Origin of the sequence: Zestosphaera sp. (assembly GCA_038727705.1) — an archaeon.
Lineage (GTDB): Archaea > Thermoproteota > Thermoprotei_A > Sulfolobales > NBVN01 > Zestomicrobium.
The window spans coordinates 94,179-151,849 of the sequence record JAVYVJ010000002.1; the positions used below are offsets into that span (position 1 = coordinate 94,179).

Genomic DNA, 57,671 nt, shown 5'->3' on the forward strand with positions numbered 1-57,671 from the left:
TAACCTCATCACAGACTCCACCCACCCTTCCCAACCCACACGTAGGGAGTCACCCCCACCAACTGCTTCAGAGAGCGCTATGGCGGCCCATAACCCCGTAGCGCCAAGCCTCCAAGATCGCCGGCGGCCGCCCAATACCATTCCTAAAATTACCTGATTATCTGGAGTTCCATTGCGTGTTGAGGATCACGCCCCCCAGTCATTAGAACCATCTTCAATGAAATATCAGCACTACATCTTCACTTATTCTCGGGAATAACGATTTATTAGTTCTGGTGCGGAACTTAGTTCTGGTGCGGAACCTTGGGCCTCTTCGACCTGAGACCGAAGTCCTTAAGGAGTGAGCTCTTCGACAGGGAAGAAGAGCTCGACGTGCTCCATAGAGCTCTAGAGCGTGGCTATCCCTTAACAGTCCTCATGGGGATAAGACGTGTTGGGAAGACGAGCTTATTAAAGACGTTTCTCAATGAAGTAAGTGGAGTGTATATCGATGTACGTGGGGTATATAGGAGAAGTGACCTTGAGTTCAGGGTATCGGACGCCCTTAACGAGTCCTCACGCAGAATAAAGAAATTCTTAGAGGGGATCCGTGGCATAAGCGTCTCTGGGTTCTCGGTTGAGATAAAATGGAGGGGGAGGGACTCGATTAGCTTTATTGGGCTACTCGAAGAGCTTAATAAGAAAAAAGAGAAGTTCGTCGTGGCTCTGGACGAGGTCCAGACGGCTAGGCCACCGCTCTCGGCAGAGATCAGAGGTGCTCTAGCGTACGCATACGATAACCTAGAGAACATAGTTTTCATCGTAGCTGGCTCTGAGATGGGGATGCTCAGAGACTTCCTTAAGGCGGGGGATCCCTCATCCCCGCTGTACGGCAGGCACTTGCATGAGGTCGTGGTGAGGAGGTTCACGCGGGAGGAGTCCGTGGAGTTCCTCGTGAGGGGTTTTAGGGAGGAAGGGGTGGAGCCCCCTGAGGAAGTAGTCGAGGAGTCCGTGGAGTTCTTCGATGGGGTTGTCGGATGGCTTGTATTGTTCGGTAGGAGGTACGTTGATGGTTTCCGAGACCTCAGAAGTTTAAAGGAGATGGCGATTCAGCTTTCACGTGAGGAACTCGAGAAGCTGGGCCCGCGTGAAAAAATGGCATTGAAGGCCATAGCCTCCGGTTGCAAGAGCTGGAGTGCTGTGAGGGACTACGTTTTAGAACACAGCGGCGTCGCGATGCCGAAGTCCACCCTCTCAAGGATCATCGACAAGCTGGAAAAGCTCAGCATAATAGGCAGCTATGAGTTCCTCGACCCGGTGTATAAAGAGGCGGCCACACGGCTTAAGTAAGTAGGGCATGAATGGATTTAAAAGTCGGTTTATTGGGAAAGAGAATTTGCCGCAGTGTTTTTAGATCCGCTGAGACACGCTATATTGCCTTCCCACCTGACTCATGGGGCCCCACTTGCTGAGAGGACTCCCTGGCTGTGGGCGCTCGCCACGGCGTTCGGTGATGCCGGATTAAGCACGTGCCTGTCAGCGACGTGCGTAATTCTTTATTAAGGTATATTACAGTAGTGATATGGTCAGGATTATGTTGAGGGGATTAACTTTATGCTTGCTCCTCCTAATCCTCACATTCCTTAGCTTGACTTCATCCATCATCGTAGCATTCTGCAGGACCTCGGCCTACGGTCGTGCTGGCGGGTCCTCCGCGTGGGAGACTTCCTTCGAGGGTGTTAGCAGCTCTAGGTACAGCTTCCATGTGGGGGACGTGGCCAATGCTGTGAAGCTCGTTCTATACATGGATTCCTCAGGCGATGTTAACAGCGACTGGGTTAAGGTCATTGTCTACGGTGATGTTGCAGCGGTCCCCGATCCGTCGGCTGGGTTCAGGAGATACCTCGTCGGGTACAGTAGAATAGGCTACGAGAATGACGGGAAGGGCACGGCGAGGGGCCTGCATGTGGTGTACTACATACTCCCGGAGACCACGTACCTGGACTCCGTTGAGTTGGAGCTTCACTCGGAGCGCGGGTTCCCCAAGCTAGACACCGCGAGGTCGTGGGTGGAACCTTTGAACATGACGACGCTCTACTGGGCTCAGAGGGATGAGGGCGGTACCTACGGCACCACCTACATGACCACCGCAGGCGCTGTAGGCAATGAGTTGAGGGTTGCGGCGCTGTCTTGTGGAACTAGGGGTTGTCCGGCGTCTCACACGAGCAGCATTTCAGCGTATCACATCATGTCCTTCGTGCCGGACATGGGGGGTGTGGCTGACATATACTTCGATGTTGGCTATATGGGAGGCTTCAACATAGCTCCTGTGAGCTTCGCAGGCGGGGGGAAGTACAGGATTAAGCTGGACGTCGGCGTCGAGCAGGCTAGTAGCTTAGACAAGATCGTGTCAGACCAAGACTTCGTGACGCTCTTCTACTTAAGCGGCGGTGAGGGCTTGCCCGAGCTGGCCACCCGCTTCGTGGAGGGGCGTGTTGAGGACGTGTTACTCGACCTGATCACCGACTACGGGGCTGAGTTCGTAACGTCCGCCGCGGGGAAGGCCGTGCTGAAGTCCATACCGTTCATCGCTCAGATAGTGGAGTGGGCGGAGATATTCTGGAGTCTAGGGTATGACGAGATAGTGAACGGGAGCAGGAGGGTCGTGCTCAACAACACCTACATAGACTACAAGTCCGGTGAGAGGGTTAACCTATGGACGCATTTCGTGGGGATCGCTGAGTCCACCCTGCTGTCATCCAACATCATAAACTTCTGCGGAGAGCCCCCATGGCAGAACTTCCTTGACACGTACTTCGGGACCAGGGTCTGGAGGCTAGATCACGGCGGCGTGCACTTAGGCGGCGTTGTCCTCGACTACTTCAACGTGCCTGAAGTGATCTCGGAGCTGCCTCAAGGCGGGGTGTATAGGGCTACGGACAGTATATCGGTGGTCTTCGATAAGTCCATATCTGAGGCGTCCCTACCACCTCACGATGACTCCATAGCTGTCCGCCTGAACGGTGTTGGAAGGCCTTTCCTGGAGTACTTCAGGTACAGGCTGAGCCGAAACAACACCGTGCTGCTCATCTATCCAAACTACCACCTTGAGTACGGTAGCACGTACGTCATCGAGCTAACGCAGAGGATTAGAGGCAGTGACGGTACAAACATAGTTAAACCGTACGTCATGTGGTTCTCCACTGAGGAAAGGGCTCAGACCGTGCCCCCGTTCTACTACGTAATGCCTACAGCTACTGCGGCAACCCTGCCCGACCACCTCACATATCAGGGGAAGGTGTTCAGCGCCTACCTCTACGGCAATGCCTCGATTGATTGGAGTGGGGCGGGGTTGAGTGAGGTCCCGCTCTACGTGGACGGTCGGAGGGTCAGTGCTAAGTACGTGGGTGAGGCAGTGCTCTACACGAACGACATAAACGTGGATTACTATGACGGCGGTTCGGGGAGACTCTACCTGGCGAACGGCACTCTCTTGTTCACTCCGTTAAGCGGGTGGGACGGAGGCTACCCACCTAAAAGGGGATTGCTGGTCTTCAGGCTTGGAGGGTTAGTGAACGTGGTGAAGGACCAGCCCGCAAGGCTGGCGGTTTCCTGGGTGCGCGTGGGCAACCCGAACGTGGAGAGGTCCTTGAGGAACGCAGGGATTGTTGAGGGAGCCCTCCTGGATCTGGAGCCCGTTCCATTCGCCAACTACGCACTCATATCATCGGTTGGTAAGGTGGGTGAGGGGGTGGTTCTGTCGGGGCGTGACCACCGCGTCAACGGCTCCAGGCTAGCGCTCTACCTCGTCACAGTAGACGATAGGGGGGTGCACGGGTTGGCGGAACTGTTGGGGAATTACACTCCGATGTATAAGGTTGGTTTAGGCGGTTCAGTGTTTATGGATGCGGACGTCTTCGTGTTCGTGGCGGTGAACTCGTCGATCATGGCGGCGTGGAGGTTAGCTCCCTACGGCTACGTCTCCCAGATTGAACAGTCGAAGGTGTACACCTACACCATCAAGTTATTAAGCCCTGAGCCCGTGGAGATCATAATAACGACGAACACGAGCGTTAAGGAATTAGATAAATCCAAGCTACCGAGCGAGCTAAGGCTCGTGGTGGAGGGAGAGGTGGGGGGTGCAGGGTACGCGATCCTCGCGATTCCTAAGCAACTCAACATGGTGGTCAGCTTGGCCACCGTTGACGGGAGGCCCGCAACAATTGAAAGGATTGACCAAACAACGGCTGACGTGGTTTTGGCGAGGATCGCTTACAAGCTAACGCAGGAAAGCTCAACACTGAGTATATACCTCTCCAAAGAAGTGGAGCCTGGAACACGGACGCCTGCAGAGACGAGCACGGCAGGACCGCAATCCCTCCCAGGCGAAGCGATGCTCGCAATAGCGTCTATTGCGTTAGCAGTCGCGGCCTTAGTCATCCTCAAAAGCAGGAAGTAGTCCTGACTCCCCTCCCCCTTCTTAACGGTGTTTACGACCCGATGCCGAGTCTTCAGCTGAAATTTTCTGCTGTTTACGTAGAGTCTCGATTACGTTAAGAGAGACGACTCACTCAAACAGGCACGTAACAGGACTCCCTGTTCACGCGTGATCACCTCCCCAGTTCACCCGTAAGTAAGCCAGACTCTACCTGAGTAGTGGAGGGGGAGACCCCCCTCATCTCCCCCGTGACCTGATTAGCGAGTGACAGGAGGGTACAGGCGCCTGACACCCAAACAGGGAGGAACTGGAAGGCGCCCGCAACACCCTAACCCACAAAAGAAAAAAGAACAGGGGCGAGTCCCTCCTACGGGCGGGCCAGGTGGCTGGCTAGGGGGAGTCAGGGAGGGGTCAGGCAGCGTATATCCTGCCCGTGTACTCGGCAACGAACCCAGGAAGCTTAGAAATCTCAGCAACCTGGAGTAGCTCTTATCTACGGCGTAATCCCCGAAAACCCTCCTAATCTTCGCGAACAAGTCACTCATAAGGCTACCCGAGCTTCAGTGTGCTGGGCCTCTTGGGACCCGTTGGTAGAGACTTAGGGGACGTAATCTTGAATGAGTCCTCGCAACTGCACTCTCCGCAGATGAAGGTGTATTTAACCTCGTAGGCACCCTCTGGAAGAACAACCTCTGTACTAGGTTATAAGGTACTCTGCTCCTCATCCTCATAAGCACGATAACTCGCTGGGTAATCGCAGGAGTAATCTACTGATTTGAAGGAAGGAGGATAGTCGAGCCTGATGAAAAATAAACTACCCTCTCCTAGCTTTTCTTTTTTCTTTCTAGTTATACTGGTTGACTACACCATTCACAGTTATTGATGCTCAAGTGTTAAGAGATAAGAGATGAGAGCGTATATCACGAACTACCACTGAGAAGTTTAGCTCTTACGTAAGTGAAACACGCATAGCTTAATCAAGGCTCTACTCGAGCACGGGGCTGACATCTGCTAGATTTACTCTTAAGAAGCAAAACGAAAGCTAAAGCAATATGTAACCATTTTCCAATTTCCCGAGTCTACTTCTTCGTGAACTTATCCAGCGTTACGTGTTTTCCCCCAGGTGCTTTTTCCTTCTTTTTCGCCGTCTTCTTGGGTAACCCGATTTCCGATGCCTCCTCTCCTTTGAGAGCTCCTGGTCTGGCTTCCTCGGCTCTCTGTAACCTCCTCTCCATCATGGTTTTAGAGAGGGTCTTCGCGGCTTCAGCTACCTCCTGTGGCAACTCGAGTATCCCCGCAACCACTTCATCTATTTCCTTGATTACGGTGTCCCAGAGCTTCTCAACGTTCTCACGCTTATCGGCACCACCGAGTCTACGAGCCTCAGCCTCTAGCTTATCGAAGAGAGAAGACAGAAGCTCCAGGTCATCCTCACTAAGCCTCCTAACATCTAAAGTCGGCATCTCCTCGGCTTGACTAACCTCAAGAGCTATCGGTCCAACAGCACCAGGTGTTCTCCCCATAGATTCTATGTAGAGTTTAACGAAGCTCGAGTTTAAGTAAACTAGGAGAGCTTTCAACCTATCCACCGATATGTTCTCCTTTGGTATAAACGCTATAAAGTCCGCATCTAGCATCACTTGAAACTCCATTAACGTGAACCTATGATAGTATCGCGCATAATACGGCGTGAATATCGGCGATTCCTTAACGCCTCCGAGGTCGTACCACCCGTAGAAGAGGTCTTTCCTCTTCTCCCTTTCCTGGCAAGCCTGGGCCTGACTACATATTTTTCCACCACCTCTAGTTCCCCTAATTGTCGTGGTGCACCAGGTCTCCCCCCACTCAATATACCTCTTAACGTTCTCCGAGAGCTTCCTCCTTTGTTCATGGCACATGAACACGTAGCACTTAGAACCACTCTGCTTTAACTGTTCCCAATCATCCTTGGTGAAGGTAAACCACCTGGTGAATCTTGCACTCACCAGGGCTGGATAAGCGTATTCCCATAAGCCATACTGCTTAACCCGACCCTCGTCCATGTAGAAGAACTCATTAGCACCTAAATCGGGTCTTTTACCGTGCTTAATAGCCCATATCGACCAGATCGTGTTACCTCGGCCAGCCTCAAACAGCTCTCCCATTTTAATGGTTCTTTTCCTCAGCTCGTCTAGTATGGTGCTTGCATCGAAAAGGAGGTTTATCCACTTCTTGTCTCTCGTTATATTCCCCTGTCTTAAGACCCTGATGTAGTACTTGTTCTTGTACTTCTCGGGGTTCTCGATGGCGTCTAAGACTTCGTTGACTGCAAGCTCCCTGCTCTCGCCCAGATCTAGGTACATGAAGACGACTTTGTTATCCTCGCGCTCCTTCTGGTTAGTGGACTTCTCGAGTAGCAGTATGCAGGTGCCGATCAATGGTACAGGGAATACTCTGGATGAGATATCGATTAAGGCTTTGATCTTGAAGTGGTCCAGCAGGAAGTTACCGAAGTTCACACCGTAGTCTGTTTGAAGCCAGCTGTCCGAGATAATCATGCCTAGTCTTCCACCATCCTTCAGGAAGCCCGCGCTGTGCATGATCCAGTAGACGTAGATTCCGGGCTCAACTCCTCGAGAAACCTGGGGGCTTAGTTCGTACTCAGATATGGTGTTTCTGTGGCATCGGCATTTCAGTCTCAGTATCAGATTCTGAGTTTTACCTGGAATCTCAGTCCACCTGGTGTAGGGAGGATTGCCCACGACAGCGTCGAAGTCTTCGAAGGCTATCTCGACTGGTTTCTCCCCCTCTGCTGTTTTCACCTTGTATGGTGTAAGCCTCTTTTGCCCTGGAGCTATGGCGAAGTAGTCCTCCACGACAATGTTGGTTATGTTGCTGGGCTCCTTTGGATTTCTCATAGCTAAGTTCATCGCCGTGACGTGTGCTGGGAACTCGTTTATGTCGACCCCGTACAGCTGGTCTAGTATCTGCTTGTGCACATCGCCAGATACAAACCTCATTTCTTCATATTTTTTCTTAAGCTTGAGCTCTGCCAACTTCTTGTAAGCTTCAACTAGGAATGTTCCGGAACCACAGCCTGGGTCCAGCACCTTGTTGTCAGGACTTCTGATACACCACTTCACTATTAGCTCTGCTATTGGCTTAGGCGTGTAGAACTGACCGAGCTGATGTCTCTCTTCAGGCGGTATCAGCTCCTCGTATATGTAGCCAACGACGTCTCCAAGCTTCTCTATCCTGTACTGCTCAATTAGCGTAATCAGCCAGTCCAGGAGGCTAAGGACCTCATTACTCTCAACGCACTCGATTTCATCGTATATACCCGTCTTGAATACTGGTTCGAAGTCATTCGTTATCTCGATAGCCTTTTTGAATAAGTCTCTCAGTCTATTGAGGTATTCGTTAACACTCCTCACGTAGCCCTTCGAGTAAAGAGACTCTAGCTTCGGCAAACCCTTGTAGTGCCTCTCCAGCACCTTATAGAAGACTATTTTGTTCAGGAGAACATACACCATCTCGCGGGCTAACTGCTCTGGAGCTGGTCTATAGCCCTTCGCCTGAGCGTAAGACTCAACTCTCTGCTCCCATCGACTACTGTACCTACCGCCAGGAGCTATGGCGTCCAGGACAAACGGAGATAACGTGTCTACGAAGCCTCTCAGGTCTTCTATAAGAATCCACGAGAGCTCTTGCTTGACCTCCTCTAGCCTGTACTTCTCGACATAAAGACCTGCGAGCTTATCCAGCAACTCTGCGAAGAACTCATTGCTGAACCTTATGGGCTTATGCATCAGCATGTAGTTCGGTCTTAGAGTGCCGTAGATGTAGCCTACCCCGAGAACTCTACCGTAGTCGCGCTCGCGTATAGCTTCCCAATTGACGTGCTTGTCTATGTCTTCAGGCACCTGGAAGACAGCTATTTGCCTATCGTTGGCGGTAGCGACGAACGGCACATAAATGTTCTTAGACTTCAGTATAGCGGCATAGCTGAAGACCTGCCCTAGCACCTCCTCGGAGGTTACGTGAAACTTACGCTCGGCTCTGTAGGTACTCCCTTTCTCATACTTCTTCTTGGTCTCGATTAGCAGTAGCGGTTTCTCACCCTCTACAAACACCGCTATGTCTGGGTAGCGCTTGTGTCCATAGTACTCAACCTCGTAGTTCAACACTACACGCGCAATTGAGACTCCACTGAACTTCAGGCTCCTCTTAGCGAAGTCCTCCAGTATGGTGAGGATCCTCTGCTGAACATCGTACTCTGTTCTCGCGTACGCTACCTCGCTTCACCTCCTAGACAACCGCCTTACAACCTCGTCTAGTCCCTCCTCGCTTAGGCACTCATGTATTCTAGCCAGGGTGGTGGGGCTTAGTATTGTGAGCTTGTTCTTGATCTTCGTGAAAGCACCACTCAGTCTCGGCTCGACCAGCTTTCTCGCTCTCTTGAGGTCTTTCTCGTCAGCTACTATTAAGTAGAGTTCTGAGTGCCACAAGTCGTACGCGTGCGCGAGTCTTGCCAGCGCCCTCCTAAGGAGACCACCCAAAGATAACCACCATAGAGTCTCTACTAGAAATACTCATGAAGAAACTAATATGTTTTAATGAACACGTTATAACCTCACCTGACATCAACACATAAAAATCTGAGTAGGTAATAATTAGTAGGTGATAAAAAAGTATTCTACACCGTGATGAAGGTTAAGGGGAAATACTACCTCTACAAAGTCGTGTACCTAAACGGCAAGAAGAAATTCATCTACATAGGCCCTTGCAAGAAGCTTGAGGAGTGGGCCCGCGGGGACTCGAACCCCGGACCTCCGCCGTGTCAGGGCGGCGTCCTAACCAGGCTAGACGACGGGCCCCCTCAATAGATTCGTCGCTGACTTTTAAAGCTTTCACCACGTCCAGCAGATCCTTAGCCGTCAGCCTAGCTAGCAGCCTCTCCAGCACCTCATCACTCACCCTACGCCTCCCGTTCTTAATCATGTTGCCCATAGCGGGAGTTATGCCTAGCTCACCGTACCTCACACCCTTAACCTTAGTAGCGTACACGAAGAGCAACCACCTAACACCATCAGACACCTCCAAACCCAAACCCTACAACCCCCACGTGATATGAGCTATAGACATTGTAAAACGTTGTGGAGTTATAATGTAATTAACGCAGCTAAATTTAGTAGGAAAACGTGTGGTATATATGCCATTTACGCTGTATCATTTAGGACCTGCACTCGCTTTAGGCCGTATCCTTTGGCGGAGGGTTCACTGGCCAACGCTCGTAGTCGCAAGCATAGTTGTTGATTTGGAACCCTTACTAGTGTTAACTGGAGTCTTACCGCGTTACCCTCTTCACGGCTACCTTCACACAGTCCTTGCATCCATTCCTGGCGGATTACTTGTGGGCGTTATTATGTACTTTATTGACAGACGGCTTAAGTCCATCTACGAGAGCCTAGCGCTTGTAGTCAAGTCCTTCGGTGTGAAGGGCTACGTCGTGGCGGGGGTTGTTGGATGGCTTCTTCACACTTTTTACGATGCACCGCTCTACAGTGAAATGATGCCACTATATCCAGCGCAAGTCAACATTCTTTACGACGCCATACCTTAACCACATTCTACACGGTATTTACGCAACGTTACTATATGCTGGTGCACTCACGTATTTAGCGCACTTGCTCAAAACAAACTCAAACAAGTACGGAGTAGACGTAGCGTTAATGCAGACCGGCCTCCTACTCGTCCTGCTTGGCTTATGGCTTATGATCGTGCCTGGACTGACCGCGTTCCTTCTCTCTGTAGCTATGACGGCAGTCGGCCTCTTAGCATTCTACATGCAGTTCATGAAAATCGCCCTGCCGTGGAGAAGTCGAGTAACCTTATCCATGTTAAGTACGCTAATAGCCTTGCTCACGTTCTCAGCGGGATTCGCCCTACACCTGCCGGACTGGAACGCCAACATTAAGGTCTTGATGTCGATAATCAGCCGATCCTACTTAACACTGCTGATCATACCGTGGATCAGCACCCTCATAGGACTGCTGTTGCTCATCCACCCATTAAGGGAGCTTGCCAGGAGAACAAGCGACAGTACGCTGAGGCGTTTAGCAATAATGCTCCCTGTCAGTTGGCTTTTAACAATACTGTTAGTGGGCGTGTTAATGCTGTCGCTCGCGGTAATTCTGTTGACCGCTAACATCATCAAGGTAAGACATTGTCGTGTTGGAAACTGGCCTTAACTCGCGGCGGCTTTCGCTCGTGATTGCTTTGGTAGAGCAGGGCGCGTGAACATCCGCAGGACCTAATTAATTCTGTGTCTAGGGTTTCCTGCTGGCCGTATGGCTAGACTGATGGGGGGATTAGGGAGCTGCTGAAGCGCTGGGAACCCATCTTTAGGTTGGGGATCCAGACATCCCTACACGTCGTCAGGGTGGGGGCGACTGGAAAATAAAAAGTTGTGTGAGGTTGGTTTTAACGCCTTACGGACTGCACACACTTGCATGGAGTTCTTTCATTCAGCGGTGTTGCAGTGTTGCTGGATATATCTACTAGGAACGTTCGCACTGCGTCGTCCTTTCTGAGGATGACTATAGACTGCAATGCATTGAAGACCACTGACCCGTCCCCGCTTACGTATGCCTTTATAATCGGTTTAATCGCCACCACGCGATAGCCTTCCCTCAACAGCTCTGAGGCCTCTTCACTAGACTCTAGGACTTTAATTACGGTTGAGTTGTACTCCGGACTTACCTCCACAAATCCTTTACCATGCCAGAAGAGCCCTTGTTTGACGTTGCTTTGGTTCTTCAGAGGAGGTGGTGGATAGCCTGCAGTGATGGTCGTGGACTCAGCGCCGTTGCTACGGAACGTTCTCGCACTAACCATGTAGATGCCGGTCGAAACGACTGCGACTACAGCTATCACCAGCACCGCAACCGCCAACTTCTTCCCACTCACCTGCATCACCTCATCTCAGGCTTAGAGATAGTGTTTAAAAGAATGACTCACAGAAAGAGAGTTTAATTGCTAACGCCTCCGGCACAGCGGACCTCATGGAGCCGCGCAGTCCAACCCCCTGGGGGAAGCGTCACCACACCCTCTTCACGGCGACAATGAATTATATTATGGACGGGAGCATTGATTCCGTGTGGGTGTGGGTTGTTTGCATGAGTTGCGGTGGAATCCCTTGATTAAGCAGTGGGTTGTCGTGTCACCACACAGAGCTACCAGACCGTGGAGGCCGGACAAGGGGGTGGAGGGTGGTGTTGCATGTCCGTTCTGCCCGGGTGCCCCGGAGCTGGGACACCTTGATCGATGGAAGGTCACTGTTCTGTCCAATAAGTACCCAGCCCTCGTGCCTGAGCCTCCCCACCCCTTGAAGCCCGTGTTTAGGGCGTATGAAGCCAGAGAGGCACAGGGCGCCTCATTAGTGGTTGTCGAGACGCCTGAGCATGAAGGGGATTTTCACACGCTGAGTCTCGAACACGTTGCTGAGGTGGTTGAGACCTACAGGAGTGAGAGCGCTAGATTGTCCAGACTGGAGTACGTTGAGTATGTAGCGGTATTCAAGAATAAGGGTAGGGAGGTAGGTGTCTCACTTACTCACCCCCACTCTCAGATCTACGCCCTTCCCTTCACGCCGCCCAGGATTCAGGCGGAGCTAAACGCCTTCGAGGAGTACCGCAGGATTGGTGGTGGTTGTCTTCTGTGCGATATCCTTGATTATGAGAGGCGGGCTGGAGCCAGGGTCGTGTACGAGAACGAGCAATTCACGGCGCTACTACCGTACTACGCTATGTGGCCTTACGAAATCCACGTCTGCCCGAGGGGTCACGTGAGGAGTCTGAGAGACCTTGACGCCTCCAGCGTGAGGTTCCTCGCAGACGTCCTGCGGGCAGTGACGGCAACCTACACTGAGTTGCTTGGCAGGGATGCGCCATATATTATGGTTTTCCACGACCATCCGTCTAAGGGCAGCCACGCCTATCACTTCCACGTGGAATTCTACCAACCCTATAGGGATAGAGGGAGGTTGAAGTACGCAGCCGGGATAGAGCAGGGGTTCTGGGTCTTCACATATGACGGAGCTCCGGAGGAGAGAGCGGAGGAGTTGAGGGATGCCTGTAGGGAGGGTGTTGGAATGGTAGGTGGTATTATTGGCAAGTGCTTCTAAAGTGTCGCTCGTGAAGAGGAGGTTCAGGGAGTTATTTAACCTGGAGCCGGAGGTGATCGCCTCAGCCCCCGGACGGTTGGACTTCCTGAACACGCATCAAGACTACAAAGGCCTCCCGGTCGTGTCGGTAGCCATAGATAGAAGGGCTTATGTGGCTGTAGCCAGGAGTGGTGGGAGTTCAAGGGTTGTGTCGCTTAATATCTGCGTTGAGTCGGGTGATTGCATTGACTCCTTCAACTTTGAGGAGGTTAGGTTGAGGGGGAGGGGGTTCTTCGGTGATTACATCAGATCTGTCGTGATGTCCTTGAGGGAGACGGGGGTAAGGATGAGCAACTTCCACATGCTTATCGACAGCGACGTGCCGATGGCTTCGGGCCTCGCCAGCAGTGCAGCGCTGCAGGTGGCGGCCATTGCCTCATTGACCAGGCTGTTCAATCATTCACTGAGCCTTCACGAAATAGCTGAGCTGGCGTACCGTAGCGAGCACGACGTGGTGGGAATTCCCTGCGGTAGGCTGGATCAGTACGGCTCCACCATGGGTGGCGTGACCTTGGTAGAGACGAAGCCCTCGTTCAACACGAGGACCTTCAGAGGTCTGGGGCTCTCATTCGTTGTTCTAGACTCGGGAATCAGACACTCTACTAGGGAAGTCCATCCAGTGAGGATAAGTGAACTCAGTAAAGGAATCAGGGAAATCCTCTCCAGACCAGACCTCCCGCAAGAATTGAGGAGACGGCTGAGTGAAGACGTCTATGAGACAGACTGGCAGAGACTCACCCTAGAAGAGCTCAGACCGCATGTCGAGAGGGTGAGCAGCGTGTCAAGGAGGAGGATCCTCTTCACCCTGAAGATGAACACCTCAACAAACCTCGCCTTAAAACTTCTGGAGAACGCTTCCGAATCCGTTATGAGCGAGGTAGGGGACTTCCTCGTTAGGGAGTGCCGTGAGTGTCTGGAAGTGGCTTCCAAGACCAGCAACAACATGCTGAAGCTCCTAGGGGGAGTAATAAACTACCAGCACGCCCTACTGAGAGACCTATACGACGTCAGCCTCCCTCAGTTGGAGTTAATAAGGGAGAAAGCCCTAGAGGGTGGAGCTCTGGGAGTTAAGATCTCGGGGGCAGGGCTGGGAGGCTCTATGTTCGCGTTAATCGACACACCGCAGGTAGGTCACGAGGTAGTCAGCAGGGTTAGAGACTTAGTGAGAGGGGCCTGGATCGTCAGGGAGGGCGAGGGGGTTAAGGTGGAGTATGAAAGCAGGTTTGAAGCGTAAAACCATCGAGACGAAAGCATGGTGGTCCGTGCCGGGTTATTAGGCGCCGATAAAGATATAAGCATGAACACATCCTCATTATTTTAGGTGCTCGTGATGGCTAAGTGCCCTAGGTGTGGGGCTGAGGTGCAGCCGGAGAAGACCTGGCAGGTCGTGAGTCCGTTGCCGGATGCGTACGGCAGGATAACGATAACGGTCTTAGGGACCTTTAAGTGCTCCTCCTGCGGCTACGGATGGAAGGGCAGGGTGTCGAGTATTAAGGTAGGTCCTGAGGGTGAGGTGTCCTTCAAGGAGGGCGGGAGGAAGGGCGGGAAGGGTGAAGGCAGACCTCCTGAGCGGAGAGAGGGTAAGGTCATCGAGGTTGATATCTCGGACATATTGGAGGAGTAGTGATGAAGTTAAGGTTAAGCCGCATTTTAGACCTAGTCCTGGCTTCCCTGCTTTTGACCCTTCTTCTACTCTCGTTATCAGGGATGTTCACCTTCGCGGTTGTCGAGGGAAGGTCGATGGAGCCCCTACTCTGGACCGGTGACGTGGTCGTCGTTTATAAGGACAGTGATATTGGAGTGGGCGACGTGGTCATTTACGCGGGACGCGGGGGATACGTGATACACAGGGTCATCGAAGTCCACCCTGATTGCCTCCTCATTAAGGGCGATAATAACCCAATTCCAGACGGTTGCATACCTAAGGAGCGGATTGTAGGCAAGGTCTTAAGCATAGGTTCATCGGTCGTCAAGGTGCCTGGCATAGGGTACTTAACCCTCATCGTGAGAGGGAGGACGAGGCCGCTCTAGGGATTCCAGAGATCCGCTGGACTCCCTGAGCAGTAGCTGAGCTACCTCCCTAGCGTACTTGCCGCTAGATTTAAGCATCACCACCCTCTCCAGGAATTCAGTGAATCCGACGCCGCTCTTCCGTCTCCAGTCTTTAAAACACTCTATTAGGTTTAGGTATGCCTGGCTGTGGAATCTACATAACCTCAGGCCTTCATGCGTGGACTCGCCAAGTCGTTTGCAGAGCATACAGGAATCGCTTTCGGCAGTGTTCAGACCTGCTAACCTTCTTAACTCACCTGCCGGTAGCCCGTCCTCCAGCAATTGCTTGACGTTGAGCAGCCTGGGCCTCAGCATCGACACTACCTCGCCTATCACGCCTGACCTGCTGAACCTACCCTCTATTATCTTGCCAAGCTTCTCCTCAACTTTCCGGGTTAGCTGTACGCTCGAGAGTTCTGAGAATAGGTTGCCCGACGCGAGCGAGACCATGATACCTAAGTCCGTGATGTCCACCCCTGACGCAACCTGCTTCAAATACCCCCTCCTGAACAGGGTCTCTATAATCTCGGCCCTCGTGGCTTCCGTACCTATGCCGGACTTCTCCATCCACTCAAGCAGTGAGGACTTAGTGTATCTAGGCGGTGGCCTGCTGTACGTCTTAAGGACCTTGACCTCCAGCACCGGCACTTCGTCCCCGATCTTCAGGTTCAGAGCTCCTGAGGAATTGACCTTCCTATAGTCGTATATCCTCAACCATCCACTCCTCACCAGCTCCTGCACGCTCAGGGTGAACTCGTAGCTCAGGACCTTCAGAGTGTAGGTGGACCCCCTCAACACAGCATCATCGCTCAGTGTGGCCAGGTAACGCTTGACTATCATGTCGTAGACGATCCTGGTCCAGCCTTTAAGGGGATCTTTAGGGGTGTAGCCCGTCGGATGTATCGCCGGGTGTGCCGGATCCTCCTTGAAGCCCTCAACAGGTGTTAAGCGTGTCCTCCCTAGTAGCTCTAGAGCGTAATCTCTGTAGGGTGGCATTGAGGCAAGACCCCTCAACACCTGTCTGTGATTGAGAGTCTTAGGCAACTTCTGCGAGTTGGTGCGTGGGTAGCTAATGAGCTGATCTAGATACAACGCCTCAGCAATCCTCAACACCTCGGCCGGCGAGATCTTCGCGACCCTGTAGGCCTCGTACTGAAGGTCCGGCAGGTTGAACGGGGGGAGCGGTCTCAAACGCTCGACCTCAGACCTCACGTCAACCACACGTAACTTGCCGGCCTTCCTAATGGATGTGGCTACCCCCCTCGCCTCACCCTCGCTCAAGTCCATGCCGAAATCGCTTGACAGCGTGACCTTACTCCCCTTCGCATCGATGGTTACTGAGACGGAGAACTTGAGGGTAGGCACGAACGTCTCCCTCTCAACATGTCTCCGCAGGACCTCCATGAGCGTTGGTGTTTGAACTCTCCCAGCACTTAAGACTCTGAACCCGCCGAACACCTTCTTGTAGAAGGTCATCAGCGCCCTGCTTACGTTAATGCCCCATATCCAGTCCAGCTCATGCCTACATAAGCCGGCCTCAACCATCTCGGTGTCAAGGGGCTGCAGGTTCCTGAACGCGTTGCTTAACTCCTCAACAGTCAGTGAGGAGAACTTAGCCCTCTTGGTCCTGCTTAAATCACCGAAGTTCCTGATTATCAGGTACCCTATCACGGAACCCTCTATATCGTAGTCGCAGGCGTTAACGTACTCGCAAGCCCCCCGCGCCAGGGACTTCAGGACCTCATAATACCTACGGGAGTACCTACTCCCCCTTTCGACAGCCCACCTAGGAACCCACTGATAGTTGAAGACGGGGAAGCCGCCCTCCTCAGTGTCTAGGGAGAACATGTGCCCCACTGCCGGGGCCACTAGAACCCTGCGTCCGTTGAAGAAACCCTCCCACACTCTAACACCCTTAAACACTCTCCTACCCGACAGCTTCAGCGCCGTAGCTATCTTGTCAGCTGCCTTAGGCTTCTCCGCTACAATCAGGACGTAATCCCTGCTCTCCAACCTCATCCTTGAGATATCTTTCATAGCCACTTAATTTATAACGCGTAAGGCGTTAGAATGGCGTCACCTAGTTCATCCCTCAAGTATTGAGGGTCGAGCACAGGTTCTTGCAGCCATAACTTATTTGTCTTAATAACAGAATAACATGTGCTGAACAAGACCGTTTATGGAGAGAGGTCGTCCGGTGGTCCCCAGGTACCGGGATTGGTTGAGGCAGTCTGAGAGGAACATGGCTTCGGCCTTAGCTAATTATAGGGAGGGCCTGCATGAGGAGGTCTGTTATGAATCGCATCAGGCGGCTGAAAAGGCTTTGAGAGGGCTGCTTAATTATCTCCAAAAGAAAGGAGAGGACATTTCCTCCTGTTTCTAGCTCTCGAGACGGGACTTGAGATCCCAGAGGGGGTTAGGCAGTGTTTGCTGAACCTTGATAAACACTACATACCGTCAAGGTATCCGGACGTATATGATGAAGGTGCACCTCAAGACTACACTACACGAGGGAGGATTGTGGAGTGGGTGCTGAAGCATGCTGAGCGACCTAATTGATAAGTATAGACGCTACACCCTGAAACTCGTGGCCCTCTTCGGGTCAAGGACGCGTGGCGACTACACGGACGACAGCGACATCGATCTCCTAGTCGTCGCTGACGACCTCCCGAAGAACCCGAGGGAGGGGAGTACGTTCATCCTGGAGGTGCTTGAGGATGGGAAGATACTATACGCTGAAGAAGAATTCCTGAATGAAGTTATGGACTCCTATAGGGATGTCAGGAAGAGGTACATAAGAAGGGGGAGGACATGGGTAAGACTTATTACCTCGTAGCTGGGACAGCCGTTCAATCGGCTGAGTCCCCAGTCTTTAAGGCATTATTTAAGGCTTCCTAACCTAAGGTATATTTTGGTGAAGTGATGAGGATTCTAATCATAGGCGGTGGAGCTGTGACCCAGGAATTGCTTAAGGCGTTCGACGTCGAGAGGGAGTTGAAGAAGAATGAGGTAATGGTTGTTGAGCAGGATCCTGAGACTGCTGAGGAGTTGAGTAAGTCGTTCGACGTCGTGGTGATTAGGGGTGATGCCAGAGACATATCGCTCTACGAGACTCAGATATCATCTCTAGTCCCTCTCAACGAGTTCGACGCCGTCTTGGCGTTGACGGATCGTGAGGAGGTTAACGTGTTCGTGCTGACTCTAGCAAGGCATTATGGCTCCGCCATAAGGCTGGCTAGGGTTAGGGACGTGAGGGTTGGCGAGGTTATCTCGAGGCTGGATTTAGGGATTCCCTTTATAGTCCCAGCTATAGTGGGCAACTTCATCAAGACGTACCTGCAGACGCTCCTGCAACCCAAGCTTCTCGGCGAAGTCGACGATTACAAGGTTTACTGCCTTACGGTCTCAGGCACCGATAAGGTTGTTAACAAGAGGATTGAGGAGCTTCAGCTACCTGAGGACGTCAAGGTGCTCTTCATGTTCGACGGCATGAAACTCCGCATACCCGGCAAGGATGAGGTGGTTAGGGAGGGTCAGCTCCTCTACGTATTAGCTAAGACCTCTGACATCAACGTGATAACAGAGACCTTCAAAGGGTGAGTTAAGGGCATGGCCAATGGCCCCCAGGCAGACTTCTTGATCCCCATACCGTTCTCAATCCAGGAGATGCTGAGCATAATCATCCTAGTAGGGGTCGCCCTAGCGATTAGGTTCGTGTTCTCATGGGTGATTTCAGGCATTTCTAGGAGGGGCGTCATATCCGCGGGCACGAAGGCATTGGTCACGAGGATAGTGGACATAGCGATAGTCGTGATGATCCTCATAGGGGTTGTAGGCATTCTGACGGCCTCGCTAGTCCCGTACGTCGTGGTGTTCGTCATAGCGGTACTGTCGCTGCTGCTCTTCTATAATGAAGTTAGGGAGTTTTCAGCGTACATAAACATCCAGCTCATGAAGTTGAGGAGGAATCCGTGGGTAGAGATCTTCCTCCCAGGCATTGATAAACCCATAACCTGCAGGATCGTTGAGATCTCGCCCTTCAACACAACCCTTGAGGACGTCTTCGGGAACAAGATATACGTTCCGAACACCGTGCTATCAAACTCCGTCTACAGAGCCAGGCAACCGCACATAGTCCTCAGGATTGGACTCAGCGTGATCCACGGGCTGGCGAGCACCGGTAACTTCGACTGCAGTAGGCTCACGTCCACGATAAGTGAAATAGTTGGTGATATGCTCTTCAGGGTTGAGGCGGAGGGTACCATCCTGAGGGTGATAGATCCTCAGAGGGCTGAAGTCATAGTGAGTCTAGTGCCGGCTAAGCTGCCAATAAGGGCCGTGGACGTAACCAGGCTGGTCTCTAAACTCTCAGGGGAGCTGAAAGACTATAAGCCGGAGATTGAGGTGGTCCGGATCGCGTGAGCCCGTCAGAGGGTCTCAGCCAGCCGCACAAAAGCCAGTGAGGAAAGCCGTTAGGGCGGAAGTCGTAGCTCCCCACCTACATTAGGAACTCTCCTCCTTAACTCGGTGTAGTGAAGCCCGCACATCCTGTAGTCCTTCCTATCGACCTCGGCTAGGCTGTTACTGAAGCTCATCACACACCTCCTTTCCCTGCAGTGCTCCAGCCCGAACACGTGGCCTAACTCGTGAACGACCTCCTTCCTAACCCTGGCTAAGAACAGGTCCCTGGAAGCCCAGGACCTTAGCCTGGTCACGTACACTGTAGCGGTGTTGAGGGCCGGCAACGCTAGACCAAAGATGAAGTTCAACGGCTCCACGTAAGCGTCGACGTTCAGGACTCCTACCACTATTGAACCGCTTACCAGCCTTAAAGTAGCTAGCCACTTCGCCACTAGGAACCCATCATACTGGCTCCTTAGCCGGTTGAGGTAATCCCTAGGTATTTCATCAACGCTTCTTGTCTTGACCTCCTCAGGGCTGAAGAGTCGTAGCACGTTCTTCGCTTCCCTTACAGCATCTGGATCCAGTCCGTGTGTGAACAGCTCGAAGACTAGGCCCCCGCTCAGGGTCGAACACACCATCCATTCCAAACCTAGCAACACAAGTTTTATATTGTACTTGGCATGACCGCTGACCGTTAATTAACGGCCGGCGTCACATTAATCGGTCGGTGGTTGAAGGTGGGGAGGCTAGGAGGACTCTACGTTGCGGCGGCCGCGGCTTTATGGGGAACTACCGGGGTTGCCATCGCTTTCTCTAAAGCTTCCGGTTTGACGTACCTGCAGGTCTCACACCTGATGATCTTAGTTAGCTCTTGCTTCCTGACCCTGACACTTAGGAGAGGCATCAGAAGGTTCAAGCCGTTGCTCGTTGCCTACGGGGCGCTGGTAGTGACTTCATTCAGACTTCTGTACGCAGCATCCATCTCGCTGAACGGTGTCGGCCTGACCTCCTCGCTGATATATATGGCCCCACTCATAGTCACCTTCATCAACTCGGCCCGGTACCGGGCGCTGCCTGACGTGTGGGACGTCGTAGCGTCTTCTCTCGTGTTCTTAGGGGCGTTCGTAGCCACGAACCCCGCCCTCAGCCTGACATCGGCCGCCGGGTTTGTGGTCGGGTTCTTGCTGGCGCTAACCTACTCCGTAATGTTGCTAATTCCTGGGGCTCTGTATGCGAGGGGCTACAGCAGGGATGAGGTGGTTATTCAGCCCACCATCTCGGCGGCCGTCGTGCTTACCGTGATTGTGATGTTGTTGGACGGCTTCGCAGTCAGCACTGACTCAATGCCGTACGTCCTGTATGGTGGGGTGGCCTGTATGAGCGTGGCGGTCATACTGTTCTACGAGGGACTCAAGCACGTGAGCCCGGTTCACGCCGGCCTCATAACCACGCTTGAACCCGTTGTCTCGCTGATCCTCTCGCGGATTTTACTCAATGAGGTTCTGCATCCGATCCAGTATCTGGGGGCTGGGGTTATAGTTGCTGTGGCAACCATGACCGCTGTGAAAGGTTCGTCGTAGGTTCTTCGAGCACGATGAACACGAAGAAACTCGGGTTGGGGGTTAAGCCCTACCTCCTCTCCTCACCAGCTGAGTACACGATCCTGCCGTTCACTATGGTGTGCAGTACTCGAGCCTCCATGGCGAAGGGATGGCTACTGAGTATGACTAAGTCGCCGTCCTTACCCTCCTCTATGCTCCCTATCCTGTCCGACACACCAAGTATTTCCGCTGCGTTGATTGTCACGGTTCTCAAAGCCTCTTCGAGGGTGAGTCCCTCCCGCATGGCCAGAGCCACCTGAACCGGTAGTAGCTTTATCGGGACTACAGGGTGGTCTGTAGTTATGGCGGTCTTGACCCCGTGCCTGATCAGCACGGCCGGGGTCTCCATGGTCCTGTTCCTAAGCTCCACCTTCCTCTTAGCAGTCGCTAAGGGCCCCACCACCGCTGGTAACCCCTCCCTGAACAGGACTTCGGGTATTCTGTGCCCCTCCGTGGCGTGGTCCATGACTATCTTCAGGCCGAACTCCTTAGCTATGGATATGGCTGTAAGCATGTCGTCAGCTATGTGGGCGTGGGCTCTGACGGGTATTAACCCTCTGAGGGCCAGCTCCAGCGCCTCAAGTCTTAGGTCGACGTCGGGCATTTTCTCCGGTTGATCCTTGAAGAGCTCCTTCTTCCTGGAGTAGTTCCTAGCCTTAACCAGCCACTCCCTAATCACCCCTGCTATGGCCATCCTGGTGGCGGGGGACCTCTTATTCTCGACGCCGTGAACCCTCTTCGGGTTCTCCCCGAAAGCCATCTTAAGACCTATTGGCTCCTTAATCACCATCTCCAGCCTATTCCTCCCATAGCACTTCAGGGCGACCCCCAAACCCCCAATGGGGTTAGCGCTGCCGGGGAGCACGCCGACCGCGGTTATGCCGGCCTCCAGGGCCTCCTGGAAAGCCACGTCATCGTACTTGACAGCGTCTAAAGCCCTCAGATGGGGGGTCGCGGGCTCCGCAGTCTCGTTGGTGTCGTTGCCCTCCCAGCCTACGGCCTCCTCATCAACCCCCATGTGGGTGTGGGCGTCCACAATCCCTGGAATAACGTGCTTCCCTGCGGCATCGATAACGTCCGAGCCAGGCGGGATCAGGACCTCTCCAACCCTTCCCACAGCGCTGATCTTCCCGTCATCGCTGACGACGATAATACCCTCCTCGATAATGCCTTTAGTTACGGTGTACACACGACCTCCTCTAATAACGAGAGGCATGCGCCAACACCAGGATTAATTCAAACGTGACAATATAAACCACAAGGCTCAGACCAACACAGTTATGTGTCACCAGCCGCAACACGCATCATTATGAATAAAACTCATAACCTCCACCCCAGAACTCTGTGGATGCTTCCTATGAACTATGGAGGTTGTTGAACGAACCCACGCATTGCTGAGTCCAGTATAAGCTAGGGCTGAAACTCTAGTCCTTTAGGATGGGGAGTGTAGCTTGAGTAGTTCGAGGCCGTAGAGGAAGATGAATAATCCAGTAACTATAAAGCCCAACCCTATGAAGACGGTTGCGTACTGCTCCAGTAACTTCGGGGCTATTATTGAGAGAAGCCCTCCAGCTATGAACACCAGTCCTATCAACATAGATGCTATTCCGCCCATCCTCACCGGAAACTCTGCCCTGATTCTCTTCTCCTCAACGACGATGATCTCGCTGAGTAGGAACCCAAGTCCCATACCTACAAACAATGAGGCGATGAACGCGAACGGGCTTATAGGTATTAACATGAACCCGATCCCCATCCCTATGAACAGGAACATTGGAAAGGGCAGCTTCTTCTTACCTTTCTCTTCATTCAAAACACGACACCACATCCACAATAGTTAGGGAGTTAATAAGGGCTTGCGAGGCTAACGCCTTCGAAGGAATGAATCATATTTTAGGTTTCCCGAACATATTGTCATGGTGGTGTCCGCTCTGAGGGTGCTTGTTTTACTCTCAGTCCTTGTCCCTCTGTTGTTAATCGGCCTAGCCATCTCGCTCTCCCCTTGGTTCAGTCTGTTCAACAACGCGTTGAGTGATTTAGGCCATGCCGTCAGGAGTGGTGTGGCTCCCCTCTTCAACCTCGGCCTAGTTGCTGGGGGCCTACTCGCCTTCACAGTCGCCTTAAGGAGTCCTCGCGTCGGCAGAGCTTATAACGCAACGTTGATGTACTCTGGGTTCTCCCTGATCTTGGTGGGGGTCTTCGATGAGGTCTACGGGTTCCTGCACTTCGTTGTCTCGGTCATGTTCTTTGTCGGCCTTGCCGCCTTCCTCGTAATCGCCGTCGTCCGCGAAAGATCTCCAATCAAGATCGCCTCACTGACGCTCCTAGTCATAACGATCGTATCCTGGTACGTCCACTACACCTACAGAATCCCTAAGGGGGTTGCGATACCGGAACTAGTATCGATAACATCGTTCGCCCCGATATACGTCTGGAAGTACTGTCGGGCTGCGTAGTGACTGAATCGCCAGGAGGCGACAATTTGTGAGGGTGACGGATCTCCTCAGTGAGGGGGCTCCAACCCTACGTAAGGCATACATCGGACCCTTAACCCGCCCATCGAGGGGTCTTTAATGAAGCTCTGGTCTCTCCACCCGAAGCACCTTGATAGGGTTGGATTACTCGCCTTATGGAGGGAGGGACTGCTTGCTCAGAAGGTGCTACAAGGCCTCACTAAGGGGTACAGACATCGCCCACAGCTTGAGAGATTCAAAAGGACTGAGAACCCCTTACTGTACATAGGGATTGACAGCTGTTTTGATGTGTTAAGTTTTTGTAGGGTTTTGTGTTGGTGTAGGAGTGCCTGAGAAGTGATGAGGGCGGTGTCTCAAGCTTCCCAGAGAGATGAGACTAGATGTGAGTCTCGTGCTGTCGGGCTCGAAGGGTGCCCATGACCCCCACGTAGAGTGGCTAGTGGCCACGGTGAAACGTGGAGCAAGAGGCACAACCCACCCTAGGAAAACCTACAAAGACCTAGGACGGGAAACGGACCTACCTGCTCCACGTCCGCAACGAAGCGTCGAGCAGAGGGTATAATTTCTCATTAAGTAAGATAGTGACGTATGATCCATTGCCACAAGCGAAGATACCGATCACCAAAGCCCAGTTGAATTATGAGTTCCAACACCTGTTAAGTAAGCTGGCCGTGCGCAACAAGAAGTGGATGAGCAGCATTAAGGGGGTTGAGGAGGTGGAGCCTCATCCGCTATTCTACGTGGTGAGTGGGACGGTTTAACTCGACCGCCCAACGAAATTTATAAGCTACGTTACCGGTAACTACTTGAGGTAATTTAATTATGCCTCCACCATGTTCTCCTGGTAGGATACTGCACGTTGATCTATCAACTGAAAGGACCTGGGAGGAGCCTGTCCCTGAGGATTGGTACAAACTCTACGTCGGTGGCGAGGGCTTCGGAGCGAAGTATCTCTACGACAATCTGAGACCCCGCGTTGATCCGATGTCCGGTGAGAACAAGCTTCTGTTCATAACGGGTCCCCTAACCGATACTGGCGCCCCAACATGCGGCAGGACCGTGGTCATGTTTAAGTCCCCCCTAACCGGCACCATATTTGCATCAAACGTCGGCGGTTACTTAGCACCGCAGATCAAGAGGAGCGGCTACGACATGGTCGTGGTCCACGGCATGGCTGGGAGGCCCACGTACATATACATACACGACGACAGGGTCGAGTTCCTCGACGCCAGGGACTTCATGGGACGCTCGCCCAGGGAGGTCCAGAAGGAGATAAGGAAGCGTCACAACAACAGAGACATTCAGGTGGCGGCTATAGGAGTTGCTGGGGAGAAGCTGGTCAAGTTCGCGGCGATTATGGTGGACGGTCATAGGGCTGCGGGTCGAGGCGGCGGTGGGGCTGTGATGGGCTCCAAAAACTTGAAGGCGCTTGCGGTGTACGGAACACGCTTCAAAACCGGGCTGGCTGACCAACCTAGCTTCAGGGAGGCCGTCAGGAAGGCGTTGAGTGAGTTGCTTGAGGAACCCTTCGTCAGGGACGAGCTGAGGAAGTACGGGACACCTTCATTCTTCGACGCCATGAACGCCACAGCACTGGTGCCGTTCTACAACTGGAGGAGGAGTAAGATGCCTGAATTCAACGACCATCTAGGTTACAAACCTTATCACGAGAGGCTCTCAGTGAGGCCCTATGCATGCTTCAACTGCCCTATAGCGTGCGGAAGGCACACAGTAATCCCTGAGGGGGTGTTCAAGGGTGTTGAGAGCGGCGGCCCCGAATACGAGTCGCTCGCGGCGTTCGGAGCTAAGACGGGAGTTAAGGACCTCTACTACGTTACAGCCGCAAACCACCTCGCCAACGAGCTCGGCCTAGATGTAATATCCACCGGCCAGGTGATAGCCACAGCGATGGAGTGGTATGAGGCGGGGGTAATAGACAAGGCTAAGGCTGACGGGCTTGAGCTCACTTTCGGCAACGGCGAGGCCGTGGTGGAGCTAGTCAGAAGGATTGGAACGAGGAAGGGGGATTTCGCAACCCTGCTCGGCGAGGGCTCCCTTAAAGCCGCCCAGATCCTAGGTAAGGACGCGATGTACTACGTCATGCACGTGAAGGGTCTCGAGATGGCTGCCGACGAGGTCAGGACGAGTAAGGGTGAGGCCTGGTCCCACATGGTCTCCCCGAGAGGGGCTGACCACCTGAGGCCTTGGGCATCGATAGTGGACGCTTTCGGGTACCTGAGCGAGGAGTTCGGCATCACCGAGAGGCCCGACCCCTTCAAGGAGGAGTTCAAGTCCTGGGTCAAGCCGCTGGAGGAGTACTCGATGACCACCAACCTGCTCGGCGTATGCCTCTTCACAGTCATAACGCTCGCGGTCAGGGCCGAGACGTGGACCAAGCTCCTCAACCACGCCGCAGGCTACGATTTCACGATGAAAGACCTCCTTAAGGCGAGTGAGAGGGTCATAAACCTTGAGAGACTCTTCAACGTTAGGGAGGGCTTCAGCAGGAAGGACGACTACCTGCCTGAGAGGTTCAGCAGGGAGCCAGGCGATGGCGCCGTGGTGGATCAGGACAAACTCCTCGACATAATCTACGAGATAAAGGGATGGGACAGGAACGGGGTGCCGACTAAAGAGAAGCTGAAAGAGTTAGGCCTAGAATGAGGACGGTCGACTGGATCATAGCCCTGAGGGGGGATTCCCACCCTAGAGAGCTGATGATAGAGATCACTACAGCTTGCAACTACATCTGTCCGCACTGTTTCAGGTTTTCCATCAAGGACTTCAGAACCTGTTACATGGACTTGAGGCTATACACCCACGTGCTCGACTCAGCCATCAATGCAGGTATTGGGAGAGTCGTGTTCTCAGGGTGGGGTGAACCCACAGTGCACCCCAACATCCTTGAGATGATAGACGAGGCAAAGGGTAGGGGGTTATCCGTAGCGATTAACACCAACGGCTCCAGGCTTGACGAGCTGTCTGAGGAGTTAGTGAGGCTGGGTGTGGATGAGGTGTTCGTAAGCATCAACCAATCTGAGTTGAATCGAGACGCACTACAGGGCGTTAAGCAACTTAGGATGCAGAGAATCCTCAGGAGGGCTGAGAAGCCTGTGATCAAGGCCATCTACACGGTCACGAAATCCAGCGTCAAGGGAGTGAAGGAGGCGATCAAGCACGCTAGGGAGCTGGGCGTGAGGGAGCTACACTTCAACTACTACATACCGTACCCCGGAGGACCGGGGGAGCTCGACTGCCTCAACGACGGTGAGTGCAGGGAGGAATTCAACAAGATGCTGAGCGACGCCGCTCCAAGGATCTTAGGGGCAGGGGTTCGCTTCACACACGCAGGGACGACCCCGAAGTTCGCTAGGAGCTGCCCTTTCGCAAGCAACAGAGCCCTCTTCGTGAGGTGTGACGGATGGGTAGCACCCTGCCTCTACTACTCGAGGTCATGGAGGACTAGAGTCCTCGGAGTCACCAGAGAATTGAGGGAGGTGTTGCTCGGCAGGCTCGGGGAGGTAAGCCTTCTGAATATCTGGAGGGGTAGGTATTCGGAGATGCTCTTCAGACTTCACTTCAACCACCTCCCCTCATGCTTGGAGTGTCCCTTCATGGAGGGGTGTGGGTTCACGTCAACTAATGAAGCCGACTGCTGGGGGAACACGCCCAGCTGCGCACACTGTCCATACATGCACAAGCTCTCATACTGCCCGCTCTGAGGTATGTGTGAAAAAGTTTTGTTTTTAACTCTTCAAACCTTTCGGAGTGAGCAGGCTTGAACTTCACAGGTATTGAAGCACTGGACTCACTATCTTCTGCTTCAGCACGTCTATGAACCCCTTGTCCGTCACTGCATAAAGGGGGATGGCGGCCAGGGGTATGAAGATGAGGAACATGAACGGGTGGTAAATCGATATGCCGAGGTCCTGTGCGGCTCTCCTAAGCTCCTCAACCTTCTCAGCCACCTTCGTAGGGGGCTCGTCCGACATCAACCCAGCTATGGGCAGCGGTAGCTCAGCAACTACCTCACCACCATCGATCACTACCTGCCCTCCCTGCAGTTCCGCAATCCTGTTTACTGCGAGAGCCATGTCCTCGTGGTTAACCCCCAGAACCACTATGTTGTGGTTATCGTGAGCCATTGACGATGCTATAGCGCCCCTCCTCATGTTGAAGCCCCGTACGAAAGCCGTGCCTATACCTCCTGACCTGCCGTGCCTCTCCACGACGGATATCTGGGCAACGTCCCTTCTGGGATCGGGGTATACCACGCCGTCAACTATCTCCATAACCTCTTCATCGTGTTCGATAATCGGTATGTGCGGCGGCACCCTCATAACTATCATCCGCACTCTCCCCGACGCCCTCTCAACCCTGTACATCAGGTCGTTTACTTCGATCCTTCTGGCTAGCCTGACCGTGTTGTGGAGGGAGGGATCCCGCTCAACTGGAGGCACCTCCTTAACCATCCTCCCGTCACGAGCTACGACCTCCCCACCTGCTATCACGGTCCTCACACGGAATTTCTCCAGATCATCGACTATCAACACGTCACCGTGCCTGCCGGGGGCCAGCAGGCCTACCTCGTGGTCGATCCTGTAACTCTCAGCTGTGTTTATGGTGACCATTTGGAGGGCGGTCAGTGGGTCGACGCCCTCCTCAACAGCCCTCCTGATTAGGTGGTCGAGGTGTCCTTGATTCAACAGATCCGGGGCATCCACGTCGTCGGTAATCATTAGGGCGTACCTCGGGTCGACACGCTTCTCAATCAGGACCCTGACGGTTTCGTGCAGGTTCTTAGCCACTGAGCCCTCCCTCATCATTAGTCTGAGCCCGTTCCTCACTCTCTGCAACGCCTCCTCAGCCGTGAAGGACTCGTGGTCGGACCTCACTCCGAAGGCCGTGTATGCTGATAGTGCTTGATCCTTGAGCATCGGTGCGTGACCCTCCAGAGTCTTCCCATGCCTCCTCCCCACCTCAACCGCTGCCAGGTAGTCTGGATCTCCTAGGAGGAGGTTGGTGGCGACTATCTCGCTCAGACCCACTGCCTCCGGCAGTTTAATGAGCTCCTCCACATCGTCAGGACCTAGCTCACCACCAACAGTCTCAAGTCCTGGATGGAACGGTAGTTTAACAGGGACTAGGAAGTAGAGCCTCAGCGGAGTCTTCCTAGCCTCATCTATCATCGCTTTAATCCCTCTAACACCGGCCACGAGGCCTACTTCATGAAAGTCCGTCACAACCGCCGTAGTCCCACGCGGCATCACTGCCTCGGCGAACCTCCTGTACGTCATGAGGCTCGTCTCCACGTGGACGTGCCCGTCAATTAAACCCGGCGTTAGGTACGCGCCCTCTGCATCAACGACCCTGGTAGTGCTGCCTATAGTGTAGTTGACGTCACCTACGGCCGCCACCCTGCCGTCGGCCACGGCAACCCCGCCGGGGTATACCTCCCTCGTCACCACGTTCACGATGTTCCCGTTAATCACGACCAAGTCCGCGGGTTCCCTGCCTAAAGCGACCAGGACGTGCCTCCCGAAGGACATATACATCCACGTGTCTATGTCGCGGTGAACGTTAATAAATGTTTTTCAAGTATGTTTGAACTTAATTTAATACACTAGGCTAAAGGCGTCTGAGTATTTTTAACATATTTATTGTAAAAAGTGTCTACTGGTTAGCGAGTTAAGCCAGGCACGCTCATCCGGCTCTCGCAGACCTCGACTATTGTGATTGCGTCATATAGTCGATGTCCTCTGTAATCCCCTACCACCACTTCAGTGGTCCGTCCTGGGGTCATGAGCGAGGCTACCTCATCCCGTAACTACTTCCTTAAGGGAGTCCTCCAGGATGTCCAGACCCTTATGCAGTAGCTCCTCCTCAATCGTCAGCGGCGGGTGGAGCCTCACCACGTTGAGGAGTAGGCCAGCCCGTAGGAGCAGTAACCCCTTCTCCCTGGCCTTGCTTATGAGTTTCGAAGTCTCCTCCACGGCCGGCTCCTTAGTCCTGTGATTCCTAACCAGCTCCATGGACAACATGACCCCTAAACCCCTCACATCTCCCACCAGCTCATACCTCTCGTGCATCTCATCCAACCTCCTCCTAATGACCCGGCCTAACCTCTCAGCCCTCTCAACCAGCTTATCCCTAATCATTATCTCTATCACCTTAAGAGCCACCGCACACGATACTGGATTCCCCCCGTAGGTGCCTCCGAAACTCCCCGGATACGTCCTTTCCATGATTTCTTTCCTACCTACCACAGCGGACAGCGGCAGCCCGTTGGCCATCGCCTTAGCCGTTATCATTACGTCAGGCTCGACACCGAAATGTTCTACAGCCCACCACCTGCCCGTCCTCGCCCAGCCTGACTGGACTTCATCGTCTATCAGCAGTATCTCGTGCGCCTCGAGGAATTTCTTCAACTCCCTAACGTAATCTGGGGGCGGCACTATGAAGCCACCCTCCCCCTGAATCATCTCCATGATGAAGGCGGCCACCCTCTCTGGAGGGGTTCTCACGTGGGTGAGCCACTTAACGATGTAGTCTAGGCATGCCAAACCGCACTCAGGGTGTTCGTGTTTTAGAGGACATCTGTAGCAGTATGGGTACGGAACGAACTCGACGCCGGGTATGAGGGGCTCCAACCCTACCTTATAGGGCTTGTGCTTTCCGGTGGTCGCTAACGCGTACCCGTACGTCCCCCTGCCGTGGAAGGAGTTCTCATAGGAGACCACCACAGGCCTGCCGGTGACCTGCCTAGCAATCTTAATAGCGTTCTCAGTCGCTTCGGAGCCGCTGTTCTGGAGGAGGACCTGCTTCTCTGAGGGCCCCGGAGCTATCTTAGCCAGCTTCTCAGCCAGCTCAACGTACGGTCTGTAGTTGGCGACCATGAAGCACACGTGCCACAACTTCCTCAACTGTTCCTCAGCAGCCTTAACTAACTCTGGGTTGGCGTGACCTAGGGAGGTGACCCCTATACCGCTGGTGAAGTCTATGTAAGCCCTGCCATTGACATCGTAGAGTAGTGCGTTCTCCCCCCTCTCAACCGTTATTGGATGGTAGACCGCAACGCCCCTCATGACGTACCTACCACGTAAATCTAGATAAGGATCTGACACGCATCATACCAATTACAGTAACTCCCGAACACCACTTAAATACTGAGCACCTTAAGCTCGAGTTGTTCAAGGCAGTCCTGAAGCCTGTGTTAGGGACGCGTTCAGGCAAGCAATGTTCTGCAGGTCTTGCGAGTTGGGGGACTCAAACACGGTTTGAGGACGCTAAGCCTCGCTCATGCGCTCAACCTCAATCAACATCTTTTCATGGATCCTCTCATCGTTAACTATCTTGTCGAGCAACGCCTCAACTATTCGCGATATTCCGGCCGGCTGTGTTTTGAGGTGTTCCCTGATTAGGGGGAGTGCTAGTTGCTGGTACGTTTCCTCCCCAATCGCTACCTCAACCCATTTCTGACCCTCAATGAACTCCTTTAACGAGGCTGTCTTACCGCCCCTCAAATTGAGGATGGCATTGCTGACCATACGCCATGGCCCCCCCTACCACTTCCTCGCAGCTGTCAACAGGCTCATACGCCTTCGCTGCCTTACCGAGCATCTCAATGACTGACGCGTGCAGGTTGCTCTCCATGGATATGCTCTTCAGAGCCGCGTAGAGAATCCCGGTTGCATCACCCTGCTTTAGCACTTTCTCAGCGAAGAGATCTATCGCCAATGCAGTGATCTTCTCGAGCTCTGAAGTGCAGTACAACACCACGCCCAGAGACGTCATTTCCCTCACCAAGATACTCCCCATTCCAAGGCTTAAATTGCTGTGTTATCGCACCGTGCGACGCCCGTCGAAGTAGGGGTCCTTAACTCATTTGAAGAGGGTCCTCGATCCTTAAGGGCTGGTTTTCCTCAGTAGGTGCTATGCTGGCTACACCGTCGTCGCTGAATACATAGACACCCCTCTCCACGCGGATGAGCCTGCCCGTTGCCGACGAGTGTACTGGAGTTCCGCCGATCCAGGTCAGGATATCGCCCTTCCTTATGTGTGCGCCCGGCTCTACGGCGGGTTTCGGGAACCCCTCCGCTGAAGCCCTCACTTGAACTAGCTTGCCGTAGTAGGTCTTCCCTGTAGGGCGGGCGGCAGGACCGTTACCACTAACCACCCCGAGGCCTGCTAAAGTCCCGAGGGCAACTCTGAAGAGAGTCTCCCCCCACTCCTCACTGTAGTACCCGTCGCCGCCAACGGTCTCTATAATTGCTGCAGGTATGCCGCTGTGCGCGGCCTCGACGAACAGCTGACCGCGCGTGCCGGCGGACTCCACGACAACGTCCCACGGTATTAAGTCGGTGAACTCCCTGACTCTAGGGAATTCCCTGTGGAGGGCAAGCACATACTGATATGAATTCAGGCCAGCGCAGTGGAGATCCAGCACGTAGTCGGACGAGGACGCAAGCTCCCACACGAACTTGACTACCTTCCTAGTGACGGTGGAGCCAGCCCCTTCAGGGAAGACCCTGTTCATGTCTACGTAGTCCACCGGATTGAACCTCGTCCTGGCATTAAATCCCAACACATTAACCACAGGCACTACAGTCACAGCCCCCTCAACACCGTCCCTCAGTCTCAGATATTCAATCAGCTTGTAAGCAACGTAGACCCCCGTAACTTCATCGCCATGTATAGCGGCCGTAATCAAAACTCGCGGGGACCTCCTAGACCCGAAGACGTAGTGCTTAAGCCTAAGTCCAGGCAGATCTAAAGACCGTGAACTCACGAGCACCCCTGGATATTCTAGGGGCTAATCAATAAAATAGCGTGTAGGAACTGAAAGGCGGTGTATGGTAGGGTCTAGGCTTAGATAATGTAATCATCAAAAAGCCAAGATAACATGTTAAAATTATTTAATATTATATTTATTATATTATATATTTAGGGGTGTGACGCATGGATTATTCCCTCACCACCGGCAGTGGCGAGTTAGATGCGTTAATTGGGGGACTACTGCCTCGCAGTATGGTGCTAGTTGTTGGTCATCCCGGTGCCGGTAAGACCACACTCGCTTCTCAGATCTGCTACGCCAATACCTTGAGAGGGAAAAAGTGTCTATACGTGACCTTCTACGAGGATAAAGATAAGCTCTTCAGGAATATGAGTAGATTAGGTATAAACTTGTCTGAAGCCGAGAGTAAGGGACTCCTTAGTTATGTGAAGTTACCGACGATTTCTGTAGATGAGATGTTGAAGGTCATGACGGAGCTCTTAACCAGAGGCTCCTATGATGTGGTAGTCATAGATTCCATAAACCCCACGCTCGAGCTAAGCGAGCCGAAGGAAGCTCAGAGGGCAGTCCTACTGAACTTCTTCTACCAGCTGGTCAACATCATAAACGGACTGTTAATAGTCTCTGCGGAGATACCTCTGGGCAGGGAATCGCTGAACCTTGGTTCAGTAGAGTTCGTTGCTGATGCCATAATCTACTTGAAGCACAGGGTGACGTACGGCTCGCTATCGCGCGTGCTGGAGATCAGGAAGATACGTGGGGCACCGCTCTCAATCGTCGAGTTTCCGTTCTCGATTGTTGAGGGTAAAGGACTTAAGGTGTACATACCTCCGAGGCTTGAGAGGGTTATTGCAGGTAAGGGTGAGACGTTTAAAACGACCTTGAGCGCCATTCCAGAGCTCGTCGGACCCATTAACAGAGGTGACCTCGTGTTCATCAGCAACCCGCCACACGGAAGGACGCCCTTGGTCATCATACCGGTTGTAGACTTAGCCGTTACGAATGATGCGAGGGTTCTCCACATATCTTACAGGTACTCGCCGGACGAGGTGAGGGATACTTACGCCCGGGTGTTTGAAAGCTATTTCGGCGTGGAGAGGGACTATACATTGAAAGCGCTGGACAAGCACTTCTACATTGATTCAGTGAATCCAGCCAGTTACTCACTGTCGCACATGCGGGCCTTAACGAGGGAATTAATAGAGAGGCTTGATCCGGATATAGTCGTGTACCACGGCGTGGACGCCCTTAAGGGGGTTATTCGAGAGCAGGAGGAGTATTGGGCAATGCTCATGAACGAGCTCGTTTGGCTTAAGAACATGGGTAAGCTTGTAATACGATACGCCTCCAGAGTCGATCCGTATTGGACCAGAATGAACGAGGCCCTATCCGACATAGTCGTCCGGGCCTACTATAGGCGTGAGGGCGTTCACTTGAAGCCCGTATTCTATATATGGAGACGTGGGATGAACCCAACTATATTCGATTATACTGAGAGGGATTCCGAGAAAGCGACTTTGGAGCTTAAGGAACTGGCTAAAATGGTTAGGGAGGATGCCAGCGCGGGGGTGAAAGGATGACTAGGCTGAGGGGAAACAAGGTACAGGATAGCATTAGAAGCTACGCCAGGAACGTCGCTCCCGGGCTATTCTACTTACTGGACTTGTACTGCCTTAAACTCACGGGGAGGGACTGCGTGACACTCCTGCTGGACGAGCCCGAGACCCTCAGGGAAATCATTGCGGGGATATACGGTTCATCGCCAGCGGTTAGAGTGATTGCAAGGATGTTGCTCCATCCCTTGAAACTGGAGATAAATGTTGACAAGTCTGTGGATGAGTTGGTTGAGCTGTTCATGAACAACCCCGTGGAACTGCGTAGAGTGCTGTATGAGCATGCATGATCACGTAAGCGGTCCACGCATGCATTCATCCACCAACACCTTCATCACTATTCAAGCATGCTTCATAGTAGGGGGTTGTGCTGCAAGCCACGGCCTGTCAAAAGAGCGGGTCTAGGTTGTGATGAGCGTGTTGACGCTTATCCCTCGAAGACTGCTTTGAGGACTCTTAGTATGTTTTCATGCGCTATCTTCTTAACGTCCCCCTCTGAAAACCCTCTCTCCATGAGTCTAGCGTAGAGTGCCGGCAACTTATCTATGCTTTCAAAGCCTTCAGGTGCTGGCAGTCCGAACAGTCCAAGAAAGTCCGTGCCTACCGCGAGCATGTGGACTCCGTAGGTTTCACGGACGTATGTGAAGTGCTCCACGACATCATCTAGCGTTGCTTTAGGCTTAGCCGATGTGAGGGGTCCTATAGCTGAGATGCCGATCACCCCTCCGTTTCTGTGAAGGGCTTCCAGCACGTCATCACCGACATTCCTCGACTTATCCACGAGCCTCCTGACGTTCGCGTGACTCACGATCACGGGCTTCCTGCTCACTGTGAGAACGTCTAAGGATGTCCTCCCACTGGCGTGGGCTAAGTCCACTACGATCCCGAGCTTATTGGCTGTCCTGACTAACTCCTCGCCCTCGCCCGTCAGCCCTACGTCCTTCCTGACCGCACACCCGCATCCGTACTTGTTCTGATAGTTCCAAGTCAACCCCAAACTCCTGAGTCCAAGCTTCTTAAGGAGGACTAGGTCGTAGGGATCGTCAATCGGCTCCGCCCCCTCTAGATGTAGGAGGAAACACAGGCCCTCACCCCGCAGGCATCCCTCAACGTCAGAGAGCTTCTCCACTATCTTAACGCCGTAGACCTCGGCCATCCTGTGGTAGATTGAGAAGTGCTCTAGGAGGAGAGCTTGAGGTGCCCTGTACTTCATCGCCGGAAGCCACCTACCGTAGAGCTTCTCGAGGGCGCTGGACTCCTCCGGGCTGAAGCTCTCAGTGCAGAGGAACATCGCGGCGAAGACGACGCGGACGTTCGCCCTCCCGTACTTAGGTATGTCCGCTGTACGGCCCGCTACGTCCTCCCCGAAGTCTCCGAGCGGTGAGTCACCGCCGTGGTGGAGGTAGTGAGCCGACACGTCTTCGTGAAGATCCACGGTAGGAGGTAGGGAAGTAAGTGACGTATGCCACATCCCACTCAAACCTCTCAGTGAGATTACGGCCCACCGCCTTTATATTTCACCCAGTCCTCCACCGCTATCCCCTGTTTTAGGTTGGCTCGCTACGCCCCTGCTGGTGTGGTTGGTGGTTTGGGAAATTGAAGCGGCTGAAGACCCTGCAGTTGATGAGGGCCAGTGCAGGGATCTGCTTGGAATGCCTCTGAATGGTGGGCCTTCGGTCGTAGCTGTTAAGCACTACCCCCAGACGGCTTGTGGTCAGGCTGGTTTCCGTGCACGTTGTTCCTCACGATCTCATCCATCTCCTCCCCTATCTCCCTTGACCTCCTGCACGAGGACTCGACGACCTCCATCAGCCCCGCCTTGATCCCCTCGGTCTCAAGTATCTTCAGCCCTCTTATCGTGGCGCCTGCCGGGGTCGTCACCTCGTCCCTGATCTCAGCCGGGTGGGCCTTCAACTCCTTAAGCAGTCTGGCGGTTCCCTCGATCATGTCCAGCACCACCCTGTACGCGAGGTCCCTGGGCATTCCGGAGGCCACGGCACCCAGGACGAGGCCGTCTATCACCTCGGCCATGAACGCGGGGCCGCTGCCTATCAGGCTCGTCCACACATCCATATACTCCTCGGAAACCCAGTAAACGCTGCCCAAGCACTGGAGGACCTTCTCAACTAAGGCCCTGCCTGAGTCGCTGACACCGTCTCCCGCAGTAACGGCCGTAGTGGACCTCCCAACCAAAGCGTTTATGTTAGGCATAGCCCTGAAGACCTCGGCCCCGTTGAGGACCTTACCCAGTGTGCTCAGCTTGACACCGGCCATTATAGATACAACGACCCTGTCAGACCACAGGCCCTCCGGAACCTGGCTGTAGAGCTCCGGGAAGTGATGCGGCTTAACACTTATAACCACTAAGTCGGAGTTACCCACCACACGGGCGTTATCCCTGAAAACCCTAGCACCAAGTCCTGAAACCCTAGCAAGAGTCTCATCACTCCTCCCACTAGCGTAAACAACCACATCAGGCATGCAGGACCTAACAGACCTAATGATCGCAGACCCTATCCTACCAGCACCCAAAACACCAACACTAAACCCACCCACACTCCCACACCCCAACCGTGTTTTGTAATCTATTACAGTTGTTTCCTATAAATTATATCTGGTTCCCTTTAGCTACTTCAAAACTTCGAGACCTGCGTCAAAGCGTATAAGTATATCTCCTTTCTACCCGGTTAGGAGTGGGAAGGCAGAGATCTTATACGCCAGGAGTATCGTAGAGGCTGGGCACGACGGACTACCAAGTAGCATCAAACCCATATAGGATACATTCCAATATTCACCACTACTTCTATGCATGTTTCCCCATGAGTAGATTGTCTGAGTTCACGTTAACGATCTCAAGCCTGAATAGAGTAAAGTTCGGAAACTATATAAAGTCATCACCCATCGCAGTCCGACACGCGCTGAAAGAGTCCTTAACGCCGATTTTGGAAGAATGGTCCCTAGAACAGTTAATCATGAGAATGAGGACTCAGTTTATTTAGGGATTACGCCCCGCAAACGTGCTCGTTATGAGGTGTTGGTTTAACGTGTTAGTTGTAACTACGTCTTACTGTTGGTTGTTCTTATTTAACTTGTTTATGTTAATTCTTGCTATGAACTTGCGGAGATAAAGCTTATAAATTTACATATATATGTTTAAATGAGTGTGTGTTTGGGGGTGTGTTGTGTGGGTTTAACAGGTGTTTCGGGCGTTAAGTTCCTCGCCCTGGGTTTGGTTGTTGGTTTTGGTTTGGGATGGTTCATGAAGCCTGTTGGGACTCAATCTGTTGTTGGGCATGTGAGGTTCACTCTTGACTGGGCTTATCAAGGCCCTCAGGCGCCGTTCCTAGTGGCTCTGTATAAGGGGTTCTTCGCTGAGGAGGGGCTTTCCGTCACGATTGACAGGGGTTACGGCTCGGCTAAGGTGATCAGCGATGTTGCGGCCGGGATGTTCGACGCGGGGTTCGGCGACATCAACTCCCTCATAGAGTTCAAGTCGAAGAACCCTGACGCTAAGGTTAAGCTGGTGGCGGTCATCCACGTCAGGTCACCTCTGAGCGTCGTGACGCTGGCGAGGACTGGGATCCAGACGTTGAAGGACCTTGAGGGGAGGAGACTCGGGGCGCCGGCGGGCGATGCTGCGAGGAGGGTCTTCCCAGCGCTCGCCAACGCCGTCGGCGTGGACCTGAATAAGGTTGAGTGGGTCACGATGGACGTCCCCCTTAGGGAACCCATGCTCGCCAGGGGGGATGTGGACGCCGTGACGGGGTTCTACTATACGGTGGTGCTCAACCTGCTGGGGTTAGAGATCCCTGAAGGCGAGGTAAGGGTCTTCAAGTACGGCGACCACCTGCCGCTGCTGGGGAACGGCATAGTCGTTAACGAGGACTTCCTGAGGAGTAACCCGGAGGCCGTGAGGAGGTTCCTGAAGGCCGTCGTGAGGGGCATTAAGTACGCGATACAGAACCCCGACGACGCGGTGGAGATACTAACGATGAGGGACCCAACCCTCAACAAGACCGTTGAGAAGGCGAGGCTGATTATGGCCCTAGAGATCATCAACGTGAAGGGGGTGACGGACAAGCACGGGCTGGGCTACGTCGACCAAGCAACCATTGAGGGATGCATAGACGTGGTTGTACGCACCTTCGGACTCGGCAGGAAGCCCTCGCTAGGCGAGATCGTCGACCTCAGCTACCTCCCGCCGCTTGAATACGGAACTCCATGACAATGTGATGCTGATGAAGGACGCGCTCCTGAGACTTCATCACGTCACAGTCAAGTACGGCAACAACGGCGGCGAGCTGGTGGCGGTGAGGAACGTCAGTCTAGACGTAACGCCCGGCGAGGTCGTCGCCATCGTGGGGAGGAGTGGATGCGGCAAGACAACCCTACTCAAGACCATGGCCGGACTCGTCAAACCTGTTGAGGGGGAGGTGATCTTCAAGGGACGCAGGGTCGTCAGCCCACCGAAAGGTGTGGGAGTCCTCTTCCAGACCCCCCTACTCCTGCCCTGGAGGAACGTGTTGAGGAACGTCCTACTGCCGATAGAGATAGCCGGCGAGGACATCGGTAAGTACGTCGGCAGGGCGGCCGAACTCCTTGATAGAGTCGGTCTGAAGGGGTTTGAAGGCAGCTACCCGTGGGAGCTCTCAGGGGGGATGCAGCAGAGGGCGGCACTCTGCCGGGCACTCATCCATAAACCCTCCCTACTCCTGCTGGACGAGCCCTTCAGCGCGCTCGACGCGATCACTAGGGAGGAGATGTGGATCCTAACCCAGGAGATCATCTCATACGAGGGGTACACCGCAGTGCTGGTGACGCACGACGTCAGGGAGGCCGTCCTACTGTCCGACAGGGTTGTCGTGGTGGGCGGCAGGCCGGGCACAATCAAGGCCGAGGTCAGCGTGCCCTTTACTAGACCCAGGGGGCTGGAGCTCCAGTACAGCGAAGCCTTCAACGAGCTTGTGGCGAAAGTGAGGAGCCTGCTGGGTGATTGAGTGTGGGCATCAGATACAGGATAAGGGTCCCGGGCTCGCTCCTAGCCATGACGACTGTGTGTGCGGTTTGGGAGCTGAGCGTACGCCTTCTGAGCGTCCCTCAATACGTGTTGCCAGCTCCCTCCGTAATCCTGCTGAGCGCGTCGAAGTACTCTTGGTACCTAACCCACAACCTGCTCGACACCCTCACCCACGCCGTGCTAGGACTCGCGCTCGCTGCCGCCTTCTCACTCGCCCTCAGCCTTCCCCTAGCCTACAGCGGCTCCCTCAGGAATGCTGTGTACCCGCTCATAGCAGGATTCAACGCCATACCCAGGGCGGCGCTAGTGCCCCTCCTAGCACTGTGGTTTGGTCTCGGCTCAGTGCCGAAGGTGCTGACGGCCTTCCTGATAGCGTTCTTCCCAATCCTCGTACCCACCCTCACGGCGATGGTGACGGTGGAGAGGGAGCTCCTGGAGATGCTCCTCTCCTTCGGGGCCACTAAGGGTCAGATACTGACTAAGGTCGCCGTACCGAGGGCGATGCCGTACTTCCTGAGCTCGCTCCACATGGGCCTGACCAGCGCCTTCGTGGGCACAGTGATCGCGGAGATGGTGGCTTCAGATAAGGGCCTCGGATACGTAATACTGTCCTCGACATCAAGGCTTGACACCCCGTTAGCTTTTTCATGTTTGATGCTCCTAGCTCTCGTGACCTTCACCGCCTCAAAGGCGTTGAGCCTGACTGAGAGGAGGGTTGTGGTGTGGGCCTACAGGGCAAGCGCCTGACAGTCAGGCCGGAGCTCTGCACCGGCTGCTCTATATGCGAGCTAATCTGCAGCTTCACGAAGTTCAGGGTATTCAACCCAAGGAAGTCCATGGTGAGAATACATTACAACCATAAGCTCGGCCGCCTCGAGAAAGCCGTCACGTGCAGCCAGTGCGGCGCCTGCATGGCCGCATGTCCATCAGGAGCGATACGCAGAGGGAATGGCGTTGTGATCATAGACCACAGCAGGTGTGGCAGATGCCTGACATGCGTCAACACATGCCCAGAAGGCCTAATCCAGGTGGTCGACGGAACGCCGCACAAGTGTGACCTGTGCGGCGGTATCCCTCAATGCGTGAGGTACTGTGTGAGGGGTGCGCTCAATGTCGTCTCTTAAGGGATATGCTGGCAGGATACTCTACGTAGACTTAACGAGGGGTAAGTACTGGACGGAAGAGTTGCCCGAATCCGTAGTCAAGGCGTACGTAGGGGGGAACGGGCTCGCCGCCCACCTACTCTGGAACCTCATCAGCGAGGAGGTTGACCCTCTGAGCCCTGAGAACCCCTTAATAGTGGCGACAGGTCCCGCCACCGGCGCGCTCTCACCATCGTCCGGGAGATTCGCGGTCGTCACGAAGTCCCCGCTCACCGGGGCTTGGGGGGAGTCACATGCAGGCGGCTTCCTCGGCCCCCAGATCAAGTACGCTGGCTACGACTTCTTAGTGATCACCGGAAGATCGCCTAAACCGGTAACGCTGGTGGTGGATGACGGGAGTGTAGTCCTGCGGGACTCCCACGACCTCTGGGGCTTGAGCACGGCGGACACCACCGACGAGCTCAGGGGGGTGGTCGGTAGCGATTACCACGTCATGTGCATAGGTCCTGCGGGGGAGAAGCTAGTTAAGTTCGCGTCAGTGATGGTCGACTACTACAGGGCATTCGGCAGGACCGGCGTGGGGGCAGTGATGGGCTCCAAGAGGCTGAAGGCGGTGGCGGTCAGGGGAGGCAAGGACGTCGTGGTCCACGACCCGGACAGATATATTGAGGTTCTTGAGGACTTCCTGTGGAGGAACACTGAAGGGCCTTGGGCGTTCCCAGCGCAGGCGAGTCTGGGCCGGTTCGGCACTCCCTGCCTAGTGACGGCCATGAATGCCATCGGCAGATTGCCTACTAAGAATCACTGGACGGGCTACTGGGAGCGTGCTGAGGAGATCAGCGGTGAGGAACTCCTGAAGTACAGGGTCTCCAGAGGTTCATGCTTTTCGTGCATGATAATGTGCAAGCACATAACGAGGGTTGACGATGGGGTCTACGCAGGAGCGATGTCAGGCGGGCCTGAGTACGAGAGCGTTGCCGCGCTGGGTTCGAACCTCCTAATACACGACATCAAGGCGGTAATATACATGAACACTCTCTGCAATCTCTACGGTCTGGACACCATATCAACGGGTAAGGCGATCTCGTTCCTGTTCGAGTGCTACGAGAAGGGATTAGTTGAGAAGAAGAATGTAGACGGCCTGGAGCCCGTGTGGGGGAATGCGGAGACCGCCGTCGAACTCATTAAGGCGATAGCTGAGAGAAGAGGCATCGGCGACTTGCTGGCCGAAGGGGTTAGGAAGGCCTCGGAGGTGCTTGGACATCGCACTCGACACTACGCTCTTCACGTTAAGGGTCTTGAAGTGTCCGCCCAGGATCCGAGGGCCCACAAGTCCGTGGGTTGCACTTGGGCCATATCGGTCAGGGGCGCTGACCACCTGCGCTCGCTGACAACGGTTGACGAGCTAGGCTACAGGGACATAGCTACTGAGAGGTTTGGCCCGGTAATGACTGACGCTATATGCGACAGGCTGACCGAGAAGTATAAAGGGGTCGTTGTCAAGGACCAGGAAGACCTCTTTGCACTCGTGGACTCGATAATAATGTGTAAGTACGGCACTATGTGGCCCCCCATGTACTACTTCGACTTCATAGCTAAGCTACTGCCGCCTCTGACCGGCATCAAGGAATTCAGCGACGTTAAGTACTTGAGGCTGACCGCTGAGAGGATCGCCAACCTTAAGAGGTGCTTCAACCTAAGGGAGGGGGTGGGGAGGGAGTCCGAAACTCTCCCTCAACGCTTCACCGAAGAGCCGATGCCCACAGGACCCTCAAAAGGACACACATGCAATCTAGAACCCATGCTAAGGGAGTACTACAGTCAGAGGGGTTGGGACTACGAGTCAGGGTTGCCGTACGAGGAGACTCTGAAGAGGCTGGAGTTGAATCAAGCGGCCGACGCCTTGAAGAGGAGGTATAGGTTGCCGAGGTGGGAGCGTGGTAGTGGTTAGGCTTCACGGACTGTTGAGGGAGGAGGCAGGGACCACCGTCCTCAATGTGAGGGGATGCAATCTTGAGGAAGTCCTTCAGAACCTACCCCCTGAAGTGGGAGAGGTTTTAAGGATGTACGCGAAGCACCTGATAATCCTAGCTGATGGAAGGAGGATCTACGACATGAAAACGATTTTAGATGAAGATGCCACGGTTGACATAACCTTGCCAGTGGGGGGTGGGTAGGTAAGCACCCGCCCCGGTGTCCGGGAGCTTATACAACCACCGGGAGCGGGAGGGTTAGGAAGAGTAGAATGAGGTATGTCGTGCCGTACAGTACTTTGTCTCTGCCGCTGAGCTTTGAGAGCGTGTTGGCTGCGCCGTAGTGGGGCCCTCTCCCGGAGATCAGGAGCGCTATGACGGCGAAGATCCCCAGCCATATAAGGTTGGGCACGATTATGGACGTTATAATGCTAACAGTTATGACGGTCATCGACAGGATTGAGTGGGCTCTGACGTTGGTTAAGGACCTCATCACGTGACCGCCGTCAAGCTGCCCTATAGGCATTAGGTTGGCGAAGTGGACTAGCAGGAGGAACCAGGCTGCTAGGGCTATGGGGCTCAGGAGTACCACGCCCTCAACCTTAAGTAATTGGTCTATGAGGAGGGTGAGCGACGGCACCACGCCCAACTCCCTGATAAGGTCCGCCTCCAAGGCTGCCTGAGCAACCTCAACCGGTATTGTTGGCGAGCTGATGTATGAGAATATATAGAGAACTATGGAGAGGAGGACGCCTGCAAGAGGTCCTGAGATGCCTACTAGAGCCAGGCTCTTCACGTCCTTAGGGGGGTGGTAGGATCTGATGAAAGCCCCGAAAGTCCCGACGGGAGAGACTATGGGTGCGGGTATGGGGAGTGGGTAGGTGACGGGAACCCCCGCACGCCTGCTGGCTATGTAATGACTCAGCTCATGACCCATCAGCGGGGTCATAACCCCAGCCACGAATGCCGCAGTGCCTAAGATGGGGTCTATGTAGGGCACGCCCGCCCCGAAGCTCCTGTTCAACGCTGAAACAGTTGCGTTGTAGTTGGACAGGGTGAAGTACCCTGTAACAGCTACGGAGGCCACTGTGGCGAAGAGCATTATCATGAAGCGGTTGAACGTCTCCCTAGGTGTTGAGGCCCTCTTTGAGACCCTCAAGAACCTCATGCCCTTACTGCTGAAGAGCACGACCGAATAACCTTTAGGGACTAACGCGTTGTAGACTTCTGAGAAAGCCTCATCGACTGTGAGGCCCGGGAGAGGGTCGACCAAAAACTCAACAAGGTTCTCGTCTTCATACGTTAGTGCATGCGTGAAGTGTCTGGAGACGAGGAACTCAAGCTCCTCTCTACTCATCACACCATCACTTACTTAGATGCTTCCAGGCCGTACACACGGCCGAACAGTTTGTGTTCAACCTCAACAAGCTTGTTGACAGGAACTAGCTCAACCTCACCTGTGGGACGTCTCCTAACAACGGTTATCGGGAGGAGGCCCCTCCTCAACTCCTCCATGGCGATCACCACAGGGTCCTTAGGAAATCCCCTGATGTCGATTAGGGGTACAGCACCCAGACTGAGCTGTAGCGCCCTCGCAGCGACTATACGCGCCTTCTCATACCTGGTCAGCCTGTAGGGCTTGGTCCTCAGCTCTAATGACTTCAGATAATCGACGAAACCCTCACTCATTCACCACACCTACTGAATCAATAATACATTAATAAAGTATTTAAAAACGAACGTTACCCACTTTGAAGAGCCTAGTCGAGACCGCCGAACTTGCCTGCCTCAGGCATTTCAGCTCCTTCCTTACCCTTCTCCTCCTTCTTCATCGGGCTGGCCGCTATGACGTCGTCCGTCTTGAGTATCGCCGTGGCTGCCTCGGTAGCGGCTTTAATGACCTGCTTCTTAACCACCACCGGATCTATTATCTTGGTGGTCATCATGTCCTCCACTATCTTCCCGCCGAGCACCTCTATACCGGCGTTGACCTTACCCTCACTGTGGAGTCTCCTCAACTCCATTATAGTCTGCAGCGGGTCCATGCCAGCCGACTGAGCCAGTATGGAGGCGATCTCCTCAAGCGCGTCGGCGAAGGCCTGGATAGCGAGTTGCTCCTTACCGCTGACCTCCTCGGCCTTCTTCCTCAGCCTCAACGCCAGCTCAAGCTCCACAGCACCGCCGCCGGGCACTATCTTAGGGTCTCTAAGTATGTTGCGCATCGAGTGCAGTGCATCGTTGAAGGACCTCTCAGTATCGTCAAGTATCATGTCGCTCGAGCCTCTGATGAGTATTGTCACGGCCTTCGGGTTCTTGCACCCCTCAACAAACACCATCTTCTCGTTACCGACCCTCCTCTCCTCCACTAGGGCTGCGTAGCCGAGGTCGTTCGGGGTCAGGTCCCTGATGCTCGTCACTATCCTGCCTCCGGTCGCTCTCTCCAGCTTCTCCATGTCTGATCTCTTCACCCTCCTCACTGCTAGTATGCCTTTCTTGGCTAGGAAGTGCTGCGCCACGTCGTCAATGCCCTTCTGACACACCACGACATTAGCGCCGGCGGCAGCGATCTTCTCAACCATGTCCTTAAGGACCTTAGTCTCCTCGTCGAGGAACGTCTTTATCTGGTCCGGCGAGGTAATGTTTATCTTAGCGGTTATGTCCGGCTTCTCGATCTCCAGCGGGGCATCGAGGAGGGCTATCCTAGCGTTCTCAACCCTCTTAGGCATGCCCGGATGAACGACCTCCTTATCCAGGACTATACCGCTGACTAACTTCGTCTCGGCGAGGGAGGCGCCCTTCTTCTTCTCTATCTTGACGTTGTCAAGCCTCACATCGTAGGTCCCATCACCCCTCCTCTCAGCCACCTTCAGAGCCGCCTCGATGCTGAGGTCTATCATGTAGTCGATTATGTCCGGGGTCGCCACATACTTCGAGGCGAGGACCGAGTACACCACATTCCTTAACTCACGTTTAGAGGCCTCCAGACCCTCAGGGGTCTCCAGGTTCTGAATACCCACCCTATACCCCACCTCGTCGAGCAGCTCCAGAGCGGTGCTGGCGGCCTTCTTATAACCCTCAATCACTATCGTCGGATGTATGTTCTGATCCAGCAGGGCCTCAGCCTTGCTCAGCAACTCACCAGCGAGAACCACGGCTGAGGTAGTTCCGTCGCCGACCTCGGCGTCAGTCGCCTTAGCCACCTCAACCAACAGCTTAGCCGCCGGGTGTTGTATCTCCATCTCCTTGACTATGGCGGCACCGTCATTGGTGACGGTGACGTCGCCGAATGAGTCGACCAACATCTTATCCATGCCCCTAGGGCCTAAGCTCGTCTTAAGTATCTCGGCCAGAGCCCTAGCAGCTATTATGTTGTTCCTCAGAGCCTCACGGCCGTAGGTCCTCTGAGTCCCTTCCTTAAGGATTACCACAGGTATACCATAGACCGACATGTTCAACCCCATTAACTCATCATTGAGCAGTTCTATATAAACTTTTCGGTCCCATACTGCACTAAAGCTTATTAACCCATAAACGTAAAGGTCATCAGTTCTATCATCAAGCAATGAAGGAAATCGAACCTCCAAGACTAGTGAACCTCCCGTTCAAGGAATGGCTCCGCCGAAAAGCCGGCAGTACATTCACATTTATTTAGCTCCAGGCTGTTTGAATATTAGACTGAGGTGAAGACAGTGACTCAGGTCGGAGATAAACAGACCATGAATGAGGCAAGGCTGAAGCAGGCGATGCTCATGCTTGAGAAGATAGTGAATGACTCAAGCATACCGAGGAACATAAGGAGGGCCGCCATAAGCTCGCTGAACATGCTGAAGGACGCGTCACTGACGCCCGGCGTCAGAGCGGCTAACGCCATAGGTATTTTAGATGAGGTCACACAGGACCCCAACATGCCGATGCACGCTAGGACGGCGATATGGAATGTCATAGCGGTCCTGTCGACCGTTAAGGACTAACAACGCTACTGCAGGATGAAGTCAGGCAGGTGTGTTGCCCAGTGGGTCTGAGGGCTAGGGTTAGGGGGATTTATTCAACCGCCATATCCAAGATACTGCACGACAACGGCGTGGAGTTAGTGGACGTGACTCCGTCGATAGCGTCGAGGCTTAAAGTGAGTGAGAACAGGGGTCTTCCAGCGGACGTCACCGTCAAGACCGAGAACGACAACCCCTCACAGCTGATAGTTATAGGATTCCCGGACGCTGTGGAGGAGGTCGCCTCCATACTCGAGGTGAGCATCCCCGACATGCTGGTCTTCAAACCCCTGGCGGGGCTCTACGCGACCTTCAAGACACGCATCCTAGGTCATGAGGGGAGAGAGTGCGTGGTGCAGAGCCCGTGGGGCAAGGCAACACTGGTCGACTACAAGGAATGCACGCAGGGTAGGGAAACCCTTGTGACGACGATAAAGCTGATAACTAACAGCTCCGAGAAGATAGTGGTTTCTGAGAACATCAGGGTGGTGGGGAAGTACGCGATAGTTGGGAGGGGGTCCAGCGTCACCTTCAGCCACTTCATAAGGAGTAAGGAGAGGATATCACAGCTCATAGAGATATCGTCTAAGCACGTGCGTGAGGGCTACAGCATCAGGTGGAGGAGTAACTCCGACGAGGCGAGCCTCTCTGAAGTGATGGCTGAGCTGGAGGAGCTGAGGGAGAAGTACAGAGATCTCCTAGAGGAGGTGCGAGGGGCGCCACCACTTAAGGTGGTGTATGAGGGGGAGACCGCAAGATTCTACGAGCTCACATACAGTTCAAAACTATACCTCGACCAGGTCAGGAAGGAGGTCTGCCCAACAATCCACATGCACCACGTCTTCAGAGGTTGTGAGAGGGATGGAAGCTTGGTCGGGCTCCTCGACGCCCTCTCAGCCAAGGTGCCCGGGAGCGAGGAGGTCGAGATAGTTAATGAGTGGCTCCTGAGTGAGTTGAGGGAGGCTGATGAGGTGGTGGTGGAGCACAAGAAGATCTGGGACAAGACGATATTCATGAGGGGCGTCATCGACAAGGTGCTCAACGAGGGCGGGCCCGTCCTACAGCTCAAGCGAGTGTTCAGGACCCATGGAACATATGACGGGCTTGACGTAGGTAAGGAGGTCGGCGACATTGCGTTGACGTTCATGAGGGCAGGCTCCTCACACATAATCCACAAGTACTTCAGCAGGGACGGGAGGCTTAAAGGCGTCTATGTGAACTTCAACACGCCGGTGGAGATCCACCACTCTGGCAGGGTGTACTACGTGGATCTGGACGTAGATCTAGTCAGGTCCGAGAGGAGCGGTTGCAGAATGGTGGACTCAGAGGGCTTTCGCAGACTGATGGCTGAGGGAGTGGTGAGTCAGGGAATTCTGGAAAGCCTAATCAGGGACTTCCAGAAGGTTCTCCAGAACGTCTGCACGTAGCTCAAGCACAGAGGATGCCGAGCCTCGCGCATATGACGTCCCTGCAACTGCTGACGACCTCCTCCAGGCTCCTGGAGGCGTCGACCTCAATCATGAGCCCGTCCGCAACCAACCTCCTGTAGATCTCCCTAACCCTCCTCAGGAATGAGGCGTTCTCCTCAAGATATTTTATCTTGGTGGTGGAGGACTTCTTCCTGGCCAGGCCGAGCTCGGGGTCCACGTCTAGATATATGGTCACGCTTGGCTCAGGTGCGAAGGCGTTAAGGGTTCTAATCCACCCCACACTCACCCCCTTAGCTCCCTGATACGCTATGGAGGAGTAGTAGTACCTGTCGCTGACGACCACTCTGCCCTCCATCAAAGCGGGCTCGATCACAGAGACCACGTGGTTGTAGCGATCGGCCGCCATGAGGAAGGCCTCCATAACACCGCCTAGCCTCCTCCCGTAATCGCTTATGAGTCTTATGAAGTCCTCGCTGTAGGGTTCGTATGTGTAGAGGGTCTTAAACCCTTGCCTTTCCAGAAGTTCGGCAAGCCTCACAGATACTGAGGTCTTGCCAGAGCCGTCCAGACCTTCGAGAACTATGAAGTACCCCACGACACCCACCAGTGGGCGTTGAGAACCCCACCCTCAATACACGCGTTAGCGCCGCTCAATGCCTTCAGGGCGTTGAAGTCCGCTCCCTCGTCGAGGAGCCTGTAGAGGGAGACCCCCGCGAGAACGCACCCGGCCACCAGGGCGGGGTCGACTGATTTGACGGCCAACGCTTTAGGGGCTAGTCCCCTCCTGCTCAGCGCGTAGAGAACGTAAGGACCCACAGTGCTGCCCACGGCCGCCGGCGCTAGGAGGATGGTCCCGGCAATCCTCCCAACGCCCCTGACCTCAGCCAAGTCAACCGTCACATCCCCCAGGAAGGAGAAGGGCTTGGCAGCGACCATCAACACGCCGCACACACTATCAGCGCCGAACACCTTAGCAACACGGAGAGAAACCACGTCAACCACCGTGAAGGAACTCCTTGAGGATCTCGTGACGCTCCTTGAGAACCACCTTAACCCCCGCCAGCTTAGGCATGTAGTGGAGGGCCTTACCGGAGTCCGTCACCACGCACTTAACGCCCATCAAATCGAGTCTGGTGGTGACGGGGCACATCCCCCTGGCGAGTCTGACACCCATGTTGTTCAGCGTATCGACGAGACCCTCGTCGAGTTGCACGCCTTCACCGACACCGAGCCAGAGCTCAGGGACCTCCTCATTCCCTCCGAAAGACTTTCCCTCACGCACGACGTAATCAACTATAGCTGCCAGCTCCTTCTGCGAGAGGTGAGGACAGCCTATAAAGTAGAGGACCCCACCGCCCTCGCAAACTTCCCGCACCTCAGCGTCGGACTCCCTCAGCAACTCTGCATCAACCGTTATCCTCTCCCTCAAGTCGGAGCCCGCTAGAAGCCCCTCGCTATCCGGGGTTAGCTCGTTAAAGATCACCATGGGGGCGTTGGAGGTGGAGCCGAAAGCTGCTAGGAAAGCCTTAGCACCAACCTCCGGAACTCCCTCAAGACCCCTCACAAACGGTATTGAGTCAGGGCACAGCTCACCGACCTTCAGACCCACGAGCGACAGCGTCTTCAAACCCCAGTCAAGCTGAGCCTTCACTGAGACGATGCATGAGGGACGGCGACCCTCCTCCAGGTGAACCCCAGCAGCGTAAGTCCTCCCGACAAGTCCTTCAAGAAGGGCTAGAGGGCCTCCCTCCCTATTGCTCCTAGCCCCTATGAGGGAGTTGACGTAGAGCACGGCATTCGACTCAGCCCAGGCGAGGTGCTCCCCGTATGACGGCTTCCTCACGTAGTAAGGAGCGCACGTGAACGTAGCGCTTCCCATACGTCTCAGAGAGCTCACGATCCTTGATTGCTTGCTAATTGCATCGCCAGGCAACCTGCCGTAGGAGGTGTCCATCAGGGCCGCGTACGGGTTGGCCGTCGTGAAGGCGGTAAATCTAGCGTCGCTTGCAGCCAGCGACTCTATGAACTCCAGGCCCGCATCGCCTATGTTGAAGTACGAGATCCCTGAGACGTGGACGTGAGCGACCGGTATTAGCCTCTCGGCATTCAGGGACTCCCCGACCGCGGTTATTACCCTCATAGCCAGCATGTATGGATAGCCCCGCTCGCCGTTGAGTATAGCCTCCTCATCCTTAGTCAAGTACATGGTGCTAACCCTCAGGAAGTACCGGTCTCATAAACAGCGACCTCTTCGAGAGCGGGTATGTAGCCACTATCGCCACCTTATCCGTCAGGCCGTCGTCCGAGCTCGGGTCCAGCGTGGAGCCTCTTGACTCCCTCACCACCAGAAGGCCTCTGGAGGCCTGGAACCTCGTGGCGATGGCCCACTCAACCTCACTCAGGTTGTCCGGGTCGACGTCGGAGTCCACCACGACCACGTGCTTCAGGCTCGGGTGTCCGGCGAAGGCCGCTAAAGCCGCGTTCTTGCCATCACCGTCGTGATTCCTTTCAATCGATATAACCGCGTTGAGCCACTGACCACCGCCCTCCGTCAGCCTGACCTTAACGACTCTGGGCACAACCCTCCTCACTGAGTCCCATATTAACGCCTCACGCGGAAACCCCATGAGGGTCTTGTGCTCGCTGCCTCCAGGCAGTATCACGTGGAAGTACGGGTTCTCCTTAAGGACGTATATGGAGTCAATGGTTATTAAGGGCTGCTTCCTGACGGCATCATACAGGTTCAGAAGGTCCACGAAAGGTCCTTCATCAACCAGCCTTAAACTTATCCTCCCCTCAATCACCACAGAGGTCCCGGCTACCACCGGCAGGCCGTACTTAGGTGTCCGGACTATAGGCACCCTCGACCCCGCGAGGGTCGATGCGAGGGAGAACTCGAAAACACCGTAGGGCGGTGAGAGCGCCGAAACTAGGAGCGCCAGCGGGTGGGTGCCGACAGCTATCGCTACCGGGGTCTCAGATCCTCTAAGCCTGTTCTGCTCGTAGATCCTGTAGAGATGTCTCGGGACCAGTCTTACTGCAAGCCCCTCCTCCATGACCATGAGTCTATGTATCGAGGCGTTGTATGAGTCGACCTCAGGCGTCTCAGCCACAATTACTGAAGAGTCTATGTAGAGCCCTCCATCCCTCTCGAAGAACTTGATTGCAGGCAACGTGTGGTGGTCGCCCCCGTATGGTCTGTAGAGCTCTGTGAAGGAGTACTCGGTGAACCAGTCACCGACCTCTTTCTCAGCGCTTAAGGCGCCGACCAGTTTCCTGTACGCATCGACGTCGCCGCCGACCCCTAGATACTTGTAGACCCTGCGTCTAGACCCCACCAAGTTGCCGACGCACTTCAGGCGCTTGCCGGCCACGTCGAACAACACAGTTCTATCCCTACTCTCCGCCTCCATGAGGACCCTAGTAGGCTCGTAGAGGTTGCTCAGCGGTCTCCCAACCTCAACCAGGTCACCGCTCGAACGCAACTCGCTGAGGACGTCCTCTAAGCTCCACAAGCTACTCCGTCCTCCTTGCATCCCTGAATCCCTCGTCTAATCTAATATTACTGCCTACTAGAGCTATTATAGGCCCTTCGTAGGGGGTTCTCAGCTTGATCGTAGCGTCGCCGCCTTCGTCGAACCTCACGTCCTCCACCACACCCACGCCGACATCCCTGAATCCCTCTCCCACAATGCCCACCAAATGCCCGGTGAGCTCCTTCCTATCAACGAGCGTTAGCTTAACCGCGTACTTAGCGTAGACATCGTTCCTAATCCCCTCTACTAGGGAGGGGTTCGGCGATCCCCTGACCAGCAGGGTGAGGTCCCTATCGTCAGCACACGCCCTTAGTATGTAGGGAGCCAGCACCGTCAACTCAGGGTAGATGCTCAGCAGCACATCTACAGGAATCCGCCCGCAGTTGAAGAGGGGAATCTTGATCAGTCCAACACCGTCTGTACGCACGCTCCTCACTGAGGCGTTCGCGAAGTACTTCCTGTAGGCCTCGGCCCTGAGTTGTCGCCTCTCTTCCCTACTCCTGGCTCTAACCTTGCCGGGTGCCTTGGCACCAACAACCTTAAGGAGTCCCCGGAATGCGGTGTCCATCAAGCCCTCCATCCTCTCATCCAACACCACGAGATGGGTCGGCTTAACCCACCTGATCAACTCCAGCTTGTACGTCAACGCATCCCTCCCGTCAACCCATCCGTCAGTATTCACTAATACGGCCCCGCATCCCTTGCTTGAAGCCGCGCTGATCAAATCGGCTAGGGCGGCTATGACTCTGGACTCACAGCCGCGCGGACTGGCACACCCGACGAACCTGAACTCCTGAAAGCTCAGCTCCCTCTGCCATATGAACGGTCTGTCAACCACGGTCATGGCGACGGCGGTGGGCACCGCCAGATCCTCCTGACCTACGTCACCCTCGATTAGACAGCACCTTACCCCCTTAGACCTCAGGTAATTGGTTATGAAGGCTGTCAACGTGGTCTTACCGGACTCTGGAGGCCCTATGACCATGACCTTAACCAAGTCACCGCGGGCAACATCCCTCCAGACACAGTCCGCCACCTCAACCCAGTCGTCAATCACCTCATCCGCCGGACTCACCCTCTCGAAGATGCCTCCTGCCCCCAGGAAGACCCTGAGCTCCGACTCCTCCAGAGCCTTGATTGAGTAGCTCCTAAGACCGTGGATCACCATGGCACTGCCTCCAACGTACTCGCTACCCACAAGCAGTATCCTGCCCTTCATCACCTCAACTCTCGCAGGACCTGTGACTCTGGCGATCTCTCCAGCCTCTAGAGTGTGGGTTACGCCATTCATAAGCCATACTCAAGAACTATACATGCCGCCGTTATTTAGGCATTTCACGTCTTAACTATCGGTTGGGTTTAATGGGGTTCGACGCCGGTGACCCATGTGTGTGGCTCAAGAACATTCTATCCGATATCGAGAGAGGTACACCCCTCCTGAGGAGGTACGGGCAGCACTTAATGACTGACTGCAGGCTCGGGACGCTTTTCATGGAGTCCCTCTCGAGGCTGGGCGTAAGCACCGTTCTCGAGGTGGGCGCGGGCCCGGGCCTCCTCACCAAATTCATCGTTAGGGCTGTGAAGCACCTGGTAGCGGTCGAGCTGGATGTCAGGTTCTCAAGATACGGCAGCAGGCTAGTCCGGGAGGAGCCGAAGGTGGAGTATCTGCTGGGGGACGGGCTTAAGATGGTTAAAGAGAGGGTCGTGAGGGCGGATGCCGTTGTGTCCAACACTCCCTACTCAATAACCGGGCCGTTCATAGCCTCTATAGTGAAGTCAAACATCCCCTACGCACTAATAACCCTCCAGAAGGAGGTGGGTGAAAGACTCATCGCATCCCCGGGAAGCAGGGAGTACGGGCGAGTCACAGTACTCGTCCAGAGCTTCATGAAGCCCTCGATCGTGGATTACGTAAGTCCGGAGTCCTTCCACCCACCGCCTAAAGTCTGGTCAGCGCTGGTGTTGCTTGAGAGGCGTAGAGAGTGGACACGCGGAGACGAGCTGTTCGAGGAACTCCTCAAGTGTCTGTTCAACCAGAGGAGGAGGAAAGCGTCTAAAGTGTTTAGAGAGTGTTCCACCAGACTAGCGGGCGTAACGCCCGCCGCCGAGGAGCTGAAAGCCCTGGTGGGTGAGAGGAGGGTCTACCAGCTGAACGTGGACGAATTCAACGCGTTGGCGGAGATGATTAGACGGTTATTCTAAGGCCTTCCCTAAGAGCTATGTTAATGCAGGCCTTGAAGTCCATTCCCTTAAATGCCTTCCTGCCTACGTAGCTCACTGGGCACTCAACGTTTGTCCTATGCTCGTCCACGAGCGTTAGGACGTAGTCACACCCGCCGACAAGTCCGAGGAGTTCGTCCAGGAAACGTTCATGAAGTCCCGCCGGCGAGACCCCTACCTTAATGAACACTTTCTCCGGTCTCAACGCGTCCCTGACCCTGAGAAGGGAACACATAAGGTCAGAAGCGCTCCCCACAGCCCCGTACTCCAAGAGGACGTTGTCAGCCAGTATCACGTAGTTGACGGCAGTCCCTAGGTCGACCCCCACGAGCAGGGCCTTAACCCTCCTAATGCCGACCAGCTCGAGAACCCTGCTCAGGATGTTCCCCTCATTGACCCTCATCACCTTCAGCCCCTCCAGGACGTGTTGCCTCTCCAACAGCTGAAGGCACTCATCGTCAACCACCAGAACTTCGCCCTTAGGCAGGTCTTCAGGGGATTCAGGGATCGTGAAGTTCAACTCGATCGAATCGCTTAAGGACCTGAAGGTGTTCATCAACCTAGGGTCGCAGATAAATACTGCAACACTCCCGCGTCCAGCCCTACACCGTCCCACTACGTCCCCGCTAACTCCCATCCACCACGTTAATCACTCAACGAATCTAATAAGGATTCTATCTGGGGTGTAAATGTTAAAAGATCACGTTCTACCCTATCTAGGTGGGAGTGATGTACGGCTGGCTCGACGTCCTGGCCAGGATCGTGATGATGTACCTGCCGGCTATGGTGGCTAACGCAATGCCGCTGATTACACGCAGGTACATCTTCAGGAACTCCCGTCCCATCGACTTCGGGAGGACCTTCATCGACGGTAGGAGGGTTTTCGGAGATAATAAGTCGCTGGAGGGCTTCGCCTCAGGCGTTGTTGCCGGCTCGTTGGTCGGTCTGGCCTACAGCTACTACTTCTCCGCGCCCGTGTGGTTGATGTACGGCATAGTCTCCGGCCTCGGCGCCATGTGCGGCGACCTCCTCAACTCCTTCGTCAAGAGGAGGCTAGGTCTAGCCCCAGGCCAGCCCTTCATACCCTTAGATCAGATCTCCTTCTTCCTCGCGGCCTTCATAGCGGTCAAAGCCTCCCGAGCGGATCTGCTGGTCGGCCGCGAGCTAGGCGTCGTGGACTTCGCAGTGGGTTTGGCTCTAGCCGGGCTCCTGCATCCCCTCACCAACTACTTGGCGTACCTGCTCGGCGTGAAGGAATCCCCGCTCTAGCCATCCTCACGTCCAGTGCCGTACTTCGCGGCTATCCTGTAGTCCACGTACCTATCGATCGGCGAGAATCTCGGGGGATGGGGGCACACGGTCCGCGTGTTGCATGCAGGGCATGACTCTCTAAGCGTGTACCTGCCGCAGTTAGGGCACTTCCTGAGGAGGAACTTCACTTAGGTCTCTCCCTTTCGAAAGAAACTTCAACGCCATGCCTGGCAGCGACCTTCTTAACATTGTTCAAGGCCTCCGCAAGGGCCTTCTCAGCGATCTTGTAGTCCTCCGCAGACACCTCTATGGCGTACCTCGGCGCTCCGACCGTGTAGACCCTGATACCCACATCCCCTGCCTCCTTAATGAAGGAGGTCAGTGAAGTGAGGACCTCCCTGATCCTCTCAACACCGTCGGGCGCTAGGCTGGTGATGGTCAACGCCCCACGTATCTTGACGCCCTTAGGCTTTATGCGCTTCCTGACCTCCTCCACTACGATTGGGATCCACTCCTCAGGCACGTCCAGCTCCCTTAAAACCTCCTCACCCCTGGTGGCCACTTCCTCGAAGCCCAGCATCACGTCGCCGTAGTGGTCCTCGAGCCTCCACCCAACCTCCCTGTAGGCGTCGTCCAACGTCCTGCCCAGCCTCTGGGCCATGACCTCCAACATCTTCTCAGCCCTCTGAGCCCTCTTAAACTCTATCAGCTTACCCCTCTGCTCGCTGTCGGTGACCCTCTTAAGGGAGACGTCGATCTGGTTCTTCCTACTATCCACCCTGATGACCTTAACGACTACCTTCTGACCCTCCTTGAGGACCGCATGGATATCTTTGACGTACTTGGAACTCACCTCGGACCAGGGCAGGTAGGCGTCGATGCCGCCGTACTCGTCGAGCTTCAGGTAGGCACCGTATTCGAATATCTTGTTCACCGCCCCTATGACCAACTCCCCTACAGACGGCGTTGGGTGTCTCTTCCTAACCAAAGGAAAACACCTGGCCCTCAACTCAGGATCTTGACAGACTCGCCCAGCAGTCTAGCCTTACCGCCAGTCGGCTGCACTATCTGAGTTCCGCAGATGAGGCATCTGACGGGGAATGTAGCGTAGTCAAAGACCGCCTGCTCGTTACCGCATGAAGGGCACTTAATCTTGATGAACTTGGTTCTAGGCATCGGTATTAGGATTCTTCTCTTCCCGCTCATGCCTTACTGACCACCTCACCCATCTCAGCCTTCTTAAGCCTCACACCCCTCCTATGGGTAATGAACCCGCATACACTGCACTTAAGCTTGAGCACCACCTTCTTAGTGGTCTTGGCGAGCCTCTTCTGCTCTGGCTTCCTCTTACTGCCGTAGCCCTCATTCTTCCTATCGTACCTCCTCTGACCCTCGGCGAGGGACCTCCTCTTACCCGCCTTATATATAGCTACTGAATGCTGCGTGTGCTTCCTGCACCGCGGACAGTAGGTGTTCAGGGACTTAGGAATCCTCACTCACAGCACCTCCACTCATCACTAAGTGGTGTAGACCTCGGAGCAATTTAAGTTTTTGCTTTCGGAAATCCGCCAGGCTGGAGCTAGTAACAGCTAGAGTTAAAAGTTTTGCGGGGTTCCCCGCGATTTCAGGCAAAGCAAAACATTTATATAGGACTTTTTTTTTAAAAAATGAAGCATAGTGTTAGAGTGCGGGTAAGTTTTGAGGGAGATTCATGGAGCAGTACAGACTCGGGGTTGAGGGGCTCGACGAAGCCCTTAAAGAGGTCGTCCGTCCAGGTACCTTGCTGGTAGTGGCTGGTCATCCAGGCACCGGTAAGACAACGCTTGCGTCAGTGATATGTTACTCAAACGCTGTAAGGGGGAATAAGTGTCTTTACGTATCATTTCAGGAAACTAAGGAGAAGCTCCTCAGAGTCGCGAGGAGTCTTGGAATGGATTTCAACGAAATCGAGGCTAAGGGCCTGTATTCCTTCTTAAGGATGCCGGTGATTAAGAGTCTTGAGTATGCAATCGAGCACATCAACAGTTACGTGGCTGGCATGAGCCCTAAGGTGGTCGTGATAGATCCAATCAACACTTTACTGGAGGGTATGGAGGGAGTTGATAAGAGGGCTTGGCTTCAGAACTACTTCTACAACCTGCCTCAGGTGACGAGCGGGCTTGGAGTGTTGGTAGCTGAGATCCCAGTGGGTGAGGAGAGGGTAGAGCTGGGCGCGATAGAGTTCGTGGCTGACGCCATCCTGATCTTAAAACGTAGGGTGGAGAGAGGGCTGTTAAGCAGGGTTATCGAGATCAGGAAAGCTCGCGAGTCGCCGTTGCAGTTCGTCGAGATACCGTTCCACATCGTCGAAGGGAAGGGTATAGAGGTTCTCATCCCACAGATGCAGAGGAAGCCAGGGAAACGCCTTGAGTACTACGAAGTCAGGGCGCCGGTTTTGAGGGGTTTCATTGAAAAACTGCCGGTCGACGGGGTTGTCGTTTATCAACACCCGCCCGACGCTAGGATATACACACCACTATACTTCATGATCGATATCGCATTAAGGTACGACTTAAGAGCTTTGATCATATCCTTCACCGAAACCCCTTACCGCGTTGTGGAGACGCTTAAGGGAATGGTGACTCAAGAGCTGAAGTTTAATGAAGTGGAGGTCAACAACTTTTTGTCGAAGCACTTAATCACTGTTGAACACATAAACCCCTACTCAATGCCCCTCAGCGAGATCTGGTTGCATTTAACCAACCTCATCACAACGTATAAGCCGAATGCCTTGATCCTGCACGGGGTGAATGCGTTGTACACTCTGCTAGCTACTGAGGATTTAGCAACGAGCATCGCTGGAGTATTTAATGCTCTTCAGTTACTCAAGTCGATGGGCGTGCTCACGATAATCACTCACTCGTACGTCGAACCTAAAATTCAGAACTTCATCACATCCACCTGCGACTTGGTGCTGAGGCTTTACTACAAGATTAAGGAGGACAGCGTGGATATATACATATACGCATGGAAGCACGGCAGTCCCCCTAATATCTACAGACTGGATTTAAACGAGGTTGTGGGATCAGTCAGAGAATACTTCCAGAGAATAATTAAGTAGTCGCTCTTAAATCTCGAGCCCCTAGTTCCTGGGGACCATTGACGAACTTGTAGTGATATATGTGTCCTACAGTGAGGTAAAGGGCGTTGTAAAGTCTTAGCAGATCTCAAATCCTAGAATCATGGCTGAATAACATCTGTTGCAGCTTTACCTAACGCTACGGAAATGGGTCCTATGCGCTACAATCCACGCCCGATCCAATGCATGAAGTCTTGGGTGAGCGATAACTAGTGGGCTAAAAGCTTTAAAGGTTAGTGGTGATTCTATTGAGGGGGCCCGTCGTCTAGCCTGGTTAGGACGCCGCCCTCACACGGCGGAGGTCCGGGGTTCGAGTCCCCGCGGGCCCACCACCAACCCTAATCAAATTCTTGCATGATCCCACGTGGATGACCTTATATGAGGTAGTAACGATTCTTAATCCTCATCACAGTATAGAACAGGTTACCACAGCTCCTGCCGAATATCCTCGCGGGTCATGTGTTGTTGAAGTATAT

The 57,671-nt window shown here is 54.1% G+C and carries 58 protein-coding genes and 2 tRNA genes (1 of these 60 only partly in view); 32 read left to right on the forward strand and 28 right to left on the reverse strand.

Annotation, left to right across the window (positions count from 1 at the left end):
• The 3 genes from QW772_04635 to QW772_04645 form a co-directional block, all read left to right on the forward strand.
• A protein-coding gene (locus QW772_04635; protein MEM0038193.1) for a hypothetical protein crosses the window boundary here: on the forward strand, positions 1-3 show its 3' end. It extends 219 nt beyond the left edge of the window; 3 of the gene's 222 nt are visible here — the last part of the coding sequence; the start codon falls outside the window, past its left edge; its stop codon occupies positions 1-3.
• A 300-nt stretch (positions 4-303) separates the two neighbouring features.
• Positions 304-1,329, forward strand: a complete 1,026-nt coding sequence (locus QW772_04640) for an ATP-binding protein (protein MEM0038194.1) — start codon at positions 304-306, stop codon at positions 1,327-1,329.
• A gap of 232 nt (positions 1,330-1,561) precedes the next feature.
• Positions 1,562-4,438, forward strand: a complete 2,877-nt coding sequence (locus QW772_04645; protein MEM0038195.1) for an Ig-like domain-containing protein — start codon at positions 1,562-1,564, stop codon at positions 4,436-4,438.
• 1,058 nt (positions 4,439-5,496) lie between these two features.
• On the opposite strand, the gene QW772_04650 is transcribed toward QW772_04645, so the two are convergent.
• The 3 genes from QW772_04650 to QW772_04660 form a co-directional block, all read right to left on the reverse strand.
• The gene (locus QW772_04650; GenBank protein MEM0038196.1) at positions 5,497-8,580 is read right to left on the reverse strand and encodes an N-6 DNA methylase; all 3,084 of its coding nucleotides are present in this window, start codon (positions 8,578-8,580) and stop codon (positions 5,497-5,499) included.
• A gap of 117 nt (positions 8,581-8,697) precedes the next feature.
• Positions 8,698-8,955: a hypothetical protein gene (locus tag QW772_04655; GenBank protein MEM0038197.1), complete on the reverse strand. Its 258-nt coding sequence runs from the start codon at positions 8,953-8,955 to the stop codon at positions 8,698-8,700.
• Between the two features lie 243 nt (positions 8,956-9,198).
• Positions 9,199-9,273: transfer RNA gene (locus tag QW772_04660), tRNA-Val, on the reverse strand.
• Between the two features lie 440 nt (positions 9,274-9,713).
• On the opposite strand from QW772_04660, the gene QW772_04665 reads away from it, so the two are divergent.
• Both QW772_04665 and QW772_04670 read left to right on the forward strand, forming a co-directional pair.
• Positions 9,714-10,019 (forward strand): hypothetical protein, encoded by a 306-nt coding sequence (locus QW772_04665; protein MEM0038198.1) that lies wholly within the window; start codon positions 9,714-9,716, stop codon positions 10,017-10,019.
• Positions 10,020-10,128: 109 nt separating this feature from the next.
• On the forward strand, positions 10,129-10,647 hold the full coding sequence (locus tag QW772_04670) for a hypothetical protein (GenBank protein ID MEM0038199.1): 519 nt from the start codon (positions 10,129-10,131) through the stop codon (positions 10,645-10,647).
• 232 nt (positions 10,648-10,879) lie between these two features.
• Here the strand turns inward: QW772_04670 and QW772_04675 are convergent, their stop codons facing one another.
• Positions 10,880-11,365 carry a hypothetical protein gene (locus QW772_04675; protein MEM0038200.1) on the reverse strand — a complete coding sequence of 162 codons (486 nt, stop codon included), beginning with the start codon at positions 11,363-11,365 and terminating at the stop codon, positions 10,880-10,882.
• 196 nt (positions 11,366-11,561) lie between these two features.
• Here QW772_04675 and galT point away from each other — a divergent pair, with 196 nt between their 5' ends.
• The 4 genes from galT to QW772_04695 all read left to right on the forward strand — a co-directional run bounded on the left by galT (position 11,562) and on the right by QW772_04695 (position 14,651).
• The gene (galT, locus tag QW772_04680; GenBank protein ID MEM0038201.1) at positions 11,562-12,581 is read left to right on the forward strand and encodes a galactose-1-phosphate uridylyltransferase; all 1,020 of its coding nucleotides are present in this window, start codon (positions 11,562-11,564) and stop codon (positions 12,579-12,581) included.
• Positions 12,565-13,854 carry a galactokinase family protein gene (locus QW772_04685; protein MEM0038202.1) on the forward strand — a complete coding sequence of 430 codons (1,290 nt, stop codon included), beginning with the start codon at positions 12,565-12,567 and terminating at the stop codon, positions 13,852-13,854. Before galT ends, QW772_04685 begins: the two co-directional genes overlap by 17 nt.
• Positions 13,855-13,950: 96 nt before the next feature.
• Positions 13,951-14,244 carry a chromatin protein Cren7 gene (locus tag QW772_04690; protein ID MEM0038203.1) on the forward strand — a complete coding sequence of 98 codons (294 nt, stop codon included), beginning with the start codon at positions 13,951-13,953 and terminating at the stop codon, positions 14,242-14,244.
• Between the two features lie 2 nt (positions 14,245-14,246).
• Complete coding sequence (locus tag QW772_04695; protein ID MEM0038204.1) at positions 14,247-14,651, forward strand: signal peptidase I; 405 nt, start codon at positions 14,247-14,249, stop codon at positions 14,649-14,651.
• On the opposite strand, the gene topA is transcribed toward QW772_04695, so the two are convergent.
• On the reverse strand, positions 14,613-16,691 hold the full coding sequence (topA, locus tag QW772_04700; GenBank protein ID MEM0038205.1) for a DNA topoisomerase I: 2,079 nt from the start codon (positions 16,689-16,691) through the stop codon (positions 14,613-14,615). The genes QW772_04695 and topA overlap by 39 nt on opposite strands.
• A gap of 520 nt (positions 16,692-17,211) precedes the next feature.
• On the opposite strand from topA, the gene QW772_04705 reads away from it, so the two are divergent.
• The 3 genes from QW772_04705 to QW772_04715 all read left to right on the forward strand — a co-directional run bounded on the left by QW772_04705 (position 17,212) and on the right by QW772_04715 (position 19,094).
• Positions 17,212-17,508: a nucleotidyltransferase domain-containing protein gene (locus QW772_04705; GenBank protein ID MEM0038206.1), complete on the forward strand. Its 297-nt coding sequence runs from the start codon at positions 17,212-17,214 to the stop codon at positions 17,506-17,508.
• Positions 17,509-17,594: 86 nt separating this feature from the next.
• Positions 17,595-18,272, forward strand: coding sequence for an NAD-binding protein (locus QW772_04710; GenBank protein MEM0038207.1), 678 nt, complete (start codon positions 17,595-17,597; stop codon positions 18,270-18,272).
• A 9-nt stretch (positions 18,273-18,281) separates the two neighbouring features.
• Positions 18,282-19,094, forward strand: a complete 813-nt coding sequence (locus tag QW772_04715; protein MEM0038208.1) for a hypothetical protein — start codon at positions 18,282-18,284, stop codon at positions 19,092-19,094.
• 50 nt (positions 19,095-19,144) lie between these two features.
• On the opposite strand, the gene QW772_04720 is transcribed toward QW772_04715, so the two are convergent.
• Positions 19,145-19,714 (reverse strand): peptidase M54, encoded by a 570-nt coding sequence (locus tag QW772_04720; GenBank protein ID MEM0038209.1) that lies wholly within the window; start codon positions 19,712-19,714, stop codon positions 19,145-19,147.
• A 99-nt stretch (positions 19,715-19,813) separates the two neighbouring features.
• On the opposite strand from QW772_04720, the gene QW772_04725 reads away from it, so the two are divergent.
• The gene (locus tag QW772_04725) at positions 19,814-20,656 is read left to right on the forward strand and encodes a DMT family transporter (protein ID MEM0038210.1); all 843 of its coding nucleotides are present in this window, start codon (positions 19,814-19,816) and stop codon (positions 20,654-20,656) included.
• A 49-nt stretch (positions 20,657-20,705) separates the two neighbouring features.
• Here QW772_04725 and QW772_04730 read toward each other — a convergent pair whose 3' ends face one another.
• Both QW772_04730 and QW772_04735 read right to left on the reverse strand, forming a co-directional pair.
• Positions 20,706-21,893, reverse strand: a complete 1,188-nt coding sequence (locus QW772_04730) for an amidohydrolase (GenBank protein ID MEM0038211.1) — start codon at positions 21,891-21,893, stop codon at positions 20,706-20,708.
• Between the two features lie 216 nt (positions 21,894-22,109).
• Positions 22,110-22,490: a hypothetical protein gene (locus QW772_04735; protein ID MEM0038212.1), complete on the reverse strand. Its 381-nt coding sequence runs from the start codon at positions 22,488-22,490 to the stop codon at positions 22,110-22,112.
• A 103-nt stretch (positions 22,491-22,593) separates the two neighbouring features.
• Between QW772_04735 and QW772_04740 the strand changes: the two genes are divergently transcribed.
• The 5 genes from QW772_04740 (at position 22,594) to QW772_04760 (ending at position 26,873) form a co-directional block, all read left to right on the forward strand.
• Complete coding sequence (locus tag QW772_04740) at positions 22,594-23,133, forward strand: DUF998 domain-containing protein (protein ID MEM0038213.1); 540 nt, start codon at positions 22,594-22,596, stop codon at positions 23,131-23,133.
• A 117-nt stretch (positions 23,134-23,250) separates the two neighbouring features.
• Entirely contained in the window at positions 23,251-23,484 is a 234-nt protein-coding gene (locus QW772_04745) for a pyrimidine dimer DNA glycosylase/endonuclease V (GenBank protein MEM0038214.1), read from the forward strand.
• 248 nt (positions 23,485-23,732) lie between these two features.
• Positions 23,733-23,912: a hypothetical protein gene (locus tag QW772_04750; GenBank protein MEM0038215.1), complete on the forward strand. Its 180-nt coding sequence runs from the start codon at positions 23,733-23,735 to the stop codon at positions 23,910-23,912.
• A 61-nt stretch (positions 23,913-23,973) separates the two neighbouring features.
• Complete coding sequence (locus QW772_04755) at positions 23,974-25,815, forward strand: aldehyde ferredoxin oxidoreductase family protein (protein MEM0038216.1); 1,842 nt, start codon at positions 23,974-23,976, stop codon at positions 25,813-25,815.
• Positions 25,812-26,873, forward strand: coding sequence for a radical SAM protein (locus QW772_04760; protein MEM0038217.1), 1,062 nt, complete (start codon positions 25,812-25,814; stop codon positions 26,871-26,873). The genes QW772_04755 and QW772_04760 overlap by 4 nt, the downstream gene beginning before the upstream one ends.
• A 63-nt stretch (positions 26,874-26,936) precedes the next feature.
• On the opposite strand, the gene ade is transcribed toward QW772_04760, so the two are convergent.
• From ade to QW772_04785, 5 genes are all read right to left on the reverse strand, one after another.
• Complete coding sequence (ade, locus tag QW772_04765) at positions 26,937-28,706, reverse strand: adenine deaminase (protein MEM0038218.1); 1,770 nt, start codon at positions 28,704-28,706, stop codon at positions 26,937-26,939.
• Positions 28,707-28,967: 261 nt separating this feature from the next.
• Positions 28,968-30,275 carry an aspartate aminotransferase family protein gene (locus tag QW772_04770; protein ID MEM0038219.1) on the reverse strand — a complete coding sequence of 436 codons (1,308 nt, stop codon included), beginning with the start codon at positions 30,273-30,275 and terminating at the stop codon, positions 28,968-28,970.
• Between the two features lie 162 nt (positions 30,276-30,437).
• Positions 30,438-30,698, reverse strand: coding sequence for a hypothetical protein (locus QW772_04775; GenBank protein ID MEM0038220.1), 261 nt, complete (start codon positions 30,696-30,698; stop codon positions 30,438-30,440).
• Entirely contained in the window at positions 30,661-30,945 is a 285-nt protein-coding gene (locus tag QW772_04780) for a hypothetical protein (GenBank protein ID MEM0038221.1), read from the reverse strand. The genes QW772_04775 and QW772_04780 overlap by 38 nt, the downstream gene beginning before the upstream one ends.
• 82 nt (positions 30,946-31,027) lie before the next feature.
• Entirely contained in the window at positions 31,028-31,939 is a 912-nt protein-coding gene (locus QW772_04785; protein ID MEM0038222.1) for a succinylglutamate desuccinylase/aspartoacylase family protein, read from the reverse strand.
• Between the two features lie 170 nt (positions 31,940-32,109).
• On the opposite strand from QW772_04785, the gene QW772_04790 reads away from it, so the two are divergent.
• Both QW772_04790 and QW772_04795 read left to right on the forward strand, forming a co-directional pair.
• On the forward strand, positions 32,110-33,525 hold the full coding sequence (locus QW772_04790) for an ATPase domain-containing protein (GenBank protein ID MEM0038223.1): 1,416 nt from the start codon (positions 32,110-32,112) through the stop codon (positions 33,523-33,525).
• Positions 33,522-33,848 (forward strand): hypothetical protein, encoded by a 327-nt coding sequence (locus QW772_04795; GenBank protein MEM0038224.1) that lies wholly within the window; start codon positions 33,522-33,524, stop codon positions 33,846-33,848. The genes QW772_04790 and QW772_04795 overlap by 4 nt, the downstream gene beginning before the upstream one ends.
• Before the next feature lie 137 nt (positions 33,849-33,985).
• Here QW772_04795 and QW772_04800 read toward each other — a convergent pair whose 3' ends face one another.
• Together QW772_04800 and proC are read right to left on the reverse strand one after the other, a co-directional pair.
• On the reverse strand, positions 33,986-35,029 hold the full coding sequence (locus tag QW772_04800) for a membrane dipeptidase (GenBank protein MEM0038225.1): 1,044 nt from the start codon (positions 35,027-35,029) through the stop codon (positions 33,986-33,988).
• Positions 35,030-35,244: 215 nt separating this feature from the next.
• A complete protein-coding gene (proC, locus tag QW772_04805; protein MEM0038226.1) occupies positions 35,245-36,114 on the reverse strand; it encodes a pyrroline-5-carboxylate reductase in 870 nt (289 codons plus the stop codon).
• A 601-nt stretch (positions 36,115-36,715) separates the two neighbouring features.
• Between proC and QW772_04810 the strand changes: the two genes are divergently transcribed.
• Genes QW772_04810 through QW772_04835 form a run of 6 tightly spaced genes read left to right on the forward strand, consistent with a single transcriptional unit; the run spans position 36,716 to position 41,855 of the window.
• On the forward strand, positions 36,716-37,783 hold the full coding sequence (locus QW772_04810) for an ABC transporter substrate-binding protein (protein ID MEM0038227.1): 1,068 nt from the start codon (positions 36,716-36,718) through the stop codon (positions 37,781-37,783).
• A 13-nt stretch (positions 37,784-37,796) separates the two neighbouring features.
• On the forward strand, positions 37,797-38,555 hold the full coding sequence (locus tag QW772_04815; protein ID MEM0038228.1) for an ABC transporter ATP-binding protein: 759 nt from the start codon (positions 37,797-37,799) through the stop codon (positions 38,553-38,555).
• A gap of 2 nt (positions 38,556-38,557) precedes the next feature.
• Positions 38,558-39,322 (forward strand): ABC transporter permease, encoded by a 765-nt coding sequence (locus QW772_04820; protein ID MEM0038229.1) that lies wholly within the window; start codon positions 38,558-38,560, stop codon positions 39,320-39,322.
• Entirely contained in the window at positions 39,298-39,699 is a 402-nt protein-coding gene (locus QW772_04825; GenBank protein MEM0038230.1) for a 4Fe-4S dicluster domain-containing protein, read from the forward strand. The genes QW772_04820 and QW772_04825 overlap by 25 nt, the downstream gene beginning before the upstream one ends.
• Positions 39,686-41,629: an aldehyde ferredoxin oxidoreductase family protein gene (locus tag QW772_04830; protein MEM0038231.1), complete on the forward strand. Its 1,944-nt coding sequence runs from the start codon at positions 39,686-39,688 to the stop codon at positions 41,627-41,629. The genes QW772_04825 and QW772_04830 overlap by 14 nt, the downstream gene beginning before the upstream one ends.
• Complete coding sequence (locus tag QW772_04835) at positions 41,616-41,855, forward strand: hypothetical protein (protein MEM0038232.1); 240 nt, start codon at positions 41,616-41,618, stop codon at positions 41,853-41,855. Before QW772_04830 ends, QW772_04835 begins: the two co-directional genes overlap by 14 nt.
• 28 nt (positions 41,856-41,883) lie before the next feature.
• On the opposite strand, the gene QW772_04840 is transcribed toward QW772_04835, so the two are convergent.
• The 3 genes from QW772_04840 to thsA all read right to left on the reverse strand — a co-directional run bounded on the left by QW772_04840 (position 41,884) and on the right by thsA (position 45,100).
• Positions 41,884-43,008 carry a site-2 protease family protein gene (locus QW772_04840; GenBank protein MEM0038233.1) on the reverse strand — a complete coding sequence of 375 codons (1,125 nt, stop codon included), beginning with the start codon at positions 43,006-43,008 and terminating at the stop codon, positions 41,884-41,886.
• A gap of 11 nt (positions 43,009-43,019) precedes the next feature.
• A complete protein-coding gene (locus tag QW772_04845; GenBank protein MEM0038234.1) occupies positions 43,020-43,340 on the reverse strand; it encodes a DNA-directed RNA polymerase subunit K in 321 nt (106 codons plus the stop codon).
• A gap of 71 nt (positions 43,341-43,411) precedes the next feature.
• Entirely contained in the window at positions 43,412-45,100 is a 1,689-nt protein-coding gene (gene thsA / locus QW772_04850; protein ID MEM0038235.1) for a thermosome subunit alpha, read from the reverse strand.
• Between the two features lie 267 nt (positions 45,101-45,367).
• On the opposite strand from thsA, the gene QW772_04855 reads away from it, so the two are divergent.
• Both QW772_04855 and QW772_04860 read left to right on the forward strand, forming a co-directional pair.
• Positions 45,368-45,622, forward strand: coding sequence for a UPF0147 family protein (locus QW772_04855; GenBank protein MEM0038236.1), 255 nt, complete (start codon positions 45,368-45,370; stop codon positions 45,620-45,622).
• 41 nt (positions 45,623-45,663) lie between these two features.
• Positions 45,664-47,067 carry a DUF402 domain-containing protein gene (locus tag QW772_04860; protein MEM0038237.1) on the forward strand — a complete coding sequence of 468 codons (1,404 nt, stop codon included), beginning with the start codon at positions 45,664-45,666 and terminating at the stop codon, positions 47,065-47,067.
• A 1-nt stretch (position 47,068) separates the two neighbouring features.
• Here QW772_04860 and tmk read toward each other — a convergent pair whose 3' ends face one another.
• Genes tmk through QW772_04885 form a run of 5 tightly spaced genes read right to left on the reverse strand, consistent with a single transcriptional unit; the run spans position 47,069 to position 51,897 of the window.
• Positions 47,069-47,665 (reverse strand): dTMP kinase, encoded by a 597-nt coding sequence (tmk, locus tag QW772_04865; GenBank protein MEM0038238.1) that lies wholly within the window; start codon positions 47,663-47,665, stop codon positions 47,069-47,071.
• Positions 47,650-48,063 carry a DUF126 domain-containing protein gene (locus tag QW772_04870; GenBank protein MEM0038239.1) on the reverse strand — a complete coding sequence of 138 codons (414 nt, stop codon included), beginning with the start codon at positions 48,061-48,063 and terminating at the stop codon, positions 47,650-47,652. The genes tmk and QW772_04870 overlap by 16 nt, the downstream gene beginning before the upstream one ends.
• A 1-nt stretch (position 48,064) precedes the next feature.
• Positions 48,065-49,276 carry an aconitase X catalytic domain-containing protein gene (locus tag QW772_04875; GenBank protein MEM0038240.1) on the reverse strand — a complete coding sequence of 404 codons (1,212 nt, stop codon included), beginning with the start codon at positions 49,274-49,276 and terminating at the stop codon, positions 48,065-48,067.
• Between the two features lie 4 nt (positions 49,277-49,280).
• On the reverse strand, positions 49,281-50,606 hold the full coding sequence (locus QW772_04880) for a UbiD family decarboxylase (GenBank protein MEM0038241.1): 1,326 nt from the start codon (positions 50,604-50,606) through the stop codon (positions 49,281-49,283).
• On the reverse strand, positions 50,587-51,897 hold the full coding sequence (locus tag QW772_04885) for a Clp1/GlmU family protein (GenBank protein MEM0038242.1): 1,311 nt from the start codon (positions 51,895-51,897) through the stop codon (positions 50,587-50,589). Before QW772_04885 ends, QW772_04880 begins: the two co-directional genes overlap by 20 nt.
• Positions 51,898-51,968: 71 nt before the next feature.
• On the opposite strand from QW772_04885, the gene rsmA reads away from it, so the two are divergent.
• Positions 51,969-52,808: a 16S rRNA (adenine(1518)-N(6)/adenine(1519)-N(6))-dimethyltransferase RsmA gene (gene rsmA, locus QW772_04890; GenBank protein MEM0038243.1), complete on the forward strand. Its 840-nt coding sequence runs from the start codon at positions 51,969-51,971 to the stop codon at positions 52,806-52,808.
• On the opposite strand, the gene QW772_04895 is transcribed toward rsmA, so the two are convergent.
• A complete protein-coding gene (locus QW772_04895; protein MEM0038244.1) occupies positions 52,792-53,463 on the reverse strand; it encodes a hypothetical protein in 672 nt (223 codons plus the stop codon). The two genes, rsmA and QW772_04895, sit on opposite strands and share 17 nt — an antisense overlap.
• A 92-nt stretch (positions 53,464-53,555) precedes the next feature.
• Between QW772_04895 and QW772_04900 the strand changes: the two genes are divergently transcribed.
• Positions 53,556-54,095 (forward strand): CDP-archaeol synthase, encoded by a 540-nt coding sequence (locus tag QW772_04900; protein MEM0038245.1) that lies wholly within the window; start codon positions 53,556-53,558, stop codon positions 54,093-54,095.
• On the opposite strand, the gene QW772_04905 is transcribed toward QW772_04900, so the two are convergent.
• From QW772_04905 to QW772_04920, 4 genes are read right to left on the reverse strand one after another with little or no spacing between them, the layout of a single operon-like run.
• The gene (locus QW772_04905) at positions 54,092-54,265 is read right to left on the reverse strand and encodes an RNA-protein complex protein Nop10 (GenBank protein ID MEM0038246.1); all 174 of its coding nucleotides are present in this window, start codon (positions 54,263-54,265) and stop codon (positions 54,092-54,094) included. The genes QW772_04900 and QW772_04905 overlap by 4 nt on opposite strands.
• A complete protein-coding gene (locus tag QW772_04910; GenBank protein MEM0038247.1) occupies positions 54,262-55,065 on the reverse strand; it encodes a translation initiation factor IF-2 subunit alpha in 804 nt (267 codons plus the stop codon). Before QW772_04910 ends, QW772_04905 begins: the two co-directional genes overlap by 4 nt.
• A gap of 17 nt (positions 55,066-55,082) precedes the next feature.
• Entirely contained in the window at positions 55,083-55,283 is a 201-nt protein-coding gene (locus QW772_04915) for a 30S ribosomal protein S27e (GenBank protein MEM0038248.1), read from the reverse strand.
• Positions 55,280-55,573: a 50S ribosomal protein L44e gene (locus QW772_04920; protein ID MEM0038249.1), complete on the reverse strand. Its 294-nt coding sequence runs from the start codon at positions 55,571-55,573 to the stop codon at positions 55,280-55,282. The genes QW772_04915 and QW772_04920 overlap by 4 nt, the downstream gene beginning before the upstream one ends.
• A gap of 215 nt (positions 55,574-55,788) precedes the next feature.
• Here QW772_04920 and QW772_04925 point away from each other — a divergent pair, with 215 nt between their 5' ends.
• Together QW772_04925 and QW772_04930 are read left to right on the forward strand one after the other, a co-directional pair.
• Positions 55,789-57,177: an ATPase domain-containing protein gene (locus tag QW772_04925; GenBank protein MEM0038250.1), complete on the forward strand. Its 1,389-nt coding sequence runs from the start codon at positions 55,789-55,791 to the stop codon at positions 57,175-57,177.
• 272 nt (positions 57,178-57,449) lie between these two features.
• A tRNA-Val gene (locus tag QW772_04930) sits at positions 57,450-57,527 on the forward strand.
• Positions 57,528-57,671 lie beyond the last annotated feature (144 nt).

Bases quoted from the DNA above. Each gene is read 5' to 3' on its own strand.
- QW772_04645 (MEM0038195.1), top strand. From the start codon at position 1,562: ATGGTCAGGATTATGTTGAGGGGATTAACTTTATGCTTGCTCCTCCTA.
- QW772_04670 (MEM0038199.1), top strand. From the start codon at position 10,129: ATGCAGACCGGCCTCCTACTCGTCCTGCTTGGCTTATGGCTTATGATC.
- QW772_04690 (MEM0038203.1), top strand. From the start codon at position 13,951: ATGGCTAAGTGCCCTAGGTGTGGGGCTGAGGTGCAGCCGGAGAAGACC.
- QW772_04695 (MEM0038204.1), top strand. From the start codon at position 14,247: ATGAAGTTAAGGTTAAGCCGCATTTTAGACCTAGTCCTGGCTTCCCTG.
- topA (MEM0038205.1), bottom strand. From the start codon at position 16,691: ATGAGGTTGGAGAGCAGGGATTACGTCCTGATTGTAGCGGAGAAGCCT.
- QW772_04705 (MEM0038206.1), top strand. From the start codon at position 17,212: ATGCTGAGCGACCTAATTGATAAGTATAGACGCTACACCCTGAAACTC.
- QW772_04710 (MEM0038207.1), top strand. From the start codon at position 17,595: ATGAGGATTCTAATCATAGGCGGTGGAGCTGTGACCCAGGAATTGCTT.
- QW772_04715 (MEM0038208.1), top strand. From the start codon at position 18,282: ATGGCCAATGGCCCCCAGGCAGACTTCTTGATCCCCATACCGTTCTCA.
- QW772_04720 (MEM0038209.1), bottom strand. From the start codon at position 19,714: ATGGTGTGTTCGACCCTGAGCGGGGGCCTAGTCTTCGAGCTGTTCACA.
- QW772_04730 (MEM0038211.1), bottom strand. From the start codon at position 21,893: ATGCCTCTCGTTATTAGAGGAGGTCGTGTGTACACCGTAACTAAAGGC.
- QW772_04740 (MEM0038213.1), top strand. From the start codon at position 22,594: ATGGTGGTGTCCGCTCTGAGGGTGCTTGTTTTACTCTCAGTCCTTGTC.
- QW772_04745 (MEM0038214.1), top strand. From the start codon at position 23,251: ATGAAGCTCTGGTCTCTCCACCCGAAGCACCTTGATAGGGTTGGATTA.
- QW772_04755 (MEM0038216.1), top strand. From the start codon at position 23,974: ATGCCTCCACCATGTTCTCCTGGTAGGATACTGCACGTTGATCTATCA.
- QW772_04760 (MEM0038217.1), top strand. From the start codon at position 25,812: ATGAGGACGGTCGACTGGATCATAGCCCTGAGGGGGGATTCCCACCCT.
- ade (MEM0038218.1), bottom strand. From the start codon at position 28,706: ATGTATATGTCCTTCGGGAGGCACGTCCTGGTCGCTTTAGGCAGGGAA.
- QW772_04775 (MEM0038220.1), bottom strand. From the start codon at position 30,698: ATGGTCAGCAATGCCATCCTCAATTTGAGGGGCGGTAAGACAGCCTCG.
- QW772_04780 (MEM0038221.1), bottom strand. From the start codon at position 30,945: ATGACGTCTCTGGGCGTGGTGTTGTACTGCACTTCAGAGCTCGAGAAG.
- QW772_04790 (MEM0038223.1), top strand. From the start codon at position 32,110: ATGGATTATTCCCTCACCACCGGCAGTGGCGAGTTAGATGCGTTAATT.
- QW772_04795 (MEM0038224.1), top strand. From the start codon at position 33,522: ATGACTAGGCTGAGGGGAAACAAGGTACAGGATAGCATTAGAAGCTAC.
- QW772_04800 (MEM0038225.1), bottom strand. From the start codon at position 35,029: ATGTGGCATACGTCACTTACTTCCCTACCTCCTACCGTGGATCTTCAC.
- QW772_04810 (MEM0038227.1), top strand. From the start codon at position 36,716: ATGAGTGTGTGTTTGGGGGTGTGTTGTGTGGGTTTAACAGGTGTTTCG.
- QW772_04815 (MEM0038228.1), top strand. From the start codon at position 37,797: ATGAAGGACGCGCTCCTGAGACTTCATCACGTCACAGTCAAGTACGGC.
- QW772_04830 (MEM0038231.1), top strand. From the start codon at position 39,686: ATGTCGTCTCTTAAGGGATATGCTGGCAGGATACTCTACGTAGACTTA.
- QW772_04840 (MEM0038233.1), bottom strand. From the start codon at position 43,008: ATGAGTAGAGAGGAGCTTGAGTTCCTCGTCTCCAGACACTTCACGCAT.
- QW772_04845 (MEM0038234.1), bottom strand. From the start codon at position 43,340: ATGAGTGAGGGTTTCGTCGATTATCTGAAGTCATTAGAGCTGAGGACC.
- thsA (MEM0038235.1), bottom strand. From the start codon at position 45,100: ATGTCGGTCTATGGTATACCTGTGGTAATCCTTAAGGAAGGGACTCAG.
- QW772_04855 (MEM0038236.1), top strand. From the start codon at position 45,368: ATGAATGAGGCAAGGCTGAAGCAGGCGATGCTCATGCTTGAGAAGATA.
- QW772_04875 (MEM0038240.1), bottom strand. From the start codon at position 49,276: ATGTACTTGACTAAGGATGAGGAGGCTATACTCAACGGCGAGCGGGGC.
- QW772_04880 (MEM0038241.1), bottom strand. From the start codon at position 50,606: ATGCAAGGAGGACGGAGTAGCTTGTGGAGCTTAGAGGACGTCCTCAGC.
- QW772_04885 (MEM0038242.1), bottom strand. From the start codon at position 51,897: ATGAATGGCGTAACCCACACTCTAGAGGCTGGAGAGATCGCCAGAGTC.
- rsmA (MEM0038243.1), top strand. From the start codon at position 51,969: ATGGGGTTCGACGCCGGTGACCCATGTGTGTGGCTCAAGAACATTCTA.
- QW772_04895 (MEM0038244.1), bottom strand. From the start codon at position 53,463: ATGGGAGTTAGCGGGGACGTAGTGGGACGGTGTAGGGCTGGACGCGGG.
- QW772_04900 (MEM0038245.1), top strand. From the start codon at position 53,556: ATGTACGGCTGGCTCGACGTCCTGGCCAGGATCGTGATGATGTACCTG.
- QW772_04915 (MEM0038248.1), bottom strand. From the start codon at position 55,283: ATGAGCGGGAAGAGAAGAATCCTAATACCGATGCCTAGAACCAAGTTC.
- QW772_04925 (MEM0038250.1), top strand. From the start codon at position 55,789: ATGGAGCAGTACAGACTCGGGGTTGAGGGGCTCGACGAAGCCCTTAAA.